At 38.4% G+C, this 57,671-nt stretch carries 56 protein-coding genes (1 of these 56 only partly in view); 27 read left to right on the forward strand and 29 right to left on the reverse strand.

The window, feature by feature from the left end:
• Window positions 1-83: 83 nt before the first annotated feature.
• Both SJY45_RS07885 and guaA read right to left on the reverse strand, forming a co-directional pair.
• The gene (locus SJY45_RS07885) at window positions 84-2,255 is read right to left on the reverse strand and encodes a LysM peptidoglycan-binding domain-containing protein (protein ID WP_400073929.1); all 2,172 of its coding nucleotides are present in this window, start codon (window positions 2,253-2,255) and stop codon (window positions 84-86) included.
• Between the two features lie 2 nt (window positions 2,256-2,257).
• The gene (guaA, locus tag SJY45_RS07890) at window positions 2,258-3,790 is read right to left on the reverse strand and encodes a glutamine-hydrolyzing GMP synthase (RefSeq protein ID WP_400074313.1); all 1,533 of its coding nucleotides are present in this window, start codon (window positions 3,788-3,790) and stop codon (window positions 2,258-2,260) included.
• 660 nt (window positions 3,791-4,450) lie between these two features.
• Between guaA and SJY45_RS07895 the strand changes: the two genes are divergently transcribed.
• The 3 genes from SJY45_RS07895 to SJY45_RS07905 all read left to right on the forward strand — a co-directional run bounded on the left by SJY45_RS07895 (window position 4,451) and on the right by SJY45_RS07905 (window position 8,488).
• Window positions 4,451-6,859, forward strand: a complete 2,409-nt coding sequence (locus tag SJY45_RS07895) for a TonB-dependent receptor domain-containing protein (RefSeq protein ID WP_400073931.1) — start codon at window positions 4,451-4,453, stop codon at window positions 6,857-6,859.
• 2 nt (window positions 6,860-6,861) lie between these two features.
• Window positions 6,862-7,761, forward strand: a complete 900-nt coding sequence (locus SJY45_RS07900) for a DUF4249 family protein (protein ID WP_400073933.1) — start codon at window positions 6,862-6,864, stop codon at window positions 7,759-7,761.
• Window positions 7,762-7,942: 181 nt separating this feature from the next.
• Window positions 7,943-8,488, forward strand: a complete 546-nt coding sequence (locus tag SJY45_RS07905; protein ID WP_400073935.1) for a pyridoxamine 5'-phosphate oxidase family protein — start codon at window positions 7,943-7,945, stop codon at window positions 8,486-8,488.
• Between the two features lie 13 nt (window positions 8,489-8,501).
• On the opposite strand, the gene bshC is transcribed toward SJY45_RS07905, so the two are convergent.
• The gene (gene bshC, locus SJY45_RS07910; protein WP_400073937.1) at window positions 8,502-10,103 is read right to left on the reverse strand and encodes a bacillithiol biosynthesis cysteine-adding enzyme BshC; all 1,602 of its coding nucleotides are present in this window, start codon (window positions 10,101-10,103) and stop codon (window positions 8,502-8,504) included.
• 151 nt (window positions 10,104-10,254) lie between these two features.
• On the opposite strand from bshC, the gene SJY45_RS07915 reads away from it, so the two are divergent.
• Window positions 10,255-12,714, forward strand: a complete 2,460-nt coding sequence (locus SJY45_RS07915) for a M14 metallopeptidase family protein (protein WP_400073939.1) — start codon at window positions 10,255-10,257, stop codon at window positions 12,712-12,714.
• A 116-nt stretch (window positions 12,715-12,830) separates the two neighbouring features.
• Window positions 12,831-13,868, forward strand: a complete 1,038-nt coding sequence (locus SJY45_RS07920) for an MBL fold metallo-hydrolase (RefSeq protein WP_400073941.1) — start codon at window positions 12,831-12,833, stop codon at window positions 13,866-13,868.
• Window positions 13,869-13,912: 44 nt separating this feature from the next.
• Here the strand turns inward: SJY45_RS07920 and SJY45_RS07925 are convergent, their stop codons facing one another.
• Window positions 13,913-14,518 carry a DUF4337 family protein gene (locus SJY45_RS07925; RefSeq protein WP_400073943.1) on the reverse strand — a complete coding sequence of 202 codons (606 nt, stop codon included), beginning with the start codon at window positions 14,516-14,518 and terminating at the stop codon, window positions 13,913-13,915.
• Window positions 14,519-14,726: 208 nt separating this feature from the next.
• Between SJY45_RS07925 and SJY45_RS07930 the strand changes: the two genes are divergently transcribed.
• The 6 genes from SJY45_RS07930 (at window position 14,727) to arsB (ending at window position 18,981) form a co-directional block, all read left to right on the forward strand.
• Window positions 14,727-15,245, forward strand: a complete 519-nt coding sequence (locus SJY45_RS07930; RefSeq protein WP_400073945.1) for a GNAT family N-acetyltransferase — start codon at window positions 14,727-14,729, stop codon at window positions 15,243-15,245.
• 148 nt (window positions 15,246-15,393) lie between these two features.
• Complete coding sequence (locus SJY45_RS07935) at window positions 15,394-16,329, forward strand: DUF6929 family protein (protein WP_400073947.1); 936 nt, start codon at window positions 15,394-15,396, stop codon at window positions 16,327-16,329.
• 100 nt (window positions 16,330-16,429) lie between these two features.
• Window positions 16,430-16,759 (forward strand): helix-turn-helix transcriptional regulator, encoded by a 330-nt coding sequence (locus SJY45_RS07940; protein ID WP_215440992.1) that lies wholly within the window; start codon window positions 16,430-16,432, stop codon window positions 16,757-16,759.
• Between the two features lie 49 nt (window positions 16,760-16,808).
• Window positions 16,809-17,276: a DUF6428 family protein gene (locus tag SJY45_RS07945; RefSeq protein WP_289040904.1), complete on the forward strand. Its 468-nt coding sequence runs from the start codon at window positions 16,809-16,811 to the stop codon at window positions 17,274-17,276.
• 32 nt (window positions 17,277-17,308) lie between these two features.
• The gene (locus tag SJY45_RS07950; protein ID WP_400073949.1) at window positions 17,309-17,926 is read left to right on the forward strand and encodes a low molecular weight phosphatase family protein; all 618 of its coding nucleotides are present in this window, start codon (window positions 17,309-17,311) and stop codon (window positions 17,924-17,926) included.
• A 2-nt stretch (window positions 17,927-17,928) separates the two neighbouring features.
• On the forward strand, window positions 17,929-18,981 hold the full coding sequence (arsB, locus tag SJY45_RS07955) for an ACR3 family arsenite efflux transporter (protein ID WP_400073951.1): 1,053 nt from the start codon (window positions 17,929-17,931) through the stop codon (window positions 18,979-18,981).
• Window positions 18,982-19,176: 195 nt separating this feature from the next.
• Here the strand turns inward: arsB and SJY45_RS07960 are convergent, their stop codons facing one another.
• The gene (locus SJY45_RS07960) at window positions 19,177-19,596 is read right to left on the reverse strand and encodes a hypothetical protein (protein ID WP_400073953.1); all 420 of its coding nucleotides are present in this window, start codon (window positions 19,594-19,596) and stop codon (window positions 19,177-19,179) included.
• A 182-nt stretch (window positions 19,597-19,778) separates the two neighbouring features.
• Here SJY45_RS07960 and SJY45_RS07965 point away from each other — a divergent pair, with 182 nt between their 5' ends.
• From SJY45_RS07965 to SJY45_RS07975, 3 genes are all read left to right on the forward strand, one after another.
• The gene (locus SJY45_RS07965; protein WP_400073955.1) at window positions 19,779-21,239 is read left to right on the forward strand and encodes a potassium/proton antiporter; all 1,461 of its coding nucleotides are present in this window, start codon (window positions 19,779-19,781) and stop codon (window positions 21,237-21,239) included.
• A 46-nt stretch (window positions 21,240-21,285) separates the two neighbouring features.
• On the forward strand, window positions 21,286-21,651 hold the full coding sequence (locus tag SJY45_RS07970) for a hypothetical protein (RefSeq protein ID WP_400073957.1): 366 nt from the start codon (window positions 21,286-21,288) through the stop codon (window positions 21,649-21,651).
• 98 nt (window positions 21,652-21,749) lie between these two features.
• A complete protein-coding gene (locus SJY45_RS07975) occupies window positions 21,750-22,235 on the forward strand; it encodes a hypothetical protein (RefSeq protein ID WP_400073959.1) in 486 nt (161 codons plus the stop codon).
• A 71-nt stretch (window positions 22,236-22,306) separates the two neighbouring features.
• Here SJY45_RS07975 and SJY45_RS07980 read toward each other — a convergent pair whose 3' ends face one another.
• The 4 genes from SJY45_RS07980 to rimO form a co-directional block, all read right to left on the reverse strand.
• Window positions 22,307-23,305 (reverse strand): SMP-30/gluconolactonase/LRE family protein, encoded by a 999-nt coding sequence (locus SJY45_RS07980; protein WP_400073961.1) that lies wholly within the window; start codon window positions 23,303-23,305, stop codon window positions 22,307-22,309.
• A 34-nt stretch (window positions 23,306-23,339) separates the two neighbouring features.
• The gene (locus tag SJY45_RS07985) at window positions 23,340-24,662 is read right to left on the reverse strand and encodes a GntP family permease (protein WP_400073963.1); all 1,323 of its coding nucleotides are present in this window, start codon (window positions 24,660-24,662) and stop codon (window positions 23,340-23,342) included.
• Between the two features lie 70 nt (window positions 24,663-24,732).
• A complete protein-coding gene (gene dgoD / locus SJY45_RS07990) occupies window positions 24,733-25,890 on the reverse strand; it encodes a galactonate dehydratase (RefSeq protein WP_400073964.1) in 1,158 nt (385 codons plus the stop codon).
• 198 nt (window positions 25,891-26,088) lie between these two features.
• Window positions 26,089-27,390, reverse strand: a complete 1,302-nt coding sequence (gene rimO / locus SJY45_RS07995) for a 30S ribosomal protein S12 methylthiotransferase RimO (protein WP_289061997.1) — start codon at window positions 27,388-27,390, stop codon at window positions 26,089-26,091.
• Window positions 27,391-27,510: 120 nt separating this feature from the next.
• Here rimO and SJY45_RS08000 point away from each other — a divergent pair, with 120 nt between their 5' ends.
• Together SJY45_RS08000 and SJY45_RS08005 are read left to right on the forward strand one after the other, a co-directional pair.
• Window positions 27,511-28,020 carry a serine hydrolase gene (locus tag SJY45_RS08000; protein WP_400073966.1) on the forward strand — a complete coding sequence of 170 codons (510 nt, stop codon included), beginning with the start codon at window positions 27,511-27,513 and terminating at the stop codon, window positions 28,018-28,020.
• Entirely contained in the window at window positions 28,021-28,611 is a 591-nt protein-coding gene (locus SJY45_RS08005; RefSeq protein ID WP_400074315.1) for a serine hydrolase domain-containing protein, read from the forward strand.
• Window positions 28,612-28,646: 35 nt separating this feature from the next.
• On the opposite strand, the gene ftsY is transcribed toward SJY45_RS08005, so the two are convergent.
• The 11 genes from ftsY to recR form a co-directional block, all read right to left on the reverse strand.
• The gene (gene ftsY / locus SJY45_RS08010) at window positions 28,647-29,603 is read right to left on the reverse strand and encodes a signal recognition particle-docking protein FtsY (protein ID WP_215441008.1); all 957 of its coding nucleotides are present in this window, start codon (window positions 29,601-29,603) and stop codon (window positions 28,647-28,649) included.
• A gap of 179 nt (window positions 29,604-29,782) precedes the next feature.
• Window positions 29,783-29,935, reverse strand: a complete 153-nt coding sequence (locus SJY45_RS08015) for a DUF4295 domain-containing protein (protein WP_215441009.1) — start codon at window positions 29,933-29,935, stop codon at window positions 29,783-29,785.
• Between the two features lie 37 nt (window positions 29,936-29,972).
• Window positions 29,973-30,155, reverse strand: coding sequence for a 50S ribosomal protein L33 (gene rpmG, locus SJY45_RS08020; protein ID WP_038234759.1), 183 nt, complete (start codon window positions 30,153-30,155; stop codon window positions 29,973-29,975).
• Between the two features lie 12 nt (window positions 30,156-30,167).
• The gene (gene rpmB / locus SJY45_RS08025; protein ID WP_155597461.1) at window positions 30,168-30,404 is read right to left on the reverse strand and encodes a 50S ribosomal protein L28; all 237 of its coding nucleotides are present in this window, start codon (window positions 30,402-30,404) and stop codon (window positions 30,168-30,170) included.
• 66 nt (window positions 30,405-30,470) lie between these two features.
• On the reverse strand, window positions 30,471-31,721 hold the full coding sequence (locus tag SJY45_RS08030) for a competence/damage-inducible protein A (protein WP_400073970.1): 1,251 nt from the start codon (window positions 31,719-31,721) through the stop codon (window positions 30,471-30,473).
• Window positions 31,721-32,059: an Hpt domain-containing protein gene (locus SJY45_RS08035; RefSeq protein ID WP_215441013.1), complete on the reverse strand. Its 339-nt coding sequence runs from the start codon at window positions 32,057-32,059 to the stop codon at window positions 31,721-31,723. The genes SJY45_RS08030 and SJY45_RS08035 overlap by 1 nt, the downstream gene beginning before the upstream one ends.
• Window positions 32,059-32,670: a fumarylacetoacetate hydrolase family protein gene (locus tag SJY45_RS08040; RefSeq protein WP_215441015.1), complete on the reverse strand. Its 612-nt coding sequence runs from the start codon at window positions 32,668-32,670 to the stop codon at window positions 32,059-32,061. The genes SJY45_RS08035 and SJY45_RS08040 overlap by 1 nt, the downstream gene beginning before the upstream one ends.
• Window positions 32,671-32,687: 17 nt before the next feature.
• Complete coding sequence (locus tag SJY45_RS08045; RefSeq protein WP_215441016.1) at window positions 32,688-33,464, reverse strand: 3'-5' exonuclease; 777 nt, start codon at window positions 33,462-33,464, stop codon at window positions 32,688-32,690.
• 88 nt (window positions 33,465-33,552) lie between these two features.
• On the reverse strand, window positions 33,553-34,749 hold the full coding sequence (locus SJY45_RS08050) for a hypothetical protein (RefSeq protein ID WP_303406938.1): 1,197 nt from the start codon (window positions 34,747-34,749) through the stop codon (window positions 33,553-33,555).
• A 244-nt stretch (window positions 34,750-34,993) separates the two neighbouring features.
• On the reverse strand, window positions 34,994-36,358 hold the full coding sequence (locus SJY45_RS08055) for a dihydrolipoamide acetyltransferase family protein (RefSeq protein WP_400073973.1): 1,365 nt from the start codon (window positions 36,356-36,358) through the stop codon (window positions 34,994-34,996).
• Between the two features lie 81 nt (window positions 36,359-36,439).
• Window positions 36,440-37,060: a recombination mediator RecR gene (recR, locus tag SJY45_RS08060; protein WP_215441019.1), complete on the reverse strand. Its 621-nt coding sequence runs from the start codon at window positions 37,058-37,060 to the stop codon at window positions 36,440-36,442.
• Between the two features lie 57 nt (window positions 37,061-37,117).
• On the opposite strand from recR, the gene SJY45_RS08065 reads away from it, so the two are divergent.
• Window positions 37,118-38,596, forward strand: coding sequence for a sodium:solute symporter (locus SJY45_RS08065; RefSeq protein WP_400073975.1), 1,479 nt, complete (start codon window positions 37,118-37,120; stop codon window positions 38,594-38,596).
• Between the two features lie 62 nt (window positions 38,597-38,658).
• On the opposite strand, the gene SJY45_RS08070 is transcribed toward SJY45_RS08065, so the two are convergent.
• The 4 genes from SJY45_RS08070 to SJY45_RS08085 all read right to left on the reverse strand — a co-directional run bounded on the left by SJY45_RS08070 (window position 38,659) and on the right by SJY45_RS08085 (window position 42,353).
• Window positions 38,659-39,018: a CoA-binding protein gene (locus tag SJY45_RS08070; RefSeq protein WP_215441021.1), complete on the reverse strand. Its 360-nt coding sequence runs from the start codon at window positions 39,016-39,018 to the stop codon at window positions 38,659-38,661.
• 209 nt (window positions 39,019-39,227) lie between these two features.
• Window positions 39,228-40,235, reverse strand: coding sequence for a 3-oxoacyl-ACP synthase III family protein (locus SJY45_RS08075; RefSeq protein ID WP_400073977.1), 1,008 nt, complete (start codon window positions 40,233-40,235; stop codon window positions 39,228-39,230).
• A 109-nt stretch (window positions 40,236-40,344) separates the two neighbouring features.
• Entirely contained in the window at window positions 40,345-41,655 is a 1,311-nt protein-coding gene (locus tag SJY45_RS08080) for an ABC1 kinase family protein (protein ID WP_400073979.1), read from the reverse strand.
• 38 nt (window positions 41,656-41,693) lie between these two features.
• On the reverse strand, window positions 41,694-42,353 hold the full coding sequence (locus tag SJY45_RS08085) for a TetR family transcriptional regulator C-terminal domain-containing protein (RefSeq protein WP_215441027.1): 660 nt from the start codon (window positions 42,351-42,353) through the stop codon (window positions 41,694-41,696).
• Between the two features lie 427 nt (window positions 42,354-42,780).
• Here SJY45_RS08085 and htpG point away from each other — a divergent pair, with 427 nt between their 5' ends.
• Together htpG and SJY45_RS08095 are read left to right on the forward strand one after the other, a co-directional pair.
• The gene (gene htpG, locus SJY45_RS08090; protein ID WP_400073981.1) at window positions 42,781-44,673 is read left to right on the forward strand and encodes a molecular chaperone HtpG; all 1,893 of its coding nucleotides are present in this window, start codon (window positions 42,781-42,783) and stop codon (window positions 44,671-44,673) included.
• A gap of 424 nt (window positions 44,674-45,097) precedes the next feature.
• On the forward strand, window positions 45,098-45,472 hold the full coding sequence (locus SJY45_RS08095) for a hypothetical protein (RefSeq protein ID WP_215441031.1): 375 nt from the start codon (window positions 45,098-45,100) through the stop codon (window positions 45,470-45,472).
• A gap of 52 nt (window positions 45,473-45,524) precedes the next feature.
• Here SJY45_RS08095 and SJY45_RS08100 read toward each other — a convergent pair whose 3' ends face one another.
• Together SJY45_RS08100 and SJY45_RS08105 are read right to left on the reverse strand one after the other, a co-directional pair.
• Window positions 45,525-46,334, reverse strand: a complete 810-nt coding sequence (locus SJY45_RS08100; protein WP_400073983.1) for an inositol oxygenase family protein — start codon at window positions 46,332-46,334, stop codon at window positions 45,525-45,527.
• A 66-nt stretch (window positions 46,335-46,400) separates the two neighbouring features.
• On the reverse strand, window positions 46,401-48,029 hold the full coding sequence (locus tag SJY45_RS08105) for a solute:sodium symporter family transporter (protein ID WP_400073985.1): 1,629 nt from the start codon (window positions 48,027-48,029) through the stop codon (window positions 46,401-46,403).
• Window positions 48,030-48,256: 227 nt separating this feature from the next.
• Between SJY45_RS08105 and SJY45_RS08110 the strand changes: the two genes are divergently transcribed.
• Together SJY45_RS08110 and SJY45_RS08115 are read left to right on the forward strand one after the other, a co-directional pair.
• The gene (locus tag SJY45_RS08110) at window positions 48,257-48,898 is read left to right on the forward strand and encodes an MOSC domain-containing protein (RefSeq protein WP_400073987.1); all 642 of its coding nucleotides are present in this window, start codon (window positions 48,257-48,259) and stop codon (window positions 48,896-48,898) included.
• Window positions 48,895-49,254, forward strand: coding sequence for a MauE/DoxX family redox-associated membrane protein (locus tag SJY45_RS08115; protein ID WP_289040952.1), 360 nt, complete (start codon window positions 48,895-48,897; stop codon window positions 49,252-49,254). Before SJY45_RS08110 ends, SJY45_RS08115 begins: the two co-directional genes overlap by 4 nt.
• 62 nt (window positions 49,255-49,316) lie before the next feature.
• Here SJY45_RS08115 and SJY45_RS08120 read toward each other — a convergent pair whose 3' ends face one another.
• Window positions 49,317-49,901: a hypothetical protein gene (locus SJY45_RS08120; protein ID WP_215441037.1), complete on the reverse strand. Its 585-nt coding sequence runs from the start codon at window positions 49,899-49,901 to the stop codon at window positions 49,317-49,319.
• A 214-nt stretch (window positions 49,902-50,115) separates the two neighbouring features.
• Here SJY45_RS08120 and SJY45_RS08125 point away from each other — a divergent pair, with 214 nt between their 5' ends.
• The 3 genes from SJY45_RS08125 (at window position 50,116) to SJY45_RS08135 (ending at window position 52,096) form a co-directional block, all read left to right on the forward strand.
• A complete protein-coding gene (locus SJY45_RS08125) occupies window positions 50,116-51,003 on the forward strand; it encodes an AraC family transcriptional regulator (RefSeq protein WP_215441038.1) in 888 nt (295 codons plus the stop codon).
• A complete protein-coding gene (locus SJY45_RS08130) occupies window positions 51,000-51,602 on the forward strand; it encodes an alpha-ketoglutarate-dependent dioxygenase AlkB family protein (protein ID WP_400073989.1) in 603 nt (200 codons plus the stop codon). Before SJY45_RS08125 ends, SJY45_RS08130 begins: the two co-directional genes overlap by 4 nt.
• 215 nt (window positions 51,603-51,817) lie before the next feature.
• Window positions 51,818-52,096 (forward strand): TIGR03643 family protein, encoded by a 279-nt coding sequence (locus tag SJY45_RS08135; RefSeq protein WP_303406960.1) that lies wholly within the window; start codon window positions 51,818-51,820, stop codon window positions 52,094-52,096.
• 18 nt (window positions 52,097-52,114) lie between these two features.
• On the opposite strand, the gene SJY45_RS08140 is transcribed toward SJY45_RS08135, so the two are convergent.
• Entirely contained in the window at window positions 52,115-52,885 is a 771-nt protein-coding gene (locus SJY45_RS08140) for a S1/P1 nuclease (RefSeq protein WP_400073991.1), read from the reverse strand.
• Window positions 52,886-52,991: 106 nt separating this feature from the next.
• Here SJY45_RS08140 and SJY45_RS08145 point away from each other — a divergent pair, with 106 nt between their 5' ends.
• From SJY45_RS08145 to SJY45_RS08155, 3 genes are read left to right on the forward strand one after another with little or no spacing between them, the layout of a single operon-like run.
• The gene (locus SJY45_RS08145; protein WP_400073993.1) at window positions 52,992-55,241 is read left to right on the forward strand and encodes a penicillin-binding protein 1A; all 2,250 of its coding nucleotides are present in this window, start codon (window positions 52,992-52,994) and stop codon (window positions 55,239-55,241) included.
• 33 nt (window positions 55,242-55,274) lie between these two features.
• Window positions 55,275-56,078, forward strand: a complete 804-nt coding sequence (locus SJY45_RS08150; protein ID WP_400073995.1) for a Cof-type HAD-IIB family hydrolase — start codon at window positions 55,275-55,277, stop codon at window positions 56,076-56,078.
• A gap of 31 nt (window positions 56,079-56,109) precedes the next feature.
• Window positions 56,110-57,426 carry a DUF819 domain-containing protein gene (locus tag SJY45_RS08155; protein ID WP_400073997.1) on the forward strand — a complete coding sequence of 439 codons (1,317 nt, stop codon included), beginning with the start codon at window positions 56,110-56,112 and terminating at the stop codon, window positions 57,424-57,426.
• A 26-nt stretch (window positions 57,427-57,452) separates the two neighbouring features.
• Here the strand turns inward: SJY45_RS08155 and SJY45_RS08160 are convergent, their stop codons facing one another.
• Window positions 57,453-57,671, reverse strand: partial view of an aldo/keto reductase gene (locus SJY45_RS08160; protein ID WP_400073999.1) — the 3' end only. The gene runs 747 nt beyond the window's last position; 219 of the gene's 966 nt are visible here — the last part of the coding sequence; its start codon lies off the right edge, out of view — the gene reads right to left on this strand; the stop codon is at window positions 57,453-57,455.

The following is a 57,671-nucleotide window of genomic DNA, read 5'->3' on the forward strand; positions in this document are numbered from 1 at the left end:
TTTAGAATTAATTGTTCTATTCGTAAACCCTAAGTTAGTACTACCTGATTCAAAAAAGAAATAAATTTTACTGATTTCTAAACTTACTCCGCCTCTTTTATCCGAAGGTCCTCAAACATTAAAACATAAGATGATTGATTAAAGTAGCCAGAAGCACCATGCTTTTCATAATCAAACTTACTACCGGAATACTCCGTTTCACCAATAACCTTGGAAGCTTCCATTAGGTTATTCTTGTACGCCAGCTTCAACAGAAGGTCATACGCAATATCAAAACCACGCACGGCATATCTATCTGGAGTACTTCCAAACCGTTTTTCATATCGTTTAGAAAATGAATCGTTTGAAGCTGTTTTATACACGGATGGGTAGGTGAAATGTAAGTTTGATAAGTGGGCATTACTGATTACCTCGTTATCAAAAGCATTGTTTTTATTTGTAGTGAACATGCGCACTTTTATATCCTCTGTATTTCTAGAGTTCAAAATAGAACTTACACTTGAAACCAATTTGAAATTATCGGTCTCCACAAAAACCCAGTTATCCGAATCTTCAGAAAGAAGCTCCGTTAACTTTTCTATGTTAATGCCGATGTTCTTTTCCTCTTGGGCCACTTTTAATGTATCGGCACCGGGAAAGCTTGCTAACAGTTGTTTTTGCACAGCTTTGTTCTTGTCATCTGCAATAATGATGATATGCTGCTCAGCAGTACGCTTTTCCTGTACATAACTAATCAGACGGTCACGTAGCACCTCCTCAGAAGTATACGAAAAGAAAACATTGGACAAACTTAAATCGCTCTTAGCGGGAATAGGAGCTACAAGAGGAACTTGTTTACCACTAGCTCTTACCGCAGTCTCTTTCAAGGAAGGCATATCCAACGGACCTACAATTGCACCGTACCCGGAAAGGTTCTCTCCTTGAAGGATTTCTTTGGTTCTTGCCAAGCTCAGTTGATTATCAAAAGTTTTGACATCTACTGAAATTCCTAAATCTGCAATAGAATCAATTGCTACCAATGCGCCCGAGTAAAGCCCCAAACTATACTTAAGACTATTTCTTTTATCTATGATGTTGGCTACACGGTTTTTATCACTTAGGTCCAACTTATCCAATCGGAAAGGCAAAAGAAACATCAACTTTGGCTTGTTCTGTGTGTTAACACTATCCACAAGATTGATTTTATCCAACACCAATGAATTACGAACCTCAAAATTACCTTCCTGTTCTTTAGGCAATTTTAGTATCATACCCGCTTTTAATCCTTGGGACAAATCCGGATTCAATGCTAAAAGTTCTTTATAACTTATACCGAATTTACGGGTAAGTGAGAATTCGGTTTGTTTTGGCTTTACCTCATAAAAATTAAAGTTCTCCGTATTAATGGCTCCGCTATCCGCTTTTTTCTGTGGAATACGAATTACCATACCTTCTTTTAGGCCACCTCTTTTTGTAATTTCAGGATTCAAGCGAACGATTTCATCCGATTTTACTCCAAATTTCTGCTCTAACTGAAAGAAATTCATTTTAGGAGGAACCGTGTACGAAGTATACAGTTCTGTTTGCTGGTTATCTACAGTGCTTCCCGCAATCTTCGGCAATTTTAACTCTTGCCCTACGGCTAAGTAGTCATTGGATTTTGACAACTCAGGATTTAAGACCACCATACTATCTACAGTAATGCCATACTTATAAGCAATACTCCATCTGGTTTCTTTGGGAGCAACCTCATAGATTTCAAAATCATCTTCGTTAACAACAATCTCGTCTTCCGGTTTTACCCTGCGGTATTTCGGAATCTTCAATGTCATTTTTCTTTTTAGTTGCGAAGAGTATAATTCTGGATTGTATTTCTTAATTGCTTCTTCGGTAATGTGAAACCGTTTCGCAATACTGTACAATGTTTCCTTTTTCTTTACTCGATACGATGTAAATCCAATAGGTTCTTCTTGCGCTTCGCCCTCATCTTTTTTCACGGATGCGGGCTCTACTTTTCTTGTAGATTGAGAGGCAACTTCCTTGGCTTTACTATCCTTAGGAATAACCAATATTGTATTAGCCCTCAGCTCATCGCCGCGTTTTACCTCTTTATTTAATTTAAGTATGGTTTCAGTGTCCAACCTATACTGTTTTGCTATACCCTCCAAGGTCTCACCCTTCTTTACGGCATGCGTGGTAAACTTCTGTGCAGAAGCTTTGCACCCCACAAAAACGAACAATAATAATGTTAGACCTACTTTAAAAAACTGATTCATATTTATTCCCATTCAATGGTTGCCGGCGGCTTAGAACTTATGTCGTACACAACCCTGTTAACGCCCGGCACTTTGTTGATAATATCGTTTGATGTCTTTTGCAAGAATTCGTAGGGTAAATTCACCCAATCGGCGGTCATACCATCGGTACTTTCTACAGCTCGCAAAGCTACGCATTTTTCGTAAGTACGCTCATCTCCCATAACCCCTACACTATTTACGGGCAAAAGCATTGCTCCGGCCTGCCAAACCTTATCATAAAGGCCCCAATCACGCAATCCCTGTATAAAGATATGATCCACCTCCTGTAGTATAGACACCTTTTCCGGCGTAATGTCACCCAAAATACGAATTGCTAGTCCAGGACCAGGAAAAGGATGTCTTCCCAAGCGCTCATCACCTATAGCCATACTCTTACCTACACGCCTAACCTCATCCTTGAACAACATTTTTAAAGGCTCTACCACTTTTAACTTCATAAAATCCGGCAAACCACCTACATTATGGTGACTCTTAATAGTTGCCGATGGACCTCCAGTAGCAGAAACCGACTCAATTACATCTGGATAAATAGTACCTTGTGCCAACCACTTTACATCCTGCACTAGGTGCGCCTCATCATCAAAAACATCTATAAACACCTTTCCTATTATCTTTCTTTTCTTCTCCGGGTCACTTTCTCCGGCAAGGGCATCCAAAAAGCGTGCCGAAGCATCAACTCCTTTTACATTAAGCCCCATATGCTCGTACTGATCAAGTACGTCCTGAAACTCGTTCTTTCTTAAAAGACCGTTATTCACGAAAATGCAATAAAGATTCTTTCCAATAGCCTTATGTAGTAACACAGCTGCAACCGTGGAATCTACTCCACCTGACAAACCGAGCACAACTTTATCGTTACCTATTTTCTGTTTTAGCTCCGCCACGGTCAAATCAACAAACGCATCTGGCGTCCAAGTTTGTTCCACTCCAGCGATGTTTACCAAGAAGTTTTCCAGTATTTTTTTTCCATCTGTAGAGTGATAAACCTCTGGATGAAATTGAATAGCATAAGTATCCTCGTTTTCAATCTTATACGCAGCACGTTCAACATCATGTGTACTTGCCAAAACCACTCCGTTTTCAGGAAGTTCCTGTATCGTATCACTATGGCTCATCCAGACTTGACTACCTTTCGAAACACCTTCAAAAAACGCTTCGCCAGATTTAATATAGGACAAATTTGCTCGACCATATTCCCTAGTATTGGAAGGCGCCACATTGCCGCCACCAAAGTGAGCCAAGTATTGCGCTCCATAACAAACCGCCAATAAAGGTTTCTTACCCTTGATTTCGGACAGGTCCGGATGCGGAGCATCATCGGCACGTACCGAGAACGGGGAACCCGACAGGATTACCGCCTTATAAGAGGATAAGTCCTCCGGAGGCTTGTTATACGGCTTTATTTCACAAAAAATGTTGAGTTCTCTAACCCTTCTAGCGATGAGTTGTGTGTACTGAGAACCGAAATCGAGTATAAGGACGTTGTTTTGCATGGCCAAAAATAGCAAATTCCATTCTCCCAAAAAGACTCTTTTCACATATTTATAATCGGGTTTTTAACAATCACCCCAAATAACAGAATTACAACAGTAGGGAGTAAGCCAAATTGAAAACTAAAATTCTTACAATTCAAAAAATACCCACCCCAAAGATTCATCAAAAGCTAAATTTTTCACAATACTCAAAAGTCAATCTCAACGTTCATTTTTCAATTTTTTCACGAAAATTACCAAGGATTTCGCTCAGAAAAGAGCAATTTCGAAGAAAATGCAAAAATCGAAATCAACACTTCATTACAAATTATTTAAAATACTGGTTTTAAACGAATTAAACTAATTCCTACAAAATGTTAAATTGTGTTAAAATTGACCTTTTTTAGCTATTTTACGCGGTAATCTTGGCCGATTGGGTTTCGGACGCAGAAAAAACCAAAAACCATTTTTGACCTCTCTTGATGTTCATTTTATTTATCTTTTTGTTAACAGCATGCTTTAAAGATTATAACTTTCTTGCGTAAGAATTTACTGCTATAAAAACATTTCATCAGTGCACAAAAGCAGTAATTACATCAATCAAAAAACGAACACATCTTGAAAAAAGCCATCTGTTGCACCTCATTTTTTCTTGCTCTATTTCAACAAGGACATTCAAAAATGAGTAGACTCCCTTGCAGGATAGAAAAGGGAATTCAAAAAAATTCCAGAACACCTTTTGTTTTCAAAGACAACTTTTTTACCCCCGATCAAGCGGATGAAAAATATATCGTTAGCGGATATGTTACAGAAAGTGGAAGTGGGGAACATCTATTGGGGGTATCCGTTTATATTCCTGAATTAAAATTGGGCACCACTACAAATGACTATGGTTTTTTCTCATTGACCCTACCCGAAGGAAACCATGAAGTCATCATTTCATACATTGGTTACGGAAATGAAAAACGACAAATTAATTTAACGGAGGACAAAATTCTATCCGTTACCCTAAAACCTTCTACCCAAAATCTGGATGAAGTTGTTGTGACGGCAGATGAGAGCATAAAGGAAAGCAAGGTCACCCAAATGAGTAAAGTACAGATCAATCCTGCGGATATTCAGGATATACCTGCACTATTAGGTGAAAAAGATGTAATGAAGACCTTGCAGCTCATGCCCGGAATTCAAGGAGGTTCCGAAGGAAGTTCCGGTTTCTTTGTTCGCGGGGGCACACCGGATCAAAACCTTATTATCTTGGATGACGCAGTGGTCTACAACTCCAATCACCTTTTTGGATTTTTCTCGGTCTTTAACGGTGATGCCATTAAATCCGTAGAAGCTTTTAAAGGTGGTTTCCCCGCCCGTTTTGGTGGCCGACTCTCCTCCGTCATTAAATTGGATATGAAAGATGGGAACAAAGAAAAGCTATCAGGCAAGGTTAACATTGGACTTATCTCCTCATCCGCATTACTTGAAGGCCCTATTAACAAAGGGAAGACTTCTTTCATTGCCAGCGGGCGCCGTACTTATGCAGATATTATGGCACGACCCTTTGTAGATAGTAAAAAAGGCAATAGAACGGGGTATTACTTTACCGATTTCAATTTTAAGATTCATCATATTTTTAGTCCAAAGGACAAATTGTTCTGGAGCAACTACTTGGGCCAGGACAAATTCTATGACAATAGTGTTTATGATGATGGAAACAGAGACAAATCAAGGTTGCAATGGGGAAATATCACCTCTACCCTTCGTTGGAACCACCAGTTTAACAATAAACTTTTCTCTAACACCTCACTGATTTTCAGTAACTACAAGTTTAAAATATCAATTGAGGAAGATTTTGATGACCAACAATACCTGTTTAAAAGCAGTTCGGGTATTAATGACTATACCTTAAAGACTGATTTTGACTATTATCCGAACAATCAGCATACCATCCGGTTTGGTGCCAACGCAACCATGCACAACTTTACACCACAGCGGTTATTGCTAAAAGATGAATTTAACCCGGATATAGATAAAGAACAAGAACTAAATTCCTTTGAAGGTGCCATCTATGCCGAAGACGACTGGAAATTGACGGATAAATTGAGTCTGTCTCCCGGCCTTAGACTTAGCTATTTCAATTATAAGGATAAACACTATGTAAACCCTGAACCCCGGCTGGCATTATCCTATAACATGAAAACCGACCTGGCCTTTAAAGCCTCTTATTCGCGAATGAACCAGTATATTCACCTACTGTCCAGTTCCGGCATAGGCCTACCAACGGATTTATGGGTCTCATCTACGGACAATATAAAACCGCAAACCTCCCAGCAGTTCGCTGTAGGTGTCGCAAAGGATTTCTTTGACAAAGATTACTCCATAAGCTTAGAAGGCTATTACAAGACCTTAGATGATGTCATTGCCTATAAAGAAGGAGCCTCTTTTTTAGCAATTGACGATTTTGAAAGTGGAAAGAATACCAATTGGGAAGAAAATATTACCTCCGGAAAAGGGTGGGCCTACGGTGCCGAAATACTTTTTAGAAAGCAAACAGGCCCTTTTACGGGTTGGCTAGGCTATACTTTAGCATGGTCCGAAAGACAATTTGATGAATTGAACCTGGGTAAGAAGTTCTATGATCGCTATGATCGCAGACACGATATATCACTAGTAGGTATTTACAAACCAAGTGAAAAAATAACCTTATCGGGTACTTGGGTACTTTCTACCGGTAACAATTACACCTTGCCCAACCAACAGCATATTGCGGAACCGGTAAATTTCCCGGTTGCCAATTATCCAATGTATTATAACTATTCGGGAATGGAAAATTTCACCACACAACGAAACAATTTTCGAGGTGAAACCAGTCATAGGTTAGATTTGGGCGTTCAATTCCATAAAAAGAAAAAGAAGAACAGAGAACGCACTTGGGGACTTTCGCTCTACAACGCCTATGCCCGTAAAAATCCGTTTATATACACCATTGAGAATAAGGATTACGATTTTTACAACCCAGATGCTCCGGAAGAAAAGCAACTGACCCGGACCTCCGTACTCATATTGATACCTTCTATTAACTACACCTTTAAATTTTAACCATGAGCAAATACATTCAGATAAGTTTAATGTTAGTTCTGCTGTGTAGCGCGTGCCAAGACCCTGTAGATGCAGATGAGTTGCTCAATGTAGACGACGGCACCTATATTATTGGATATCTATCCCCTACCGATACTGTGCTTACCGTTCATGTTTCAACAGCGGTTCCTGCTGTAGGAACCCCTATATATGACCATGTGGACGACATGGGCTACGGGTCAAACACAGACCCATTCATCATAAAGGATGCAACCGTTCTCATTAGTGATGAAGATGACAATGAAATTCAACTTATCTATAATCCGGAAAGTAGAAATTATCAGGTAGATGCTTCCGAATTTGATATTAAAGGAGAGGCAACTTATTTTTTAAGGGTTTCCGCTAACAACCAAGAATTTACCTCATCCTGTAGCATTCCCAAAAAGATTGAGCCCATTACGGAAAAAATAACCGCGGGAGAAAAAAACGAATTCTACCAAGATTATAATCTGGATATCGCTTTTCAAGATATTAGCGGCTCAAAAAACTATTACATAATAGGAGCAATAGCTGAAGAAACGCACGAAGGAGAGACTTATCCTTACACAATAGATTTTGAACTAAGCAGTTTTTTAACAGATGTTATCGGAGATGGGGAAACCCTCAGTGCTAATTCCATTATTACTAATTATGACGTTGAAAATTCAACTACCGTGAAAATAACCTTACAAGTGGCTAACGTTGAAGAAACGCTTTATTTAAACCGCCGAGCCACTTATCTAAACGATTATAATGATGGTAATCCTTTTGTTGAGTACAGCATCATGCCTAACAATATTGAAGGAAAAAACGGGGTAGGCGTCTTTGCTGGATATCAACTTACTGAAAAGGTGATTGAATATGAATTGAACGGAAATCCTTAAAAAAGTAAAAGTCCGGGATACCAAACCCGGACTTTTCATCAAAATCAAAAAAACCAACCTAAACACATGAAACGGTTTAATTAAAAATCGTTTTCATAGCATTTTTACTAATAACACTCTACTTGACAAATACCCTACCCGTTTTTAAAAGTTTTTTCTACTTTTATTTAAAAGCATATAAATGACTTCTATTTTTTGGGATGAAACCCTAAGCGAAATAAAAAAGGGAATTGCAGAAAGAGGACATCCTTTTCGGTTTTTTACATTGGCCACCATGGGCAAATCTGGGACTCCAAGTCAACGTACAGTGGTCTTTAGACATTTTAATGACAACCTAAGCCTTGTATTCTATACGGATAAGCGTTCCCAAAAAGTTAAGGATATTGAGAATAAAGCAGATGTAAGTTTATTATTCTATCATCCTGAAAATCTTTTGCAGATTGTCATAAAAGGAAAAGCATCAAAAATTACTAAACCTGAAATACTAAAAGAATACTGGAGTGCTGTTCCGGACAGCAATAAAAAAGACTACACTACCCAAGTGGCCCCCGGGAGTATTATAAAAGCACCGGATACCATTACATATTTAGATGACCGCAACCATTTTTGCGCTATTGAAATAGTACCTGACACTATTGAGTACCTAAAATTAAAGCGACCCAACCATATTAGGGTGCTTTTTTCCAAAACCGATGCATCTTGGGAAGGGAAGTTTTTGATCCCTTAACTTGTACTGCCAACTATACTTTTACTACTGTGAACTCTTGTTGAAGTGGCTTTAAGGTATCCAAAAGCATAGGCACTAGACTTTCTCCTAACTCCAAATAAAGCTCGGAGAAATTTACGTTCCGCTCCTGTAAAGACTTATTCGGAAAAAGTTCGTTCTGAATTTCCGTCATGCGAAGCACGTGGTCTTTAAGTTTTCGTTTTTGAGCCTGCAGCAACCTTTTTTCAAGATGGTCCAAACCTTTCTTTTGCTTTACTTCTTGGGCCTTTACGGCTCCCAAGAAAGAAGCATCGGTCTGTTCCGCTAAATCATACAAAGCTTTAAATTGCTCCTCTAACAGTTGTTTTTGAGGGGCAAAGTCAATATCAATATTAGATATTTCCCTGATTTTTTTATTAATGAAGCTACTTTGTTTTAAAAACAGGTCTTTTACGGCAAGGTTCATTTTAGCCAACTTTTCCGTTTGCTTTTCAGTTATCACCAATGCCGAATTTCTCAGCAACAAAATAGGAAAAGGTACTTGCATGGCCTCGAACATGGCTTTCAGCTCCAACCAATAAGCTATTTCCCCTCCTCCACCTATATAACATAGATTAGGCAGGATCACTTCTTGGTATAACGGTCTTGCGATTACGTTGGGAGAGAACCGTTCCGGGTAAGCTTTTAATTCTTTTTGCAATTCTTCTTTCGTAAAACGAATTTCAGTATCGTTTATAAAATATTCCCCGTTTTGCTCCACAATCCTTTCCCTAAGCCCCTCCTTTAGGTAAAAATAATTGATTTCACGAGGGTTCACCTGAATGGTATATTTCTTCTCCAAAGCTTCAAATTCAGCTATGGTTTCGGAAACCTTCCGGTGTGCCAATTGGTCAAAAATATCCTTCTCGGCATAAGGCACTAAAAGACTTTTTAAACTCTTATCATCACCATCTACAATAACCAAACCTTCATTTCCAAAAAGTGCATTGGCCAAATAACGTGTTGCATTGGTTAAATTATCGTGCTGTAAATAAGCTTTCTTAAAAAGCTCTTTTAACGCAATGGCATTGGTACTATTCCCTATTTGATTTGAAAACGCTTCAAAAATTTCATCCAGACCTTCCGTATCCAAGTGACCTACGGCCCCAGATGCCGTTCTATTCCATTTTAACTTTTTTCCTTGAAAGTTAAAGTAGTTGATTTCCTCAAAATCATGGTCTTCCGTAGCCATCCAATACACAGGTACAAAATTGTATTTTGGATATGCTTTTTTAAGCTCCTTTGTTAGATTTATGGTAGATACTATCTTATAGAGGAAATATAACGGTCCCGTAAAAAGGTTTAACTGGTGCCCTGTAACAATAGTAAAAGTAATGGGTTCCTTTAGTTTTTTTAGGTGTGTTTGGGTTTCTTCCGTTACATCAAACCCCTGGTATTGCTTTTGTAATGCTTCGTAGAGCACTTCCCTATGAGCATCGGGAAAACTTGTAGCCTTTTCAGCTATTTGACCTTTAAAATTCTCTAGGTTGGGAAACCGGTTGTAAAAGTTGCGCACCTGCGGTTCTTGGGCAAGATAATCACATATAAATTCCGAAAAATAGCCGGTCCGGTAAAAGGGTAAACAGTCAATATCCATAAGGGTGTAAATATAAAACTCTTCGCTAATGCGACTTCCTAAAAATACGTTAATTACTTCAACCTAATTTTCATACCACTAATGGAGAAACCGCATCTTTATTTAACCATAATCGTTAGCTTTGGTAGTATTCTCTGGAAACACCTTACAAATGAAAATTCTCTTATCTGTTTTTGCCTTTTGTATTTGCCTTACACTCTCGTCTCAAGAAATAAAATCGCCCTCTGATTTTTTAGGTTATGAACTGGGCTCACAGTTTACCAGACACTACCGTGTAATGGACTATTACGAGTATCTGGCCCAAACTGACCCGACCAGAGTGAAATTAGAGAATTATGGCGAAACCAATGAAGGAAGACCCTTGTTACTTGCATACATATCCGCTCCGGAGAACATAAAAAATATTGAAAACATCCGCCAAGAACACTTAAAAAATACAGATGGTGAAGGGAACCCCACAAAGGCCATTGTATGGATGAGTTATAATGTACACGGCAATGAGAGCGTAAGTACTGAAGCCTCTATGAAAACAGTCTATGAACTTCTGACTAAGAAAACGGAATATCTAAAGAATACCATGGTAATCGTAGACCCTTGTATGAATCCGGATGGTAGGGAACGTTATGTAAATTGGTACTATCAATATAAAAACACACCTAATACCATAGACCCTAATAGTAAGGAGCATCACGAACCTTGGCTAAATGGTAGACCCAACCATTATATGTTTGATTTAAATAGGGATTGGGCATGGCTTACACAGACTGAAAGCCAACAGCGCATTAAAGCTTACAATAAATGGCTGCCCCATGTACATGTAGATTTTCATGAACAGGGTGTAGACAACCCTTATTATTTTGCCCCTGCCGCAGAACCGTTTCATGAGGTTATTACGGATTTTCAGAGAGAATTCCAGACCACCATGGGGAAGAACCATGCTAAGTATTTTGATGCCAACGGGTGGTTTTATTTTACAAAAGAAATTTTTGACCTCCTTTATCCTAGTTACGGAGATACCTACCCTACGTATAGTGGAAGTATTGGCATGACCTACGAACAAGGTGGTAGCGGAAGCGCCGGATTAGGAGTCATAACAGGTTCAGGTGACACCCTTGCCTTAAAGGACAGAATCCTACATCATCACACCACCGGATTGTCTACGTTAGAGATTGCCTCTAAAAACGTGTCAAGATTAAACGAGGAATTCAAAAAATTCTATCGCCCTAAAGACTATAAATACAAGAGTTATGTTCTTAACGGCAATACGGATAAGTTGAAGGCTCTTACCCATTTATTGGAGCAACAAGAAATAAAATATGGTTGGGCCACGGATAAAATCGCCAAAGGCTACAATTACAGTACAGGTAAAGTAAGTAGTATAAAAACCAATACAAACACCTTAGTTATTAGCACCGAACAAAAAAAGGCTACACTTGTAAAAGTACTTTTTGAACCCAACACCAAACTTACGGACTCCCTTACTTACGATATTACCGCTTGGTCTTTGCCCTATGCATACGGACTTGATGCCGTAGCTTCGGAAACCAGAGTAAACGCAGATACCCGTGAACCGAAATTATCAGTGCCGGAAAAAGCTAAAATCACCAAGGAAGCTTACGCATTTATAGTAGAATGGAACAGCTTTAGCGACGCCCAATTTTTAGCTGAGCTTCTGAATAGCGGCATTAAAGCTAGACATGCTAAGAATCCTTTTTCAATGGAGGGTACCGAATACAACCGTGGTACACTTTTAATTACCAAAGCCGATAATAAAAACAATCCTGATTTTTTAAAGTCTCTTTCCGCCATTGCCAACAACCATAATAAGACCCTAAAAGCCACCACAACAGGGTTTGTTGAGGATGGTAAAGACTTCGGTTCCAATTCCGTACAAATCATAAAGCGGCCTAAAGTAGCCATCCTCTCGGGAGAACCTACTTACACTTTAAATTTTGGCGAAATCTGGCATTTTTTTGAACAACAGTTAAAATACCCTGTTACCATATTGGATACAGATTATTTTAAAAATGTAAACCTTTCTCAATACGATATTCTCATCCTTCCGGACGGAAGTCATTACAGTAGCTTCCTTACCGAAAACAGAATGAGCCAGTTAAAAGATTGGATAAGCGATGGAGGAAAGTTGTTAGCTTTAGGTGGTGCCTTAAAGGCCCTGGCCAAGGAAGATAAATTTCAACTGAAACCAAAGGAAACCGAAGAAGACACCAGCTCTGCCATCCCCGTTTACGACCATAATCAGCGGGAACAGATTAGAAAAGAAATTACAGGAGCTATATTCAAGACCAAAGTAGACCAAACCCACCCTTTGGCCTATGGTTACAAGGACACTTACTTTAGCCTAAAATTAGGTGGGGCCGCCTATAAGTACCTGGACAAAGGCACAGTAGTTTATCTGCAGGAAGAAGACACCAAACCTGCTGCTGGTTTTGCAGGAAGTGATGCCCAGAAGAAGATTGGGGAAAGCTTGGTGTTTGGGATAGAATCCCACGGTAAGGGAAAATTGATCTATTTTGTTGACAATCCTCTATTTCGTGGGTTTTGGGAAAACGGAAAACTATTTTTTGCCAATGCACTTTTTATGGTAGACTAAATTTCAAAACTTCTTTTCGCTAAAATATAACGACTTTACACTTCCTTTTTAAGGCACAACACACCTCGCACCTTTGACAAACTCCTATATTTGCTTATCTAAGGGAGAGCAGTCAAATGAAAAATTTTAAAAAGCAGTTCGGAGGTAAATTAACGAATGACTTAACCGAACGTTACGGCCAATCGGAAAATTGGAAAGATGGCAAGTTTCTTAATCTTGAAGAAACCAGTATGTCCATTAACTTTTGGGATATTCCAAAACTTTTGTACAAACAATTTACGGATACGGAGAAAAGAGAACCTGCCGCTCCATTGCCTGTTGCTTCGTTCCATAAAGAATCTTTCCTGTTGGATGACGCACCATTTAAATACATATGGTACGGACACTCCGTAGTATTGATGAGAATGAATTCCAAGAACATTCTAATAGACCCCATGTTAGGGCCCAATGCGTCTCCCATAGCACCGTTCAAAACCAAACGCTTTTCTGAAAACACACTGGGCTTGATCGATGATTTTCCAGAAATAGACTTGATGGTACTGAGTCATGACCATTATGACCATTTAGACTATGACAGTATCTTAAAACTAAAAAACAAAACTAAAAAGTACTATGTAGCCTTGGGAGTAAAACGGCATCTGGTCACTTGGGGCATTGACCCGGAGTTGATTACGGAATTCGATTGGTGGGACAATACTATATTCCATGATATAAAAGTAACATTTACTCCAAGCAGACATTTTTCGGGCAGGGGATTAACGGATAGGTCCAAATCGCTCTGGGGCGGATGGACATTTACATCTAAGAATCAAAACATCTGGTTTAGCGGAGATAGTGGCTATGGTTCCCATTTTAAAGAGATAGGTGAGAAACTTGGTCCGTTTGATTTTGGTTTTATGGAAAATGGTCAGTACAACCAAAAATGGCATCAGATACATATGTTCCCGGAAGAAAGCATACAAGCGGCCTTAGATGCCAAAGTTAAAAAAGTAATGCCGGTACACTGGGCCGGGTTTGCTTTGGCCCAACATGATTGGAAGGAGCCCGCAGATAGATTTAAACAGGCTGCCAAGGAACAAAAACTAGAGGCAACTTTTCCAAAGTTAGGCGAGTTATACGCCCTTGATAATTGTACTGAAGAAAAATGGTGGTAAATTTTTTTAGGGAATTTAAAGAGTCCGCTACAAAAGACCGATTATTAAAGTATGGAGTAGTATCCGTAAAAACATACCCCTAGACCTATAAAACCTACACCGATCATAAAACCGGTAAAAACCTCTTGCAATCTACGGTTTTCATTAATGATTAGGCCTAAGACCCCAAATAGGATACTTATTTGAAGAAACAAAATTCCTATGTCTATTTGGGCCACCAAGCTGCGGTTTGTAAGGCCTATTTCCTCCCATGCGCGCAGACCTACAATTTTACCCATTTCACCATCCAAATCTTGAGACCAGGCTTCTCTTGGTATATTATCCGAGCCTAAAAGAATCTCGGTCTTTTCTTCTTCATATTTTCGGATAAGGTCATCTGTAAGTTCTATTCTAAAATCTAACTGTTCCAGTTTATCATCTGCAACAAGTCCCGTACCCCGTAATGACTCCAAATAATCGCGTTGGTTCTCTTTTAGTATCTGTTTGATACTTTTGGCATTGTACCAACTGGAATAACTCACATGCTTATAATTGGCCCTGGCTATCTTCTCCTCCAACTTACTGTTAACTACTTTCATAACAGCTAATAAGGCCACGAGTATTATAATTATTACACCTCCCCTATTTTCTATTTTACTATTTTTAGACATTGTTCTGTATTAAAACTGATTTGGTTTTGGTCAAGACCAGATCTAAAAAAGACTAATCTTATTTATTATACGTAAAAAACTGCATTAAAGTTGATATTAGACATAGAATGGCCTTTGTTTTAACGAAACTATCTAAACTTTAAGAAAATAGATTTTCAAAAATAGAAACCTCTGTAGAAGTTGAAAATTTACTCTTACAAAAACATACATGAAAAGTTTTTACACCAATAGATTAAAGATAAAACCAACTTCTGAGGAAGACGCCGCATTCATACTTAGACTATTCAATACTCCTGATTGGATTAAATATATAGGGGATAGAAATATACATTCCACAGATGCCGCCAAAAACTATATTCAAACTAAAATAAAACCACAGTTCAATAGATTAGGCTTTGGCAACTATACTGTAGTTCGCAAAGAAGATGGTGCAAAACTGGGCTCATGCGGATTGTATGATCGAGATGGTTTAAAGGGTATAGATATAGGATTTGCTTTTCTGCCCGAATATGCCAACCAAGGTTATGCTTTTGAAGCATCGTCCAAAGTATTGGACCTAGCATTTAAAGAATTTCATTTAAACGAGATAGTTGCTATAACCGGAAAGGATAACACTCCTTCTCAGAGGCTATTAAACAAGCTTGGCCTATCTAAAATCGGTACTGTTACCCTACCAAATGACACCTTAGAACTTCTACTCTACTCCATAACCAACGTTTCCGTTTAATTTTTGAAAAACAAGGTGTTAAACCTATGCCAAGGCTCAAAATATTTCAATAATACTTTTAAATTCGCACTCCAAAAAAATAATTAAAGGTTGATTGGACAATTCCTCCCTATAAGCAGTCAACACAAAATACAAATTACCGTTTTATATGAAAATGGCCTTCTTTTCATTACTGATAACCCTTGCCGCTACGTGCAATAGGCAAGCATTAGAAATTGAGGTAGTAGACACCAAATTGCTACACAACGTTCCCAGCGCTTCCGGCATCACCAAAGCTGGTGAAAATTTTTATGTGGTAGGAGATGATTCTCCATATCTGTTCAAGGTTGATGATAAGGGAACCGTTCTAGACCAAACCTCTATTTATTCTACGGAATTTTTAAATGGTAATAGGCTGGACAAAGCAAAGAAACCCGACTTCGAGGCTTTGGAAACTATAAACGGAAATGAAATCTTGGCTTTTGGGTCAGGTGCCAAATCTCCGGAGCGAGACATTTTCCTTCATATCTCACTAGAAGATAGCACCTCTTTTAAAACCTATCAAATTACAGAATTATACAATCATTTAAGAAGTAACAAAACCCTTGGTGGCGCACACTTGAACATTGAAGGCGTAGCAATCTATCATGACATCATTTACCTTTTTAACCGAGGAAAAAACGTTATATTCAGTTTTAAATATGCAGATTTAATCGGATATATTGAAGGGATTAACCCTGTATTTCCTGAACCAGAGACACTTCTTTACGAATTACCTATAATAGACGGGTTCCAATCCGGTTTTTCTGGAGCTACTATTTTAGAGGAAGAAAACCTGGTCATATTCACGGCTTCTGTAGAAAAAACAGGTACTGCATATAATGATGGAGAAATAGCCGGAAGTTTTATAGGCGCCATTCCTATAAAGAACAATACCTTTTCGAACAAATACAGCGTTGCCTCCGTTCCATCTTCAGGTACTCCGCTTAAAGTTGAATCGGTTACCGTGGCCGAAAAAACTCCCGATGGAAAAATCAGAATTGCCCTGGTAACGGATGATGACAAAGGAAACTCGTTACGATTGAACTGTCTTCTAAAACTATAATCTGTAAAACCTTTTATTCAAAATTCTGTTAAAATTCATTTTTCTTCGTAGCATAAAACATATTAATCGTAATATTGCAATGTACTTATGAAATAAATACATGGGATTAGCTAAAACAGAAATATTCACCGATCTACAAAATGAAATTGCACTTTATGCCAAGGTCTTTGGACATCCGGCCAGAGTATCAATTTTACAGCATTTGTTTAAAATTGACACCTGTGTTTGTGGTGATTTGGTAAATGAAATCGGTTTGGCACAACCTACCATTTCACAACATTTAAAGGAACTAAAGAATTTAGGCCTTATACAGGGCACGGTTGAAGGTACAAGTGTTTGCTATTGCATTCACAAAGAAAATTGGACAAAAATGAAAGAAGTGATGTTCAAATTTTTAGACCAAGACTTGCCTAAAAGCGATTGTTGCTAAAAAAATTTAAATCCTTTTATCGTAAAAATACAATTAATAAAAATTTAACATGAAACTATCAGAAATTAAAACGGAGCTTTCTAAACTAGACAAAATTGCTTTTCAATTACCTAACGGGGAATTGGTACCAAACCACTTTCATGTAACGGAAGTAGGTAAGATTACCAAACACTTTATAGACTGCGGAGGAACGGTTCGTAAAGAAGAGGTGGTGAACTTTCAACTTTGGAACGCCAATGACTACGACCACAGGCTACATCCTGAAAAGTTAGTTCACATAATAGAGCTTTCCGAAAAAACTTTGGGAATTGAAGACTTGGAAATAGAAGTGGAATACCAAGCGGACACTATAGGTAAGTTTGGATTAGACTTTGACGGTACTAACTTTTTATTGACCACCAAACAAACAGATTGTCTTGCAAAGGATAATTGTGGTATTCCTGCCGAAAAACCTAAACTACAATTCTCAGATCTAGGTCAGGGTAGTTCTTGCGACCCAAAAAGCGGCTGTTGTTAACTATTCTATAATATCCAACTAAATAGAACATAATGAAAACTTTTGAACAGATTGAAAAGACCATTGCTTCTTTGGAAGTGAACTCTATATCTAACGAGCGTAGAGAAGTATTGCAACCCTTAACAGACTTTATACAAAGTAAGGTAGATGCGAACGAAGAAATACGATTGAATTTTATTTGTACCCACAACTCACGAAGAAGTCACCTTTCACAAGTTTGGGCCCAGGCTATGGCGTATCATTTCAATATTAAAAACGCCTTTTGCTATTCTGGAGGAACTGAAGCAACAGCACTGTTTCCAATGGCTGCCGAGACCCTAAAAAATACGGGTTTTGATGTGGTAAAGCGTTCAGAGGACAAAAACCCTGTTTACAGTATTAAGTATGCAGAGAACGAACATCCGGTAATCTGTTTTTCAAAAACATTGGACGACGATTTTAATCCGCAATCCAATTTTGCCGCAATTATGACCTGTAGCCAGGCAGATGGTGGTTGTCCTTTTATCGCTGGAGCAGAGAAGCGTATTCCCATTACGTTTGAAGACCCTAAAGCTTTTGACAATACTCCTCAACAGGCAGAGAAGTATCATGAAAGAAGTATACAGATAGCTACTGAGCTCTACTTTGTCTTTTCAAAAATAAACGCATAGCCATGGCTAAGAAATTAAGCTTTTTAGACAGTTACCTGACCCTATGGATTTTTGCGGCCATGCTTATAGGAGTGGGCGTTGGAAATTTATTTCCACAGCTCCCTGAGCTAATAAATTCCGCAAGTAGTGGTACAACCAATATACCTATTGCCATAGGACTTATTCTTATGATGTACCCGCCATTGGCCAAGGTAAATTATGCACTACTACCCAAGGTTTTTAAGAATGTAAAAATTCTATCGATTTCCTTATTATTAAATTGGGTTTTAGGTCCCGTATTGATGTTTCTATTGGCCATAACCTTTCTTCAGGACTATCCCGAGTATATGGTGGGGTTAATTTTAATAGGTCTGGCGCGCTGTATAGCCATGGTTTTGGTCTGGAACGATTTGGCTGAAGGAAGTAGTGAATATGGTGCCGGACTGGTAGCTCTCAATAGTATATTTCAAGTGTTCGCATATAGTTTTTATGCATACATTTTTATCACCGTACTACCTCCCTATTTTGGTTTTGAAGGTGCTATTGTTGATATTTCAATTGCTACAATTGCCGAAAGTGTCGTTATATACTTAGGTATTCCCTTTGTGTTAGGTATATTGAGCCGCTTTATTCTGGTTCGGTTAAAAGGCGAGGAATGGTATTCAAAGAAGTTTATCCCTACCATTTCGCCTATGACACTTATAGCCCTTCTTTTTACGATTGTGGTGATGTTTTCTTTAAAAGGTGAATTAATAGTTGAAATACCTATGGATGTGCTCATTATAGCCGTTCCCCTACTCATCTACTTTTTACTAATGTTCATCATTGGTTTTTTTGTTACCAAAGCAACTGGAGCCACGTATGATAAAACTACCTCTGTAGCCTTTACGGCTGCTGGTAATAATTTTGAATTGGCCATAGCTGTAGCCATTGCTGTCTTTGGATTAAATTCAGGACAGGCATTTGCCGGGGTAATTGGTCCCTTGGTAGAAGTACCCGCTCTTATTTTACTGGTTAGGGTTTCCTTCTGGTTGCGGAAAAAGTATTATAAAAAGTCAGAAAAAGTAATAGTGTAAAATTAGATTTTGCCAGTAGTATTATAAACTTTGCTCTTCGCAAAGCTATAATGGTACTGGCATTTTAACTATCTTAGGTACTAATTAATCTGTTTAACGCTTAACCAAAACTGCAAGCAGTAAATTAAAATATTTGAGGGTTTTAAAGGTGGACGAAACAAGCAACACCCTTCAACCACCGTTATATCTTAGCTTTTAATACTTGTATAAAATGTTTTCCTCAGAGTTTGTTAAATTCAGTTGGACCTGGCCTCCGTTTACTTGCAGGTTAGAAATATCAAATGTCAGCTCTTTAGTGATGTATGCTTCACACATTTCCTCATTCTTCAATAACAATCTCAAATTTCTTTGAGGCGGGTTTGATTCTAAAACATCTTCTGAATCTATAAGCTTCAATTCCCAAGTGTCTCCGCTACAACCACTAGAACTAAAACTAATTTTCAAGCAGTTTTCATTAATTTCCATACTATTTATGTTTATATGGTCAGACGGTGAGTTTTTGTATTGTTCATTACTTACTATAGTTTCAAAATCACAATTGCTTAAACTTTCATCGTTATCGGAACAACTTAAAAAGGCTACCCCCATTATAATTAGAATTAGTATTTTCTTCATACTGTAACGTTCATTTCTCTTACTTAGATAATGTTTCTTAAAAATGGTTGCGCTAAATATAACACTGTAACTACGCCAATTGTATTTTTATTGGCCTTTACGGCAACTCGCCCTTGTTTTTGATTGATTTCCTTCTTTAGAAACAATATCTTGCACAGATACTTTTTAAGCATACAAAGGGAATGAATCTTACTATTGAAAATATTGTTTTAATTGGCTCTCTATTACTGTTTATTAGTATTGTTGTTGGTAAAACATCTTATAAATTTGGTGTTCCTACCTTATTACTTTTCTTGGGTATTGGCATGTTGGCCGGATCGGAAGGAATTGGTGGAATTGTTTTTGACGACCCCAAAATAGCTCAATTTATTGGTGTCGTATCTCTAAACTTTATTCTATTCTCCGGTGGATTGGACACGAGTTGGCCCGCGGTAAAACCCATTCTTAAAGAGGGTATTCTACTTTCTACCCTTGGTGTATTGCTTACCGCCGTTTCATTGGGAACGTTCGTGCATTTTGTTACCGACTTTACAATTTACGAAAGCCTGTTATTGGGCTCAATTGTTTCTTCAACAGATGCTGCAGCGGTCTTTTCTATTTTAAGAGGTAAAAGCCTAGCCTTAAAAACCAACCTTAGACCCACATTAGAGCTAGAAAGTGGTAGTAACGACCCCATGGCCTATGTGCTTACCATTGCCTTTCTTTCTTTGGTAATTAATCAAGACCAAGGTTTACTATCCATTATTCCTCTTTTTCTACAACAAATGATACTTGGTGGAGCAGCTGGGTTTGGCTTTGGAAAGGTGAGTAAACTGGTTATCAACAAAATTAAGTTAGATTTTGAAGGGCTTTACCCCGTATTGGTTATTGCTTTGATGTTCATCACCTTTTCTGCTACTGATTTTATTGGTGGAAACGGATTTTTGGCCATTTACATTTGTGCCGTTTATTTAGGGAACCAAGACCTTATCCATAAAAAAACCATCTTCCGTATGTTTGATGGTCTGGCTTGGCTAATGCAAATTGTACTCTTCCTGACTTTAGGACTACTGGTTTTCCCCAGTCACGTTGTGCCGTATATAGGAATTGGCCTTACCATCTCATTGTTCCTGATTTTTGTAGCGCGGCCTGTAGGCGTATTTATCAGCCTTATGTTTATAAAAATGAAACTCCGCAGGCGTTTCTATATTTCATGGGTGGGCCTACGTGGTGCCGTACCCATTGTATTTGCCACTTATCCCCTATTGGCCGGTATAGACAAGGCACATATTATCTTTAACATTGTTTTCTTTATTTCGGTTACCTCGGTGCTTATACAGGGCACCACGTTGGCACTGGTTGCCAAATGGCTTCATGTAGGTTTGCCCGAAAAAGCAAAACGTATTTATGAAAAAGAGAAGTTCCTTGCAGAAGTTCCCAAGGCGGTCATGAAAGAAATTGTAATTACGCCCCAATGTTTTGCGGTAGATAAGAAAATAGTGGATTTGAGTTTCCCCAAGAACGCCATTATTGCCATGATCAAAAGAGAAGACGTTTATATTACCCCAAAGGGCTCTACAGTTATTGAAGACGGTGATACATTAGTAGTGCTTTCCGATAATATGGAAGGGCTGAACGAGGTTCAGGAATGTTTAAATCAATAACATTTTTTTAGCATTTTCAGGTAAATATAATTCTACCTTTGTTCTCATGAAATCGGTTAAACAGTTATTTGGTCTGTTCATTCTAACAGCAATTTATTGCTGTGCCATTGGCATGGGATTAAATACTGACCAAACCCTTACGACCGAAAGCTCCAATCACTCCCAAAAAGAATCGGTTGCTGCGGTAAGTGCCAAGCTTTATTGCCATACCTCGGAATCCGAAACCCTAGTTGATGCCCCATCTAATAGTGCTCCCAATCAACTTGAAGGTTCAAACCACTTATGGGGAACGCAAAAAATTAGCGAAAGCAGCTTTGAAAGCAAGCTAGCGCAATACACCCGTTTCTCACAAAACCTGCTGGTTTCTTTACGTAAAACGGATATTATATTTCCTTTTCATTACTTCTGGTAAATCCTTTTTAAGTCACTCGTAGTCGAATCCTGAATTTGACACTTTTCATTGGGCTTGCATCGCGCATAGCTCTATTTATCAATTTAAAAAACTTAAAAATGAATTTAGATTTAGGTACAACCCTTATTGGGACCATATCAGTAGTAATTTGTGTAGCCCCTTTTGTTTTGGTTACCAGAAGTGTAAAGAAAAAAGAAAAAGAAATGCTTCGCGCTTTGAACGATTTTGCAAATCTTGACAACTGCAAAATACACGAACATGAATTTATTGGTGATTTTATAATAGGAATGGACACCACTAAAAATGTGGTTTTCTTCTATAAGAAAGAGAAGGATACTCTAGAGAAACTATCTGTTGACCTGAAGGATGTAAAAAATTGCAATGTCTCCAAAATAGGAAAATCTGTACGGAAAAATGGAAAGATAGAACAAATTATTGAACGTATAGAACTTGTTTTCACCACTAGCCCATCTGCAAGTCGTGATGTGGTTTTTGAGTTGTTCAACACCCAAAACAACCTACAACTTAACGGAGAATTGCAAACCGCCGAAAAATGGGCTCAAAAGGTAAATACCATAGTTTAATTTACAGCAAGGTCACAAACCAAAAATCCCCACAGCGTACCGTGGGGATTTTGTTTTTTTAGCCACATATTCTATTTAAGCGAAACACTCAATATATAATCATCCGCAGTTAAATACAGTACTTTTTCATCCTTCCCAAAAACACAGTTGGCCGTCTTTTCTCCTGTAAGGATTCTGGCGATAGGTTTTCCCATATCATCAAAAACCCAAACACCCCCTGGTCCTGTAGCGAACAAATACCCCTTGCTATGCATTTTCATACCATCGGGTAAACCTTGTTGTCCTTTTTGACCTACCAGTTTAGTTACATTATAAAATAGCTTTTTATTATCTACCTTACCGGGTGCAAAAACATCATACTGGTACCATACCGCATGCTCAGGATTGGAAACCGCAACATAAAGTTTGGTGCCATCGTTACTCACCGCAACACCATTGGGGCGAGATAATTTATCAACCAAAACAATCTCACCAGATGTCTTCAAACAATACACTCCTTGGTAGTCCAGTTCTTTTTGTGGATCATCCATTTGTTGGGGCAATCCATAAGGAGGATCTGTAAAATAGAGATTTCCCTCTGCATCATATACCCCGTCATTAGGGCTATTGAAACGTTTACCTTCAAAAGAATCCGCCAACGCCTCATACTCGGCCTTTGGAGCGTTCAATGCACATTTCATTTTAGCCACACGTCGTTCTCCATGTTGCATTAACACCAATTCCCCTTTGGGACTTAAAAGTAATCCGTTGGAACCAGGTTCGGCCCCATAGTCGCTTTCCCATAAATATCCGGAAGGTTTTAGATAAACACTTTGGTTTCCCAAAGTATCAATCTTAAAAACCGTATTGTTAGGTATATCCGAAAATAAAAGATAATCACCATCTGCAATCCATAAAGGCCCTTCTGTCCAGGTAAACCCGCTTCCCAGCACTTTTATTTCAGCATCACTATCAATGAGCTGTAATGCTCTGTCATCAAGTATTTCTACCGAAAAGGCATTCATTTTTTCTTGTGATCGGATGGTAATATGAAGTCCTAACACCAAAGCAAACAAAAAAAATCTTCTCATAATTATTTGTTTAAGGTAAAATACCGATTTAACATCACCCCATAATTTTAGAAATACAGAAAATCAAAGTCATTGCAGATGTACCTAATATTAAGGTACCTACGGTCTGTATCTGGTTTCCTTGTTTGACATCCATTCCCGTTAATTGTGTAAATACCCAAAAGAAACTATCATTGGCATGTGAGACCACTGTAGAGCCTGCTCCAATAGCTAAAACGGTCATAGTCTTCATAAAAGTTTCATCTAGACCAAGGGCAGGCATCATTGGTGCCACAATAGAAGCGGTAGTAATCAAGGCCACCGTAGAAGAACCTTGTGTGGTCTTTAAACAGGCCGCTAACAGAAAAGGGAAAAACAAACCGATGGACATACCCGAAAAGCTTTCCGTAATCAACTCTGCAAAACCTGAATTTTGAAGCATTGCCCCAAAAATACCACCTGCACCGGTAATTAGGATAATAGGAGCGGCAATACGCAACGAATCTCCCAGCCAACCGGTTGCGGAGTATACCTGTGGGTCTAATTTCTCCGGAAGCAGCAAGGACAAAAGAACACCTATTAAAAGCGCTATAACCGGTGTTCCCAAAAAAGCTATGATGGGGTACATAGCGGAGCCTGTCATATCTAGTTCCGGATAATCAAAAACCGATTTTAACACAATTAGAATAATAGGTACTATGATGCATAATAATGAAAGTGACAATTTTGGTCTGTGCACCACATCTGGCGCAACTTCCATACGAATAGGGACATTTACCTTAGAAGCAATCTTAGTGGCAAAAAAATAACAACTGACCAATGACAGTGAACTTACTACCAATCCCCACAAAATTACACTACCCAATTCCGCATTTAAAATTCCCGCTGCGGCAATAGGGCCAGGTGTTGGTGGCACCATTACATGCGTGGCCGTAAGTCCCAACGCTAAAGCTGCCGTTGTACCAGCGTAGGCAACCTTTGCTTTTTCCGAAAGTGCCTTATTAAGCGAATTCATAATAATAAAAGCACTATCCGCAAAAACGGGTATAGAAAGAAGATACCCTGTTAACATCATGGCCAGGTGAATGGATTTCTCTCCAATAAGTTGAATCATACGGGTTGCAATAACCATAGCTCCTCCCGATTTTTCAAGAACGGTACCGATGGCCACACCAAAGAAAATGATGAGACCAATTTTACCCATTATACTTCCAAAGCCATTATTAACAGAATCAATTATTGCCGTAACACTCATTCCGGTTATAAAACCATAGCCTATGGCCGCCAACAACAACACAAAAAACGGATGGATTTTCCAGCGAACAATACCCAGGATAATAAATGCCAGGGCGCAGACTAAAGCAATGATATAAAGCATAGCGGGTGGGTTAATTTTCTCTTAAATTAAGAAGTAAATCGTTCAAATACTGCTAATTATGCAGAATTTTTTACCACTCCGCAAAACTTCCATCCTCATTTCTCCAGATAGGATTTGCCCAATTATGGCCAATTTTCTGGCCTTCCCTTAGTTTTTCTTCATTGATATCTACTCCAAGACCCGGTTTTTTTAGAAGCTCTATATAACCATCTTTCACATCAAAAACTTCAGGATTATCCATATAATCTAACAAATCAAAACCTTTGTTGTAATGTATGCCCAAACTACTTTCTTGAATAACGGCATTTATGGAGTTAAAATCTACATGAAGACATGAAGCAAGGGCTACAGGTCCCAATGGACAGTGTGGTGCCAATGCTACATCATAAGCCTCTGCCATTGCGGCAATTCTACGTACTTCGGAAATACCCCCTGCGTGACTTAAATCTGGCTGAATAATATCTACGGTGCCACTATGTAAGAGTTCTTTAAAATCCCAACGAGAGAACATACGCTCTCCGGTTGCAATAGGAATACTGGTATATGGATAAATATGATCAAAAGCCTCCTTGTTCTCGCTCAGTACGGGTTCCTCAATAAACATAGGATTGTATGGTGCCAGTTCATCAATTAAACGCTTGACCATGCCTTTATGGATTCTTCCATGAAAATCAAGTCCTATATCCAACATATCTCCAAACTCTTCGCGAAGCAACCTAATATTGTCGGCCACGGTTTTTATCTTTTGTAAGGAGTCAATCCAGGCAAAAGCTCCGGTAGCATTCATTTTTACGGCTTTATAGCCTTGCTCCACTTTTTCACGAGCCTGCTCAAGAACAACTTCCGGATGGTCCCCTCCAATCCAACAGTACATTTTCATTTTCTTACGTACAGCACCACCCAAAAGGTCATAGACCGGTACTCCAAGATGTTTGCCTTTAATATCCCAAAGGGCTTGATCTATACCTGAAATAGCACTCATAAGAATAGGTCCACCACGATAAAAGCCACCACCATACAGAGTCTGCCAAATATCTTCTATATCATTGGCAGAACGCCCAATTATGTATTGAGATAGTTCTTGTACGCAAGCTTCCACAGTAGCCGCTTTACCTTCTACAACAGGCTCACCCCAACCTATAATTCCACTTTTAGTTGTTATTTTCAGAAAAAGCCAACGTGGTGGCACTTTAAAAAGTTCTATTTTTTCAATTCGTAAGTCGTCCATACTCCACTACAATTCTTAAGGTTGATTAAATACGTTCAATTAGCAGTACGCACCGCTAAAATTAGTCTCCCCTAAAGTAATGAATAATTTTGAAGTGTAATTATTACGTTTAAAATAACCCCAATACGCAACTATCTGCCACAAAAAAACCTGTCCATTACTGAACAGGTTCTAATTTTTTATAAAGAGTTTACGCCATTACGCAGGCTCACCATATAAATCAAAATCAGCCGCTTCGGTAATCTTTATATCTACAAATTCTCCTTGTTTTAAATAGAATTGAGCCGCATCTATCAGCACTTCATTATCAACATCGGGCGAATCAAATTCCGTACGGCCTACAAAATACTGACCTTCTTTACGGTCTATGATACAACGGAAAGTCTCCCCAATTTTCTCTTGGTTCAACTCCCATGAAATTTGAGATTGTATTTCCATAATCTCATTGGCTCTTTCCTGCTTTACGTCTTCCGGCACATCATCTTCTAAAGTATATGCATGCGTATTTTCTTCATGACTATAGGTAAAGCAACCCAAACGCTCAAAACGCATTTCGGTAACCCAGTCTTTTAAGGTTTGAAAATCTTCCTCGGTTTCACCGGGATAACCAACTATCAAGGTAGTACGAATGGTCATTTCTGGAACGGCGGCCCTAAATTCCTTCAACAATTTTGTTGTTTTGGCCTGTGTAGTACCACGCCGCATACTTTTTAAAATGGAATCGGAAATATGTTGAAGTGGAATATCTAGGTAATTACAGATTTTAGGTTCTTCCTTCATTACATCAAGCACGTCCAAAGGAAATCCTGTTGGGAAAGCGTAATGCAACCTAATCCATTCAATACCATCAACTTTAACCAAAGCCTGCAATAGCTCTGCTAAATTTCTCTTTTTATAAAGATCAAGTCCGTAATAAGTCAAATCCTGCGCAATAAGAATCAACTCTTTAACACCCTTTGCAGCCAATTTTTGGGCCTCGGTCACCAAATCTTCTATTGGTGTACTACGGTGTTTACCCCTCATTATAGGAATAGCGCAGAATGAACAAGGTCTATCACAACCCTCAGCAATCTTTAAATACGCATAATTCTTAGGCGTAGTAGTCAACCTTTCACCTATAAGCTCGTGCTTATAATCCGCCCCAAGTGCCTTTAACAAGTTTGGCAATTCACTGGTTCCAAAATACTCGTCTACATTTGGAATTTCTTTTTGCAAATCCGGTTTATAGCGCTCACTAAGACAACCGGTCACAAACACCTTATCTACTTGTCCAGCTTCCTTTTTTTGAACATATTCCAAGATAGTATTGACACTTTCTTCTTTTGCGTTCGCGATAAATCCGCAGGTATTGATTACTACAACATTACCTTCCTCTTCATGTACCACTTCTTTGTCGTTGGCACGCAATTGCCCCATGAGTACTTCGGAGTCGTAAACGTTTTTAGAGCACCCCAAAGTAACTACATTGATTTTATTCTGCTTCTGCGATTTTGTTCTCATAACTAGAAATTGAGCGCAAAAATACAACAAGCTGAACGAACAGCTCCGTTTTGGTACGATTTCTTACCGAATTACGTTAAACTTTCATATACATCTGATGTCCAACATGAAACCAAGGTCATGAAATATAAGAATTGTATTATCATAGGTTTAATCTTAGCCTTCCTCAGTAGCTGTTCAAAAGATACTCCCCAAGTTGAGCCGGAAATAGAAACCGAACCAAGTGGCATGTATTTTCCTGAGGCTGGAAGTACATCATGGGAAACGGTTAGCCCACAACAACTAAATTGGAAAGAAGACAAACTACCCAATTTATACGATTACCTAGAAACCAAGAACTCAAAAGGGTTTATTGTTCTAAAAAACGGACGCATCGTAATAGAAAAGTATTTTAACGGTCATTCCCAAAATGACAACTGGATTTGGTACTCGGCCGGAAAAACGCTGGTTTCCAGCACCGTGGGCATTGCTCAAGACGAAGGTTATTTATCTATAAACGATACATCTTCCGACTATTTAGGAACCAATTGGTCTTCCTTAACTACCGAAAAACAAGATTTAATAACTGTTAAAAATCATTTGAGTATGAGCACAGGGTTGCAAGATTATGTAGGACAGACCTTAAAATGAATCTGTACACAACCCTCCTGTTTTAATTATGAAGCCGATGCCGGTGAAAGATGGGCCTATCACCAAGGTGCTTTTACCATGTTAAAAGACATCGTAACCAACGCTACCGGAACAGACTTTAATGATTATTTCTACACCAAAATCAGGGATAAGATTGGAATGAAAGGCTCTTGGAACGAACAGACCTTATTGACTTTGTACGCTAGCGACACTAGAAGTATGGCGCGCTGGGGGCTATTGATCCAGAATGAAGGGATCTGGGACGCAGAACGTATTATTAGTAAAACTTACTTTGATGAAATGACCAGCACTTCCCAAGACATTAATAAATCATACGGCTATTTATGGTGGCTAAATGGCAAAGAAAGCTACATGAACACTACTTCTCAAACCGTAGTTTCAGGTTCGCTAATACCTAATGCTCCAACAGATATGATTGCCGCTTTAGGTGCTAACGACCAGAAAATATATGTGGTTCCCAGTAGAAATTTAGTGGTGGTACGCTGTGGTGATAGTGCGGAAGAAACCCAATTGGGTCTTTCTAGCTTTGACAACGAATTATGGGGTAAAATAAATGCTGTAATCAATTAGTGTAACCTTATATTTGGCCACCCAAAACCTAGATACTATACGTTGAAAAATGAATCTACAAATTCATGTTTATTAAACACCTGTAAATCTTCTATACCTTCGCCAACGCCAATATATTTAACAGGAATTTGAAACTGATCAGAAATTCCGATAACCACTCCCCCTTTTGCAGTACCATCTAGTTTAGTAACTGCCAGTGACGTTACTTCCGTAGCCTTTGTAAATTGCTTAGCCTGCTCAAAAGCATTTTGCCCTGTAGATCCGTCAAGTACGAGCAGAACATCATGCGGGGTATCATCCACAACTTTTTGCATTACGCGCTTTACTTTCGTGAGCTCGTTCATTAAGTTCACTTTGTTGTGTAGACGTCCGGCGGTATCAATAATAACCACATCGGCATCCTGTTTTACGGCGGAACTTAAAGTATCAAAAGCCACTGAGGCCGGGTCGCTGCCCATCTTCTGTTTTATGATGGGTACATCTACCCTATCTGCCCATACCTGCAATTGGTCAATGGCTGCAGCACGGAAAGTATCTGCAGCACCCAAGACTACTTTTAGACCTTGCTTTTTAAATTGATGGGCCAATTTACCAATGGTAGTTGTTTTACCCACGCCATTAACGCCCACCACCATAATTACATACGGTTTTTTATCTGTTGGAATCGAAAATTCCGTTTGGTTGCCAAGATTGGTTTCCGAGAGAAGACCGGAAATTTCTTCACGAAGAATGGTGTTAAGCTCATCCGTGCCCATATATTTGTCCTTGGAAACGCGGGCTTCTATACGTTCAATAATTTTTAAGGTCGTTGTTACCCCTACATCCGAAGAAACTAGCACCTCTTCAAGATTATCCAATACATCATCATCTACCTTAGACTTACCGGCAACCGCTTTGCTAAGCTTTGAAAAGAAAGAAGTTTTGGATTTCTCCAGGCCCTTATCAAGGCTTTCTTTTTTCTTTGACGAAAATATATTTTTGAATAAACTCATGTGCTCTTTGTATTAATAGGCTCAAAGATAATAAAGTAAGGCGGAAGTTTTTACTATAAATAGCACTACTGTGAATTCAAACCCACGGGCTATGCCCTGAAACTTCTTCAACCTGTGCGGTAAACAACAAAAAAAGCCCCTTCTTTATGAAGAGGCTTTATCATACTTTAAAAAGTATCTTACTTTTTAGACAACCATTCGTTGACCGCTTCTGGGGCCATAACAGATTCTACAAAAGTGTAAGAACCACTTTTTGGAGACTTCACCATTTTAATGGCTTTTGTCAATCTTTTTGAACTTGTCTGTAAACTTGCTACCGTCTTCTTTGCCATGACTAATATGCTTTTATGTTCTCGCTAAAACGAAAACTTATTTAATCTCCTTATGGATTGTCATCCTTTTTAAAATAGGATTGAACTTTTTAATCTCCATTCTTTCGGGAGTATTCTTTTTATTCTTGGTAGTAATGTACCGTGAAGTACCTGGCTGTCCCGATTCTTTATGCTCGGTACACTCCAAAATTACTTGTATTCTATTTCCTTTCTTTGCCATCGTATTCTAAGCTTATTTTACCAATCCTTCTGCTTTTGCATCTTTCAATACAGCAGAAATACCCTTTTTGTTGATAATCTTCAACGCCTTTGCAGAAACCTTCAAGGTTACCCAACGGTCTTCTTCGGGAATATAAAAACGTTTCTTAGAAAGATTAACATTGAACCTTCTTTTGGTCTTATTGATAGAAAACGATACGTTGTTACCGAACATCGCTCTCTTCCCCGTAATTTCACAAACTTTTGACATCGCGCTGATTTTTCTTTAAACAGGGTGCAAATTTATATCATTTTTATGGATGCACAAAACAATATTTCAGATTTTTGAAATTTCTTTTTGCAACAGCTCCAAAGCCTTGTTAACGGACTTCTCTACAATGCGTTCTCTATGGCTTCCCATATTAAACTTATGGGCATAAACTCCGTTTGGTGTTGCAATGCCTATAAAGACCGTTCCGATCTCCGCATCCGAATCTCCTTTTGTAGGACCGGCATTACCTGTAGTGGCTATAGCATAGTGCGTCTTGAACAGGTGTCTAACGTTTTCTGCCATTTCCTTAGCTACTTCTGCACTCACCACAGAGTAAGTTGTTACAACGTCCCTTGGCACTTTAAGCACGTTTATTTTCGCATCTGTGGCATAACTAACCACACTACCCTGAAAGTAAGCTGACGCTCCTGGCAAGGCCGTTAGTTGCTCCGCAATTTTTCCTCCGGTAAAACTTTCGGCCGTAGAAAGGGTCAATCCTTTTTCCGTACATAGTTTGGCCACAACTTGTTCCAAGGTTTCCTCATCCTCAGTGCCGTACATAATATCACCGATCAACGGATTTAATTTTTGTACCTCGGCATCAACGGCATCCCCAAGCGCTTTCTTATCCGGACCTTTAGCGGTCAATCGTAACCTGACTTTACCCAAACTGGGTAGATATGCCAATCGTATGGAAGCAGGTAAGTTATTTTCCCAATCTTCTATTTTATCCGCAATAGAACTTTCGCCCAGACCATAGGTAACCACTGTTCTATGCAAAATATAAGGACGCTTAAATTCCGAAATGATCTTAGGAATTACCTTATCCGTTATTAAATTCTTCATCTCATAGGGCACTCCCGGCAACGAAACAAAGGCTACACCATCTTCTTGGATCCACATACCAGGAGCCGTACCAAAGGCATTGTGCAAAACCGTGGCCTTAGAAGGAACCAAAGCTTGTTTTCTGTTGATATCCGATATGGGCGTAGTGGTAATATACTTCCTAAAAAGTTCTTCTACATGTGCCAAAACACCTGCATTTTCTACCAAGGTGTCATTAAAAAACTCACATAGCGTGTGCTTTGTAATATCATCTTTGGTAGGGCCAAGCCCTCCGGTTATGATAACAACTTGAACCCTCTTTTTGGCGTCTTCCAACGCTTGAAGAATATGCTCCCTATCATCTTGAATTGAAGTAATCTGGTAGACAGACACCCCAATTTTATTAAGTTCTTTGGAGATAAAAACGGAATTGGTATCAACAATCTGACCTATTAGAATCTCATCGCCAATGGTAATGATTTCAGCAAGCATTAGATGTTGAAATCTTTTTTAAGCTCGGCCACTACTTGGTCTATGTCTTTTTTCAACAAAGGAAAAACCACTTGTATCTCGGACATATTGGCTTCTGCTTTTCCCAAAGTTTCAATCTGTAAGGCAGCGGCACGCGTCTGTTCCATACCCAACAAATCTACATTAGGTTTAATTTTATGAGCTAATTTGTAAACCTGGTCATGGTTTTGCTCATTTAAGGCAGCTTCTAGATCTTCTAAATCCTGCGGCACCTCTTCTAAAAATACAGAGATAACAGAGTTGATGAAATCCTCATCTCCTTCTGCCATTTCATTGATTTTATCAAGACTGTAAATCATTATTTTACTTTTAAATGAAAAAGTTCACGACCCTCCAGAATACCTGAAAGGTAGTCATTTGCTTCAATTCTACCAACACCGGCCGGTGTACCCGTAAAAATTACATCGCCTTTTTTTAACATAAAAAACCGGGAAACATACGACACCAGCTCATCTATCTTCCAGAGCATGAGACCGGTATTCCCTTTTTGGACTTCACCTTCGTTCTTCAACAAAGAGAAATTTAAATTGTTTAAATCTTTAAAATTTGTTTTCGAAAGCCACTCTCCTATGACCGCTGAACCATCAAAACCCTTTGCTTTTTCCCACGGCAAACCTTTCTCTTTGAGCTTTGATTGTAAATCTCTAGCGGTAAAATCTATTCCCAAACCAACTTCGTCATAATAGGTATGGGCAAATTTTTCATTAATGTGCTTCCCTACTTTTTTAATCTTGACCAATACCTCTACTTCATAGTGTATGTCATTGGAAAATTCAGGAATATAGAAATCCTGTTCTTTGGGTAGAATTGCGGAATCCGGTTTAATAAACACTACAGGTTCATCTGGTCTTTCATTGGCCAATTCCTCTATATGTTCAGTATAATTTCTACCGATACAGATAATTTTCATGGAAACCCTCTTAGTTTTTAACTTAGCTTATTGTTCAGCTGACTTAATTTAACTTGTGTCAGCACCTTTTTTGTATATAGCGGAAAATCTGCATTAAGAATCCACCCGAAATAGCCAGGTTCTTTTTCCAATACATCCAGAACCTTTCTTCCTTTGTGTTTACCAAAGGCAAAAATTTCTACACCATCCTCATCATATCCTAAAAAGCCTGCAAAATCCGCAAACTGCCTATGGGTAGAAAATTCGGCCAGCTTCTTTACATTGTTCTCCAGTTCCGGGTATCTATCCAATTGGGACAATAACACCTCATAGGTAGCCAATGTATCCGCTTCGGCACTATGGGCATCGGTAAGGTCTTTATCACAATAAAACTTGTAAGCTGCCGCTAGGGTACGCTTTTCCATCTTATGAAATATAGTCTGTACATCTATGGAGACCATACTCTTCATATCAAAGTCTAACTCTGCCCTTAACATTTCTTCGGCCAACAGAGGAATATCAAAACGATCTGAATTAAACCCTCCTAAATCGCAGTCTTTAATCATGGCGTAGATGGTCCGGGAAAGGTCTTTAAAAGTTGGCTCATTGGCAACTTTTTCATTTGAAATACCATGAATAGCAACCACCTCTTCCGGGATTTCCATTTCCGGATTTACCAACCAGGTTTTACTTTCCTTATTCCCGTTAGGGTATACTTTTAAAACAGATATTTCTACGATCCGGTCTTTGGCAACGTTAGTTCCCGTAGTTTCCAAATCAAAAAAACAAATGGGACGCGTAAGATTAAGTTCCATGTTTTTAGCAATTTTTTTTTAACAAAGATAACCTTTAACAAGGTTCAAGAAAACATATCCATACTTTTCTTATTAAAGAAAAATAGCACTACAACCTAGTATTTATAACATTATTAAACGCGGAACCAAAAGTATAGCTAAGACCAACACTAAGGCTGGTCTCAAAATCAGTAGCAATCTGTTTTTGCTGCAGCAATACATCCTCTAGAGATGCATCTCCTCCCGGCAGGTTGATCTGATCCCTTATAATCTCGAACCTGCCCGAAAACCGTGCCGCTAAACCTTTTAACAATCGCACTGAAAAACTTCCGTTCAACTGAATTCTATTTTTGGCAAAATCATTCAAAAAAGTAGACCCCCTTAGCCGTGCATAAACGTTACCCCAAGGCTGACGATACCTTATCTGTACATCTAACGAATGATTAAAAACACCTTCCGTTTCTTTATTAAAAATGGTCGGTTCTATATAATCATTATGAAAGTAGCCTATTTTATATGCAAAAACGATTTCTCTACGGAGCACTTCTTTGTACGAGTAGATATTGTATTCTATGGCCGGGGTTGCGTAATATTTAAAGTCAAGATTCGTAAAGGTGTTATGTTGCACACCTCCAAAAATACCGGCAGACCAATGGTCCGATAGACTGGCAACGATACTACCATCTGCAGAATACCTAAAACGTTCACTGGTAAACGTTTCCTCATTCCTAACAAATTCTTTATTGGCCTGATTGAGTTCAACATCCGTACGAATCCGTAATTTTTCCGTTACATGATCACTTTGAAAGCCCAATTCATATTCAAATTCTTTACGACTAGATTCCCTTTTAAGCTTGGCTTCCCCATAAACTTCAAAAATCCAATTGTTCCAAGGATCCCTAAAATCTACCTCTTGAATCTCACCAAGCCCTTCTTTATTGACCGTGTACGTAATATTCTCTGCTAAATCCGATTCCAAAACATATTGAAGAAGTCCTGATTGTACTTTCTTTAGAAGTCCCTTGCGCACCTCATCATCCGTCATGCTGGCGGTACTATCGTAAGTAAGTTTTCCAAAAATATCCTTATAATCCTCTACACCCTCAAACTCTAACATATAGGTACGCCCTCCGCTACCATTGGCTATATCGTAAATAAAGAGTTTTACATTGGCCTGTGCCTGATCACGAACGTGATTTACATAGTTTATTTCTTGCCTTAGATAATTCTTTTCGCAATTACAATCTATATAAAGTTTTAGGGGTGCTTTTTCCTCTTGATCTACACTTGCTTCTTGCGCAAACATAAGAACAGGAGTCAAAAATAAAAGGAAAAGGAACGAATCTAAAATTCGTATTGGGAACGTTTTGAAATCTCTTATTGGCATTGTTGGTTTGGCGACCTGATGGTTATTTATCTATCGCATGAAAATAAGACTATTAATCTATTTATAGCGAAAGCCCAATGAAAAACCGAAATAAATTATGGATTTAAAACAAATACGCTTTTTAAGTGAGAATGCCTTAACAAAATAGTGTTGTCTCCAAATCTTACACTTCACGATCCATATCCCAAGCTTCCAAATAATCTGCCACCGCTTTTGCGAACATACTACCTAAAGCTCCATTTACCACCCTGTGATCATAACTATGGGAAAGATACATTTTGCTTCGTATACCTATAAAATCTCCTTCCGGAGTTTCTATAACGGATGGAATTTTTCGGATAGCACCCAATGCCAATATACCCACTTGAGGCTGATTAATGATCGGGGTGCCAAAAACACTGCCAAACGTACCCACGTTGGTAACGGTATAGGTACCGTTTTGAACTTCGTCCGGTTTTAGTTTGTTCTCCCTTGATCTAGCTGCCAAGTCGTTTACCACCTTGGCCATTCCAACTAAATTCAATTGATCTGCATTTTTTATCACGGGAACAATAAGGTTCCCATCCGGAAGGGCGGCAGCCATACCTATGTTTATATTTTTCTTTTTAATTACCGTATCACCATCCAAAGAAATATTCATTAAAGGGTATTTCTTAAGTGCCTTTGCAACGGCTTCCATGAAAATTGGGGTAAACGTAAGCTTCTCTCCTTCTCTCTTTTCAAAAGCGTTCTTTACCTTATTCCTCCAATTCACAATTTTTGTAACGTCTACCTCTATAAAGCTTTGAACGTGAGCAGAAGTAGATACACTGCTGACCATATGCTTAGCGATAAGTTTGCCCATTCTGGACAATGGAACAACCTCGCCATCTTCTATCTGTTTTACATCTGCACCATTAGCCATGCCAACATCCGAAGTAATTTGACCAGCAATGGAAGACACCGCTTGTTTTGGAGCAGGAGCAGGAGCTACAGGTTGCTGGGTCTTTGCTTTTTTGCCATTTTCAAGATACGCCAGAATATCATTTTTGGTAACCCGCCCCTCATTGCCCGTACCTTCTATGGTATCAAGCTCAGCAATAGAAATACCTTCTTGCTTGGCAATATTTTTCACCAAAGGCGAATAAAAACGGTCAGAATCCGATTTTTGGACCTGATGCACAGGAGCACTTACCGTTTCTTTGGCCACTTTTACAGTTTCCTCTACCAAAGCAGCAGACTCTTCGGTGGCTTTAGATGCTTCAACCGGAGCGGTAGATGTCTTGGGCTGGGCCACTTCAACAGATTGTTCGGTTTCAATGATAGCCACGGTATCACCTACTTTTATTACATCGTCTATATCATAAAGCTTCTCCACCAAAACACCTTCAACCTCACTGGGAACCTCAGAATCTACTTTGTCCGTAGCTATTTCAAAAACAGGCTCGTCCAACTCAATAGTATCCCCAATTTCTTTTAACCAAGTGGTTAGAGTTGCTTCTGCAACACTTTCACCCATTCTCGGCAATTTCAGTTCAAACTTTGACATATTCTTATTTTATTCTGCTTTTAAGCTAATTTGGTCGCAAAAATACCAAAAAAAACGCCTATTTATTAAACTTACTATATTTTAATTCGCTTTCAATGAGCCCTCAAACGGAATTCGATTTAAAATACTCCGCCCTAGAGTAACCTCATCTGCATATTCCAACTCGTCCCCCACAGCTATTCCCCTGGCAATGGTAGATGTATTAATATCCAAGCCATTCAATTGCTTATAAATATAAAAATTGGTGGTATCGCCTTCCATGGTGGAGCTCAACGCAAAAATAAACTCTTTGACCTCTCCTTTTTTTGCCTTGTCTATCAAAGATCCAATGGTTAAATCCTGCGGGCCAATTCCTTCCATTGGCGATATTTTACCTCCAAGAACGTGATACAACCCTTTATATTGGCTCGTATTTTCAATGGCCATCACATCTCTAATATCTTCAACCACGCAGACCAAGCTTCTATCCCGTTTGGGATTAGCGCAAATTTCGCATATAGCCACATCCGAAATATTATGACAGTTCTCACAAAACTTTATCTCGCTACGCAAATCCAACAACGCATTAGAGAGCCTGTCTGTCTGTTCCTTAGGCTGCTTTAGTAAATGAAGTACCAAACGAAGTGCCGTTCGTTTACCGATTCCCGGCAACTGCGACATTTCGTATACGGCATTTTCTAGAAGTTTAGATGAAAAATCCATAGACACAAAATTACGTACTATTTTTACTTTTTGTACTTTGGTTTGAAATTTTATTCCATGACCGCCACCCACATCCTAATCTTGATAGGTGCTTATTTTCTCCTCCTTTTATTGATATCCTATTTTACGGGAAAAAATGACTCTAACGTTGATTTTTTTAAAGCAGGGAAATCATCGCCTTGGTACTTGGTTGCTTTCGGTATGGTGGGCGCTTCCCTTTCCGGTGTAACATTTATATCGGTACCGGGTTGGGTAGAGGCCTCGGAATTTAGTTACATGCAGGTGGTTTTTGGTTATCTGGCGGGCTATTTTGTAATCGCCTTTATCTTGCTTCCCATCTATTATCAGCTTAACGTAACTTCTATATACGAGTATCTTAAAAAGCGATTTGGAACCGTAAGTTATAAAGTGGGTGCCATATCTTTCTTTATTTCCAGGGTTTTAGGCGCCGCTTTCAGACTTTTCTTAGTAGCCATTGTTTTGCAGCAGTTTGTTTTTGACGAATTAGGTGTTCCTTTTGAAATTACAGTGGTTCTCTCTATTTTACTAATCTGGATCTATACTTTTAGAGGTGGCATAAAAACTATTGTCTGGACAGATACGTTACAAACCTCCTTTATGCTCCTTTCTGTTGGATTGAGCATCTACTTCATTAACCAAAAACTGGACTGGAGTTTTACGGAGTTCCTAGCGTCCGAAGAACTAAAACAATACAACAAAGTACTATTTACCGATAGTTTTTTTGACAAGAACCACTTTCTAAAGTCTTTTCTTGGCGGTATGTTCATTACTATTTGTATGACAGGGTTAGACCAGGATATGATGCAAAAGAACCTTACCTGTAAATCTCTTAAGGATGCACAAAAGAATATGGTTTCCTTTAGCGTGGTATTAGTAATCGTAAATTTTGTTTTTCTTTTACTAGGTGCGCTCTTGTTCATATATGCCGCTAAGTTCAATATTGCAACGCCATTGATGGACGGCCAAGCAAAACCGGACCTGTTATTTCCAGAAATAGCACTTAACAGGGGTCTGGGCATGGTAGTTGCCATTACCTTTATGCTAGGTTTAATAGCAGCGGCCTACAGTAGTGCAGACAGTGCGCTAACCTCTCTGACCACATCTTTTTGCGTAGATTTTCTCAGCATTGATGAAAAGGCCGAAAAAGACCAGAATAGAATTAGGAAAACCACTCACATTGGCATGAGCATCTTGCTCATAGTAACAGTTATTGCGTTCAAATATATTCTGGACAGAAATGTTATTGATGGCCTATTGACAGTTGCCACCTATACCTATGGACCTTTACTAGGTCTTTTTACCTTTGGTATATTCACCAAATACGCCGTAAAAGACGGTTATGTGTGGATTATAGCGCTATTATCCGTACTTTGTATTGTAGCGCTGGCCAATCTTCCTGTTGAATATTTGGGCGGGTATAAAGTAGGTTACGAGCTACTCCCCTTAAATGGCCTATTAACATTTATAGGACTTTATTTTATTCGTAATAAAAGCAGTCAAGAAATAACAAGTTGAGAAGAAAACTTTAAAACGTTAAAGTTTTATACGAAAAAACCTACATGTTTTTCGTCGATCAATTAATATTGCCCTGTAGCCAATAAGACCAAGGTGCAAGCCACGACCGCTTCAATCCCTTTGGATTCCAGTAATTTGTAAAATTCAGGGTTTTCAGTGCCCGGATTAAATATTACACGTTTCGGATTTATTTGTAAGATTTTGTCGATATATTCAGGCTGACGTGCTGGACCTATATACAAAGTAACGGTATGAATGTTTTGAAATTCATTTAAATTGGTCTTTATTTGTATATCCCTGATTTTACCTTCGCGTAAACCGAATGCTTCAGTTTTGATGCTATGGTCTAAAAGCCGATTAACCGCTAGATTGCTATATCGATTCGTTTTTAGAGAAGCTCCGAATACCAGGGTATTTTTCATATGTTAAATATGATGTTAAAGTTCTTTAAGGATGTAACTTTTTAGTAAAATATACGTCTATTATAAAAGTCGTTCTAAAAAGTGTAAACTTTCATAAAATATTGGTCGGTGATAAAGCTATATGTTTATAGTTAATGGTTAGTGTTTAGTATAGCAGAATCAACGACAGAAACCCCGATGGAGACATCGGGGTTTTGTGTTTTATAAGCTTACCATTTTATAATAGCACTACCCCAAGTAAAACCGCTACCGAATGCGGCAAGAACCACAAGGTCTCCTTCTTTTATCTTACCGCTTTCCCAAGCTTCCGTAAGCGCAATAGGTATAGACGCTGCTGTGGTATTCCCGTATTTCATAATGTTATTGAAAACTTGATCATCTCCTAAACCAAACTTTTTCTGAATAAACTGGGAAATTCTCAAGTTGGCCTGGTGCGGCACCAACATATTAATATCCGAAGGTGTTAAATCATTAGCCTTTAAACCCTCCATAATTACCTCACTAAAACGGACTACTGCATTTTTAAATACAAACTGTCCGTTCATGTATGGAAAGTAAGATTCATCATTAGGGTCGTTCTCATCAATAATATCCGTAACCCAACGTTTGCCCATACCCGGAGCTATTAAGGACAACTCCTCTGCATGCTGACCTTCACTGTGCAAATGTGTAGAAAGAATCCCTTTTGAGGTATCTTCTTCCCTACTTATAACCGCTGCTCCAGCTCCATCTCCGAATATTACGGACACAGATCTACCTCTGGTAGTCATATCAAGGCCATGGGAATGTAACTCAGAACCAATTACAAGAATATTCTTGTACATACCACTTTTGATATACTGATCAGCAACACTAAGCGCATATATAAAACCGGAACATTGGTTTCTTACATCCAAGGCCCCTACCGTTTTAATCCCAAGGTCTCTTTGAACCAAAACGCCCGGCCCAGGAAAATAGTAATCAGGACTTAGCGTAGCAAAGACGATAAAATCTATATCATCCTTATCTATACCTGCACGTTCTATAGCTATTTTTGCAGCCTTTACGCCCATGGTTGTTGTAGTATCACCACCCTTTACGACATGTCTTCTTTCTTTGATACCCGTTCGTTCTTGGATCCATTCATCATTGGTATCCATTACCTTGGCCAAATCATCATTGGTCACTACGTTTTCGGGCACAAAGTATCCAAGTCCCGTAATTTTTGAATTATACATAGAAGGTTTTTTTTAATTTAAAAAGCTAAAGCTTTAAACCAGGGTGCAAATTAACCCGTAAATTTCTAAGATAAGCAAAATTAATAGGATGAATTTAACCTTGTGCTATTTATTGAAGGTATTGCTTATAGCTATTTACATCAATTTTTGCCCTAAGGTCATGAAGTAAATTGTAGAGCCCAAAGAATGTCCTGTTCATATACAGAAAGTGCTTAGACCCTCTGTTTCCGTTCATTTTACGAATCTGACTATCCTTGGAATAGCGTTCACTTAAATCTGCTATTTTCTCCCAGAAATCATTAGAACCAAAGTCAAAACTAGTTTCGTGAAAAGGCGAAGTAAAAAGTGTGAGCATTTCTTTGAATAGCGCTTTAAAGAATTTGAGCTCTTCGGGCGAGTCGGTTTCCGTTAATATTTCCAACTCATACAGTTTCGCCATAAAAACTGCGTCATTTTCAATGTTTTCTTTTTTCGCCAACTCAAAATAAGGCACATAAAATTCGTTGGGTACCTCTTTAATACAGCCAAAATCTATGGCAATCAATGTATTTTGCTCACTTACCAAAAAATTTCCTGGATGAGGATCAGCATGAACCCTTCTTAGACCATGAATTTGGAACATATAAAAATCCCAAAGCGTCTGCCCCAATTTATTACCTATTTCCTGACTAAAATTTTTATTGGTGAATTCGCCCAGATGTTGGCCATACATCCAATCCATTGTAATAATTCGCTCACTTGAAAGCTCCTCATAATACTTGGGGAATTCTAAATTTTTAATCCCGGAACAACTATTAGTAATACTAATGCTCTGCTCAATTTCTAAAAAATAATTGGTCTCTTCTATGAGTTTGTTTTCTACTTCTTTAAAATATTTATCAGAGTCTTTTCCCTGTAGATTAAACATCTTTATGGCAATGGGTTTCACCAATGCCAAATCACTGGAAATACTTTCCGCAACACCCGGGTATTGAATCTTTACCGCCAATTCCTTACCGTCTTTTGTTGCCTTATGCACTTGGCCTATACTAGCGGCATTTATACTATCTTTTTCAAAAGTATCGAACAGCTCCTCTGGATATTTGCCCAAATATTTCTTAAATGTTTTACGTACCAAGGGAGCAGAAAGAGGTGGTACGGAAAACTGTGAGAGCGAAAACTTGTCTACATACGCCTTTGGGAGTATATTTTTCTCCATACTAAGCATTTGAGCAACTTTTAGGGCACTACCCTTTAAGCTCTTAAGTCCGTCATAAATATCCTCCGCATTGTTTTCGTTCAGTTCGTTTTTATCCATTTCAGGATTCACCAACTTTTTACTGTAATATTTAACATAATTGCCCCCAATTTTAACACCTGTTTTAACCAGTTTTCCTGCCCTTTCTATTTTACCTGTAGGTATACTATCAATTGTTTTCATATCGTCTCTTTTGGAAAAGTGAGTATGTTATAAGTTGGCTAAGCAAATGTTTCCTTATAAAGAAACTTACCGAAGTCAAGAATGTTTTCAAGTGGGGTATTATCAAAAATATCAAACACGGTATGTATAGATTTCTCTATGGCTACATCGGTTTTTTCAAATCCGGGAGAAGTATCGTCCATCCAAAATTTTAGCAAGAATAAAAACTGCAACCATGCTCCTTCCGAAAACACTTGGGGATTATATTTGGTAATTTTAAGATTCTTGTTAGCATTGGCATCATTAATAAGTTCTGCCGCAAAAGATTTAACATGCTGGCGCAGCCCTTTTAGTTGTCCTAGATTTTTTAAAGGACTATTATGTTCTTTTAAAGCGAATAGAACATAACTACGGTTAAGGGTGAGCATTTCAAAAAATGTATAGAAAAAAGTAAGCATCTTATCCTTATTGGAAAAGTTATTATACGCTTCATTTTTGAGAATAAGAGCTTCTGTGTTTGTATAGAATTTGTTCCATATTTCCTTTTGCAAACTCTCTACTGAACCAAAAAACCTATAAAAATCGGCCTCCGATAATTTATTTTGTTTACAAAATTTATAAATGGATTTAGGTACGCTCTCATGCTCTAGAACATAATCCATATACATAGAGATTATACTATCTTCCGTTACCTTACTTGCTTTAGATTTTGCCACCATTTTCCAACAATTTAGTTATATAAAATTACGCCTAAGAGCGCGCATTCGTTGTTAAGGGAATACCAATTTTATCACAAAAGACAAAAACGTGCCTTCAGATGAAAGCACGTTTTAAAAACAACCTAACCAATAAATGATTATAAACGTGATATTGATCGAAAATTTTCCCTTTCACAGCAATCTTCATCACATCTTCTTCAAAGATAATAAATGTTTAACTAAAATAAAAATTAATTAAACAAAATTACAAACCGCAACCATTCCGTCATACGAACGTGTCAGTTTGTCACAGTCTCTCTGTATGGTATTTTTTTTGACAAACAGCAAACAGGTGTACATCACCTATGTTTTTCTATGCCGAAGAATGAAAAAATAGTATTAAACAAAGTTCAAGCATTAGCGCGAACATTTCTAAAATTTATAATTTATGGCTACAGGTAAAATCAATGTTTCAGTAGAGAACATTTTTCCGCTGATTAAGAAATTTTTGTACAGTGACCACGAAATCTTTTTAAGAGAGCTTATTTCCAATGCAACGGATGCTACTTTAAAGCTAAAGCACCTTACTTCCATAGGCGAAGCCAAAGTTGAATATGGCGACCCTATGATCGAGGTAAAAGTAGATAAAGAAGGAAAGAAAATTCACGTGATTGACCAAGGTATCGGTATGACCGAAGACGAGGTTAAAAAGTATATTAACGAACTTGCCTTTTCCGGTGCGGAAGAATTCTTGAACAAGTATGAGGACGGAGCCAAAGAGTCCGGCATTATAGGTCATTTTGGTCTTGGTTTCTATTCTGCCTTTATGGTTGCTGATAAAGTACAGATCAGTACCAGAAGCTTTAAGGAAGATGCAGAACCGGTATTATGGAGCTGTGACGGCTCTCCAAATTTTACATTGGAACCAGGTGACCGCCAAGAACGCGGTACAGAGATTATTCTTCATATTGCCGAAGACTCCACTGAGTTTCTAGAAGACAACCGTATTAGCGAGCTTCTGAACAAGTATAACAAGTTCATGCCTATTCCAATTAAATTTGGAATGAAGACAGAGACGCTTCCTAAGCCAGAAGATGCCAAAGAAGAAGATCCAGCACCTACTCAAGAAGTAGATAATATTATTAACAACCCTACCCCTGCCTGGACCAAACAACCGGCTGATTTAGAGGATCAAGATTACAAGAATTTCTACAGGGAACTGTATCCAATGCAGTTTGAGGAACCTTTGTTCCACATTCACCTGAACGTAGACTACCCGTTTAATCTTACAGGTATACTTTATTTTCCAAAGTTGACCAATGATCTTAACGTTCAAAAAGACCGCATTCAACTGTACCAAAACCAAGTTTTTGTAACGGATAATGTAGAAGGTATTGTTCCTGAATTTTTAACCATGTTGCGTGGTGTAATTGATTCTCCGGATATTCCTTTGAATGTTTCCAGATCATACCTACAGGCAGATGGTGCCGTAAAGAAAATTTCTTCGTACATCACAAGAAAAGTTGCAGATAAATTAAACTCACTGTTCAAGAACAGTAGAGAGGATTTTGAGCAAAAGTGGAACGATATTAAAATCGTTATTGAATACGGAATGCTAAGCGAAGATAAATTCTTTGACAAAGCAGACAAATTTGCACTCTACCCTACCGTAGACGGCAGCTACTTTACTTTTGAGGAACTCCAAGAAAAAATAAAGAAAAACCAAACGGATAAGGATGACAAACTTGTTATTCTTTATGCTTCCGACAAAGTTTCGCAGCATAGTTATATTGAAGCTGCAAAAGCTAAAGGTTATGAAGTACTGCTGATGGATTCGCCAATTATTGGTCACTTAATGCAAAAACTGGAAACCTCTAAAGAGAAGATTTCTTTTGCCCGTGTAGATGCAGATCATTTGGATAACTTGATTAAAAAAGAGGACACTCAGATTTCTAAATTATCCGATGAGGAAAAGGAAACCCTTAAAAAGAATCTTGAAGAAGCCATTACGGACAAGAGCTATACCGTTCAACTAGAAGCCATGGATAGTGATGCCTCTCCGTTTATCATTACCGAGCCTGAATTTATGCGTCGTATGAAAGAGATGCAACAGACTGGAGGTGGTGGCGGTATGTTTGGTATGGGATCAATGCCTGACATGTATAACCTTATCGTAAATACAAATCACGAGCTGGTAGGTGAAATATTGAACACCAAAACCGCAAAAAAACGTGAACGATTAATTAGTCAATCTATTGACTTGGCCCGTCTTTCAAAAGGTCTGTTGAAAGGGGAAGAATTAACCAATTTTATAAAACGTAGCTACGAGATGGTGAAGTAGCACTTAATAAATAAACTTACAAAACGCCCAGTTGCATAACTTTGCAATTGGGCGTTTTTTCTTGTTAAAATTCATATCTTCCCGAAAAATTTCAAAAACCATGAAATAGTATGAGTTTCCCCTATGCATAGATTTTTTTTTGTAAACTACGCTCATTATTTATAATAGATTATAGCTAGAAATACTGCAGATATCTCCAAAATTTACACCTACTCTATAAATTCTTTAATTCAAAATAATGTTAGGAATCCAACACTAAATATCAAAATCAAACAAAAATAAATCACATTTTGTACTATTAATCTTTCTAAATTGTTAAATGTTAAGGAACTTTGGAGACAGAATTAATTTACACTAAATATAAGAAGAGCACACTATTCCGCCCAGGTTATTGCTCCGTTTATTGAAACTAAGCACATTTTGTATGGTATTTACAGAACTTAATCCCAAGGGTAATTTTGACAGTTGGGATAAAAAGAAACTAAAAGAAATAGAAGAAGAAAAATTTAGCGAAAATATTGGTGATACTCTTTTTGAAAATGAAGAACTAATTCTAACCGAAATAGTATTGAAACCTAAGGAACGGACTCCGTTTAGAAGGCATACTAATGACTATAGTTGCACCTGTTTTACGGACGGTCTTATGATTTCAAGAAATATTAACGGACAAATAGCCTTGCTGCGTTTGGAAGAAGGTGACCATTTTTATTGGGCCTGCAGTGGGGAAGAAATGGTTCACGATTTAGAAAATATTGGTGAAAACACTATAAACATCAAAATTCTTGCGGTAAAAAAATAAACGGCCGCTATACTTAATAGTAAGGGGCCGTTTGTAAATTTTAAGAGGGTTATTACCAATTTATAGGACCTTTACCCAAATATTTTTCTGCAATAGGCTGGTAATAATCCTTTACATCTTCTAAATCATATATCTTTTGCGACTTAGTATACAAATCGTACTTATTGAAATCTTTAATAAGTTCTAAATATTCTTTGTCACCTTCGTTCAACAACTCTTTGTAACTACCTCCCGTATGCCATGGGTAAAAGGAATGGTAACGTATCATTACCATAGCTTCTTTGGGCAGTTGGTTCTCTTTATGATTAGAGAGTACTTGAAACAGATACTCATCATGCCCCCATGCTAGGTTAAGATTGTCCATACCACAACCTTTTTCATAAATACCGGTAGGCGTATTATAACGGGAATCGGCCATATCCGGATTCAATTTATTAAACTCAGGATATACACAAGTATCCGGCAATTCGCAACCTACTACGAACACATCACCTACGGTTCCCCATTGCTCGTCCTGGCTGGTACCGTCCTCATCGCTTCCCCATAGGAACATCACCTTTCCTAGGTCATGAATAAGACCAGTAAGCTGCATCCAATCTGGGCGATTGTCTTCTCTAATAGCCTCCGCGCTTTGAATTAAATGCTGTACGTTGGGCAAATCCAAATCGGGATCGCTAACGTCTATCAATCTATTCAAATGTTCCATAGCCTCCCATAGGTCCATTGGTTTGTCATAGGTCAAATATTTCTTGTGCATACGTTGAACATAGTCTACCGTTTGCTTTGACCGCATTTTTCTATAATGCTCCTTAACGGCCGCCGACACATCTACAGCCTCATAATCCCTGAACGTTTTTTCCATCTTTAACAATTTAGCTTTAAACTACTTACTCCAACTATTAATCTACACCACGGCATTGGTTATGCTTTACACATTACCTAAAACAAGATATAAAATAATAGTAAATACCACTAGAAAGAGACTAAAGGGCTTGGCATACTTCCAAGGTTGAAGGTTTAATACCCCCGCATCTTTCATTATAAATTTTTCTTCTTTTTTCCCTAATGTGGAAACTAGGTGCATAATCAATATATTCAGCACGAATTCTATTCCCCAAATATGAATAAAATGAAGATTCACTTCAAAAATGTAATACATGGCCACGTAGAATACCAATCCAAACATAAGTCCGGCTTTCGCCCCAATAGCACTAACCTTTGGAAATAGAAAACCTGCAATAATTACACTGGCAATGGGTATAAAGAATATTCCGTTCAACTGTTGTAACAACTGGTAAAGTCCATCTGGCGCATTAGCTACAAAAGGCGCTATACCTATTGCCAAAACGGCCAAAATAGCAGAAGTACTCTTGCCAATAATCACCAATTTTTTTTCACTGGCATCTTTTTGTATGTATTTTTTAAAAACGTCCAAACTAAATACAGTGGCAGCACTGTTCAAAGCACTATTAAAAGTACTTAAGATAGCTCCCATCATTACTGCGACAAAAAAACCAGTGAGCCACAGAGGTAAAACTTTTTTTACCAAAAGTGGATAAACGTTATCCGGATTGTCATAAAGACTTTCCCCAAAATAGTAAAAGCCGATAAGGCCCGGCAAAACAATTACCAAAGGCACCAATATCTTAAGCAAACCCGTATAAAGTAATCCCTTTTGGGCTTCTTTTAGACTTACCGCTCCCAAAACCCGTTGAATAATGGATTGGTGCATGGTCCAGAAATATATCTGATTGATCATAAGCCCCGTAAACAGCACTTCAAAAGGTAAAATTGCGGAACGTGCTCCCTCCCCTATTCCCGACTCCTTACTTACCACATTGAATTTCTCTGGGCTGTGCTTGAATACTGTTGCCATTCCTTCAAACAAATTGCCTTCGCCAATGCTTAGCAAAGCCAAAATAGGCACCAATAACCCTGCTACCAATAAGCCAAACCCGTTTATCGTATCTGTATAGGCCACCATTTTTAAGCCGCCAAAAATGGCATATACGGCACCAATACTACCTACGATCAAGATAGTTATCCATATACCTTCACTTTGGGTGACATTCAATAATTCGGAAATTTCAAAAATAGCTTCTATGTTTAAAGCACCTGTATAAAGCACAATAGGCAGCAGAGTGGCTACAAAAGAAATAATCAAAAGGAGCGCCACATAAGTACGGGTGAGACCGTCAAATCTTTTTTCCAGAAATTCTGGAATGGTAGTCAATCCCATTTTTAAATAGCGAGGGGCAAAATACAGGGCCGCAATGACCAAAGCCAAGGCAGATGTAACTTCCCATGCTACAATAATAGCTCCGTTTCGATATGCGGAACCGTTCATTCCCACCAAATGCTCAGTAGAAATATTGGTTAAGAGTAAAGAACCTGCTATTACAATTCCGGTTAAGGATCTACCTCCCAAGAAATAGCCGTCTTTGGTGTTCAATTTATCGCGTCTAAGCTTGTATGTTGCATAGAAAGCAACAAAACCAGTAAAGAGTAAAAAGGTCAATAACGCCATAAGAAGGTGCCCAGGGGGATTAAGTTGCAAAAAATTACCTCGGTTAAATATCAAATAAACACAAAAAAAACGAATAAATTACCATATTCACAAACATTTCGTGTGCGCAAACGAAATATTAAGTCAGAATACACTCACTGATCATAAACATAGACTAATCTAGTAATGTACTAGCGCAAATAGATTACCCATCACAATTGTTTTTTAAACCGCAGTTATCATTCGTTAATTGCGGATGGTTTACTTATTTTTAATTCATGAAAATTATATCAACTAACATTGGTAGCCCAACTACCATTACCTGGAACGGTAAAGAAGAACTAACGGGCATTTTTAAATACCCGGTAGAAGCCCCCCTGTTTTTAGGAAAAACGGATGTAGCTAATGATACCGTAATTGACCGTAAACATCATGCAGGCTTGAACAAGGCCTGTTTTCTATTCTCCACGGAACATTATGAGTACTGGAAAAGCTTATACCCAAGTTTGGATTGGAACTGGGGTATGTTCGGAGAAAATCTTAGCGTTAGTAATTTTGATGAATCCGTTATACGTATAGGCGATATTTATAAAATAGGAAGTGCCTTGGTTCAAGTATCACAACCTAGAGAGCCTTGTTATAAGTTGGGTATACGGTTTCAAAACCAAAGTATTTTAAAACAGTATATAGATTATGGGTTTCCAGGCACTTATGTACGCATCCTAGAAGAGGGTGAAGTAAAGGTAGGAGACGAATTACTGCTGGTGGAGCAATCTCAAAACGCGCTTACCGTTAAGGATTTTTATCAGTTATTATTTACCCGCCAAAAAGACCCGCAAATACTACAGTTAGCCTTGACCAATACTTCTTTGCCCGAGTATAAACGCGAACGTTTAAAGAAATTCCTTCCTAAATCATGAATTATCCATGGCACTTATACGTAATGGGTATCATTTACGTAATGGCAGGTATTATGCATTTTGTAAAACCAAAAGCCTATATGCGTATTATGCCCCGGTATCTACCCAACCACAAGCTATTGGTGCAACTTAGCGGTATTGCAGAAATTTTATTAGGTATAGGTGTTTGCATTCCTGCTGTGAAGAACTATGCTATCTACGGAATTGTACTCATGCTAGCCGTGTTCTTACTGGTACATTTTTATATGCTATCCAGCAAAAAAGCTTCGGCCGGATTTCCCAAGTGGCTCTTAATAGCAAGATTGCCTTTACAACTGGTCTTAATGTATTGGGCTTATAGCTACCTATCACTATAAAAAAAGCCCCTAACGCTCTCAACAACATTAGGGGCAATTAACTCAACTCAACTTAAACTATCTTAGTTTACCGAAATCTCCTTGTAATAAGTTTCTTTGCTATCTCTTACTACAACGGTATACTCACCTTCGTAAGCTTTGGTAAAATCAAATGCTTTTTCAATAACCATTTCATTCTCTCTTTTTTCAGAGAAAACTAGTCTGTTACTACTATCGTAAACTTGAATATCAACGTCTTTGCTATCTAGGTTTAAAAGGTTTAAATAAACCATTCCACCTTTTTGTCTAAAGACCGGTTTACTGTTTTCTTTTTTGTCTATTACCTCTACATTGCTTCCGTTTACACTAATTGTGTAGGAAATTGTAGTTAAATCATCTTCTGATTTAAAGAAATATAGACCATCTTTAAGTTTAGAAAGGTCAAACTTCTTGGCATAGTTTTCTTTTTCAACAGTTTCAAAGAATATAACGTTCTGCTCTGCATCCATAAACTTGATGGTTGTTCTTCCCGCATGGGCATCTAGTTCATAAACAAAGCTTTTTACATTTTCATTTGGTACAACACTAAGCTTGGGCTCGCTGGCGATACTAGCAGTTGTAGTCAATAACAAAGCGATCATTGCGGCGGTTCTTACTACTTTTCTCATATCGTTTTTTTTTATATCCTGCTGTTACACAGGGTAGGTTAATAATATGATACAAACATACTGCCGTTATCCTGCTCTCACTACTCCACAATTCGCCAATAAATGTGCTATTTTACCATTCCAAATACATCAATATTGCCCATAAGGTAATATTGAACATATTTTAGTTAATTTTGCAAAGAAAGAAGGAATTAGCCTTGTTTAATTTTGTATTATGAGCAAACCCCCGCTAACAAATCAGAAGCCCGCTTTTGAGGCCATAGAACCTAGTTTTGGGCATTCTTATACGTATCAAAGGTTTGATGCGACAAAGAATAATAAAAACACCGTATGGCATTACCATCCGGAAATAGAGCTCGTTCACGTAAATGGTGGATCTGGTAAAAGACAGATCGGAAGCCATGTTTCGTATTACTCAAAAGGAGACCTTATATTAATAGGTAGTAATTTACCCCATTGCGGTTTTACCAATACCCTTACCGGTAATGAAAGCGAAACGGTCATTCAAATGAAATTGGATTTCTTGGGAAACGATTTTTTTAATATTCCCGAAATGAAAAAAATTCAATCGCTTTTTGAAATGGCAAAAGGTGGTATAGCCTTTTCCGGAAAGACCAAAAGAAAGATTGGAGAGAAAATGCAGATTCTGGAATACCAGACCCATTTTCAGCGTTTACTTTCTATATTGAATATTTTAAACGAATTGGGCAACTCCAAAGAGTTTAAGATTCTTAATGCCGAAGGGTTCTCTATGGAAACCGAAGTGAAGGACAATGATCGTATTAACGTAGTCTTTAACCACGTTAAGAACAACTTTAAGGAAGAAATAACATTGGATGAAATAAGTAACATGGTAAGTATGACCGTACCCTCTTTCTGTCGTTACTTTAAAAAGATTACCAATAAAACTTTTGTTCAGTTTGTAAATGAGTACCGTTTAGTGCATGCCTCCAAACTTTTGGCAGAACAACCTTTAAGTATTACCGAGGTTTGTTTTGAAAGCGGTTTCAACAACTTTTCTCACTTTAACAAACAGTTTAAGGCATTTACAGGTCAAAACCCATCTGAATACAGGAATGAGTTAAAAACAGTTCTTAAATGATAGACGGTCTGTTCCCGGACGAAATAAATTTGAACCTACCGGATAGTGACATTACCTATTATCCAAATTTTATAGAACGGGCAACGGCCGATTCTTATTTTCAGTCGCTTAAAGAAGAAACCCCTTGGCAACAAGATAATATTACGGTATTTGGTAAGACCTATGTCCAACCAAGGCTAACGGCTTTATATGGTAATAATGGTAAGCCTTACTCCTATTCTAAGTTGGTAATGGCGCCCCATAAGTTTACACCTATGCTTTTAGAAATAAAAAACAAAGTTGAAACTTGTACTGGGGCAGTGTTTACTACTTGCTTACTCAACCTCTACAGGAACGGTCAGGATAGTAACGGGTGGCATGCAGATAATGAGAAGGAATTGGGCAAGAACCCAATTATTGCATCGGTAACTTTAGGGCAAGAGCGTTTCTTTCACCTAAAACATAGAAAGGATAAAAACCTGAAACAAAAAATTCTATTACAACACGGTAGTCTTTTATTAATGAAAGGTGCTACACAAGAACATTGGCTGCATCAGGTTCCAAAAACGGCCAGAGTTATTAATGAGCGCATAAACCTGACGTTTAGAATTATTACATAAAAAAATCGGCCATTAAAAATAGCCGATTTTTTTTACCCTTTACTTATGAGAAGATTACTGCCTTTAGCCGCCGGGTGCCAACTAATGTCCTCGCAACCATCTACTCTAATATAACATAGACATTTACTTAAAAATGTATTATGTCGTTAAGAAGCCAAAATTTTAGTTCTATTGAGTTCAAATATTAATTTGTCCTTAATTACTTTTGTAATGCTATGAGACAGACATTTACGGAAAGAGAATTAGACCGAATTATTGAAATGGCCTGGGAAGACCGCACTCCTTTTGATGCTATAACTTTCCAATTTGGCATATCGGAACAGGAAACTATTGAACTTATGAGATACCACCTTAAACCCAAAAGTTTTAGGTTGTGGCGTAAACGAGTTCAGGGCAGAAATACCAAACATGCCAAGTTAAATAATACGGAAGACCATAGGTTCAAGAGTACACGGCAGCGCCATATATCTATGAACAAAATTTCCAAACGGTAAACTATTTCGTTTTTAAATCTAAAATAGTTCGTTCAAAACCTTGGCCAAACGCAACCCTCCTTTCTGTAGTTGGGTTTCAACCGTGCCCCACCATTCGTAACTGTAACGGTAATATAGCTTCTCTCCTACTTCAACGGAATCATAGAGTTTATCTGCAATTTCTTGAGATTCCTCTACCCAATCATAAATTGTACCTTGTTGAATGTATTTTACTTGTTCTTTTGAAAGTTGGGGTAAACTAGAAGCCAACTCGGTATAGCTCATACCATAATCATTTATCATATTGGAGTCCCAAACTCTATGCAGGTTAGTTCCGGTATTGAACCATTGCAACTGAATACCGTTACCTCCCTTATCCTCATAACGTCCTACATGCATGGGCTGGTGCAGGTCTCCTATTAGATGGACCAGCATTTTAAGGTAAAAAACCTTGTCCTCCTTTTTACTGTTATCGTCTTTGATAATTTCAATACATTTATGGATACCCACTATCAGGTCTCCATGCTCACTTGGTTCTATATCTTCATATTTTTTTCCTTGAGGAATGTTCACATAGTGCCAAGCGCTAAATTCTTTGTAAGCCCTGTCGGCTTTTATATCATCTGCAAACGTAGATACATAAGCAAGACTCTCTCCGTTCAACAACTTTTTAAGTGCCTTTCTGGTTTTTTTTGAAAGGTGATGTTGAGCCACTTCGCCCACGGTGCGGTGTCCGGTTTTTGACCACTCACCATCATTTGCGTTAGAAAGTGTTGTTATTAAGAACAGAAAGAATACTATTTTTCGCATGAAATTTATTTAGCCGCAAAAGTAGAAAATTGAAGTTAAATCTATTGTTAAGAAACCCTAGGGTTTCATTTTTTAATTTGATATTGCACACCTAAAATTCACGGATTTGATCTTAAAAAAAATAAAGTCTCCAATATTAAGATATACCCTGCTTGCCCTAATAGCACTCATAGTTTTCTCCTTTCTGTTTATACTAAGTGTTTACTGGGGAGCTTGGGGTAAATTACCGGGCAAGGAAGAACTTTCGGATTTTCAGTACCAAAGGGCCTCGGAAGTTTATACGGCAGATAGTGTTCTCATTGGTAAATTTTATTTGTACGACAGGCAGCCCATAGCTTTTGAGGCTATTCCCAAAAATGTACTTAACGCATTGGTGGCCATTGAAGATGAACGTTTTTACGAGCATTACGGCATAGACTATAAAAGTTTGGGGCGTGTAGCGTTAAAGACGATACTTATGCAAGACCAATCTGCCGGTGGGGGCAGTACCCTATCCCAACAGCTTGCTAAGAATTTATATCCCCGGAGGGATAGAAAAAGAGCTAATATCGTAGTGGATAAAATAAAGGAGATGTTAATTGCTTCCCGGCTAGAGAACATTTACTCTAAAGATGAAATTCTTACCCATTACCTGAATACCGTTTCTTTTGGCGACAATACTTTTGGGATAGAAAGTGCTTCCCTTAAATTTTTTAATAAACAAGCAAAAGATTTAACGGTAGAAGAAGGAGCGGTTTTAGTGGGCATGCTCAAGGCCACTTATGGCTATAACCCTCGTATTTTTCCCGAGAGAAGTTTAACCAGAAGAAACCTGGTACTTCTGGCCATGTCCAATAACGATTATATTTCCGCGGAGCAAAAAGACAGTATTATCAACCTTCCCTTAAAACTGGACTATCGCGATTATGATAGTAATACCGGACTCGCTCCCTATTTTAGGGAAGAAGTAAGAAAACAACTGTTGAAATGGAATGACAAGCAAAAAGAGGAAGGTAATGAATATAATATCTACACTTCCGGCCTAAAAGTGTATACCACTTTAGATTACAATATGCAGTTCTGGGCGGAAGAAGCCATGCGTGAGCATATGACCGCATTACAAAGTAGTTTTGAAAAAAGCTATGGAAAAAATGCCCCATGGAGCGCCAATAAGAAGCTGATAGAAAAGGTCGTTAAAAACTCGGATGTTTATCGGAAACTGAAGAAACAAGGGTTGAAGCATGACAAAATCATGGATTCCCTAAGCATAAAAAAGGAATTGGTGCTAACGGATTGGGAAGGAGAAAAGACCGTCCAGGGCAATTCTATTGATAGTATTACACATTATATGAAATTCTTGAACACCGGTTCTTTGGCATTAGACCCTAAAACGGGTGCCGTTAAAACATGGATCGGTGGTGTAGATTTTGAGCATTTTAAATATGACCATGTGGCCCAAAGTAAACGCCAAGTGGGTTCTACCTTTAAACCTATTGTCTACACAACGGCATTAGAAACCGGCACTTTGCCTTGCACCTATTTTTCTGCGGAAGAAGTAGCGTACGAAAATCTAAAAGGTTGGTCTCCCAGTAATTCCGGAAAGAAAGATGAGGCTTACCTCAACTATTCCATGGAAGAAGCCTTAAGTCATTCCGTAAATACGGTAGCGGTAAAAGTTTTGGAAAAAGCGGGCATCAACAATGTGCTCACTATGGCCAAAAATATGGGTATTTTCTCCAAACTACCTGCTCAACCCTCTTTGGCCTTAGGTACCGGAGAAATATATTTAAATGAACTAGCGGGCGCTTATGCCAGTTATGTAAACGATGGGAAAGCTGTTTTACCTTATCTCATTGAAAAAATTACGGATAGAAAAGATTCCCTTTTAACCGAATTTAAGCCAAAAAGAGCCCGTGAAACCGCTTTTTCAGAAGAAACGAGGCAAATTATGGTAGAAATGATGAAAGGTACAATTGATAAGGGTACGGCCTCTAGAATCCGTTCCACCTATAAATTGAACAATGCCATTGCCGGAAAAACCGGAACCACGCAAAATAATAAGGATGCATGGTTCGTAGCCATTATGCCAAAATTGGTGCATGTAACTTGGGTGGGACTGGACAATCATGAAATAGGCTTCAGAAGCACCAGTTTAGGGCAAGGCGCTAACGCAGCTCTTCCTATCTTTGCCAAATGGATGCAGGAAATGAACAAACATCCTTACTATAATGAAATTACAAAGGCGCAGTTTAAACGGCCCAACCCAGCAACTTTAGAGATGTTGGACTGTGAACCGGTAAAACGAGACGGGTTCTTTAAGCGTTTGTTCAAAAACCCGGACAAAAAGAAAACCAAAAAGTTCAGACAAGGAAATTAAGACCAAACCTAACAAACTTTAAAACCAAACGACTTGAATTACAAAATACTCTGTTCAGATTTAGATGGTACTTTATTGACCACAAAAAGTGATGTTTCCGAATTTACGATAGCAGAAATCAATCGAATTAAATCACAGGTAAAAATAATTTTGGTGTCTGCGCGTATGCCAAGTGCTATGACGTATTTACAAAAAGACCTGGCCATTGAGGAGCAACCTATCATCTGCTATAATGGCGCCTTGGTGCTGGATGGCGATAAAGAACTTTCCTCCGTACATATTAGTACGGACCATCTTGATGAAATATATCATTTAGCCGAAGTAAACGATACCAAACTCGGTTTATATTACAACAATGAGTGGTATGTTGAAGAAGATTCTGAACGTGTTCAAAAAGAAATAAAATATACCAAGACCACTCCGGTCTTTAGACCTACCACCGAAACGCTTTTGGACTGGGAAAAACGCAATATTGGTGCCCATAAGATAATGCTAATGAGCACAAAAGAGGATGCCGATAACCTCTACCCTGTTCTTGAAAAAAAACTGGGAGAACACCTAAACCTGTACCGCTCAAATGATACGCTCATTGAAGTTGCGCCAAAATCCGTTTCAAAATTATCTGCCATAAAATCTTTATTACAAGAAGATGAATCATTAAAACATGTTATTTCTTTTGGTGACAATTACAATGATATTGAAATGCTGGAAAGCAGTGGTTGTGGTGTTGCTGTGGGTAATGCCAGAGAAGAAGTAAAAGCCATTGCCAATGCCGTTACCCTACCCAATACAGAAAATGGCGTAGCAGACTATATTAAAAAGCATCTGGTAATTTGATTATATTTGAGGAAAAGCACCCACAAATCATATGACCGAACCTTTATTACCTGCCCCGTTAATAACCGATGATACCGTTGTTTTTGGACTATTAGCACTCTGTCTAGGCTTTATTTTTTATGGATCATCTCAAAAAAACGGTTTTTGGAGTAAATTTTACGGCATAGTACCAGGGGTGCTTATGTGTTACCTATTGCCAGGTATATTGGCATCTACAGGTATTGTTGCCGAAAAATGGCAGACCTTGAGCGATACCGGTGAAGTTATCACTCATACTTCCAGTCTCTATTATGTTGCCAGTAGGTATTTACTGCCTGCAGCACTGGTGCTTATGACATTAAGCATAGATTTAAAGGCGATTATGAGTTTAGGGTCCAAGGCACTTATTATGTTCCTAACGGGTAGTGTTGGTATTATTATTGGCGGACCTATTGCTATTTTAGTTGTTTCTATCTTTTCTCCCGATACCGTAGGTGGAAACGATTTTGATGCTATTTGGAGAGGGCTTTCTACTATTGCCGGTAGTTGGATCGGTGGCGGTGCCAACCAAGCGGCCATGTACGAAATCTTTAAATACAATCCTGAAAAATACGGCGCCATGGTGCTCGTAGACATTGTTGTGGCCAATATCTGGATGGCTGTTATTCTACTAGGCGTAGGCCGCACCAAACAAATTGACAAATGGCTTAAAGCCGATACTTCCGCTATTGAAACCTTAAAGGTCAAGGTTACCGCTTTCGCCGAAAAAATAACCCGTGTACCTACCTTAAAAGACTACATAATGATGCTTTGCTTTGCGTTTACCGCAACTGGCATTGCACATTTCTTTGGCAATCATATTAGCGATACACTGACCAGTTCGTTTGAAAGTGTTCGTGATCAGAAAAGCTTTCTCTCTTTCTTGGGGTCCAGTTTCTTTTGGATGGTGGTCATTGCCACAGCGGCAGGTATAGCCTTATCTTTTACCAAAGCTAAAAACTATGAAGGTACCGGTGCCAGTAAAATAGGCGGTATGTTCATTTATCTACTTGTGGCCACCATTGGTATGAAAATGGATTTGGGTAAAGTACTTGAAAACCCGGGATTGATTGCTATTGGCCTTGTCTGGATTTCTATTCATGCGGGACTATTGATTCTTGTAGCAAAACTGATAAAAGCACCCTTCTTTTTCTTGGCCGTGGGAAGTCAGGCCAATGTAGGCGGTGCAGCTTCGGCCCCGGTTGTAGCTGCGGAATTTCACCCATCGTTGACTTCCGTTGGGGTACTCCTAGCCGTTTTTGGTTATGTAGTGGGTACAGGCGGCGCACTGCTATGCGCCTATTTAATGGAAGTTGCTTCGGCACTTTAAATGGGGCAAAACATATCCACGGAAAATCAATCCCAACTCAACCGGCTACGCTCTTCCCAGTAGGCTTTGGAGTTTACTTTTTCCTTGGTAAGCTCTGCTAATTCTTCTTCATTCAAAGTGAAGGAATTCGCCTTTAAATTTTGTTCCAGCTGATGTATATCCGCAGCACCGCTCAATACATAGTCGGGTTGTACCTTGTCCATTACATACCGCAATGCAATAGCATCTATACCTACTTCGTACTT

The sequence above is a fragment of the Zobellia russellii genome (assembly GCF_044597075.1).
Taxonomy (GTDB): domain Bacteria; phylum Bacteroidota; class Bacteroidia; order Flavobacteriales; family Flavobacteriaceae; genus Zobellia; species Zobellia russellii.

Bases quoted from the DNA above. Each gene is read 5' to 3' on its own strand.
- SJY45_RS07905 (WP_400073935.1), top strand. From the start codon at position 7,943: ATGACTTCTATTTTTTGGGATGAAACCCTAAGCGAAATAAAAAAGGGA.
- SJY45_RS07930 (WP_400073945.1), top strand. From the start codon at position 14,727: ATGAAAAGTTTTTACACCAATAGATTAAAGATAAAACCAACTTCTGAG.
- rimO (WP_289061997.1), bottom strand. From the start codon at position 27,390: ATGAGAACAAAATCGCAGAAGCAGAATAAAATCAATGTAGTTACTTTG.
- ftsY (WP_215441008.1), bottom strand. From the start codon at position 29,603: ATGAGTTTATTCAAAAATATATTTTCGTCAAAGAAAAAAGAAAGCCTT.
- SJY45_RS07895 (WP_400073931.1), top strand. From the start codon at position 4,451: ATGAGTAGACTCCCTTGCAGGATAGAAAAGGGAATTCAAAAAAATTCC.
- rpmG (WP_038234759.1), bottom strand. From the start codon at position 30,155: ATGGCAAAGAAAGGAAATAGAATACAAGTAATTTTGGAGTGTACCGAG.
- SJY45_RS08110 (WP_400073987.1), top strand. From the start codon at position 48,257: ATGAAAATTATATCAACTAACATTGGTAGCCCAACTACCATTACCTGG.
- SJY45_RS07985 (WP_400073963.1), bottom strand. From the start codon at position 24,662: ATGCTTTATATCATTGCTTTAGTCTGCGCCCTGGCATTTATTATCCTG.
- SJY45_RS07960 (WP_400073953.1), bottom strand. From the start codon at position 19,596: ATGAAGAAAATACTAATTCTAATTATAATGGGGGTAGCCTTTTTAAGT.
- SJY45_RS08065 (WP_400073975.1), top strand. From the start codon at position 37,118: ATGACCGCCACCCACATCCTAATCTTGATAGGTGCTTATTTTCTCCTC.
- SJY45_RS08050 (WP_303406938.1), bottom strand. From the start codon at position 34,749: ATGTTTGCGCAAGAAGCAAGTGTAGATCAAGAGGAAAAAGCACCCCTA.
- SJY45_RS07945 (WP_289040904.1), top strand. From the start codon at position 16,809: ATGAAACTATCAGAAATTAAAACGGAGCTTTCTAAACTAGACAAAATT.
- SJY45_RS07925 (WP_400073943.1), bottom strand. From the start codon at position 14,518: ATGTCTAAAAATAGTAAAATAGAAAATAGGGGAGGTGTAATAATTATA.
- SJY45_RS07975 (WP_400073959.1), top strand. From the start codon at position 21,750: ATGAATTTAGATTTAGGTACAACCCTTATTGGGACCATATCAGTAGTA.
- SJY45_RS07935 (WP_400073947.1), top strand. From the start codon at position 15,394: ATGAAAATGGCCTTCTTTTCATTACTGATAACCCTTGCCGCTACGTGC.
- SJY45_RS08130 (WP_400073989.1), top strand. From the start codon at position 51,000: ATGATAGACGGTCTGTTCCCGGACGAAATAAATTTGAACCTACCGGAT.
- SJY45_RS07970 (WP_400073957.1), top strand. From the start codon at position 21,286: ATGAAATCGGTTAAACAGTTATTTGGTCTGTTCATTCTAACAGCAATT.
- SJY45_RS07885 (WP_400073929.1), bottom strand. From the start codon at position 2,255: ATGAATCAGTTTTTTAAAGTAGGTCTAACATTATTATTGTTCGTTTTT.
- SJY45_RS07940 (WP_215440992.1), top strand. From the start codon at position 16,430: ATGGGATTAGCTAAAACAGAAATATTCACCGATCTACAAAATGAAATT.
- htpG (WP_400073981.1), top strand. From the start codon at position 42,781: ATGGCTACAGGTAAAATCAATGTTTCAGTAGAGAACATTTTTCCGCTG.
- SJY45_RS08155 (WP_400073997.1), top strand. From the start codon at position 56,110: ATGACCGAACCTTTATTACCTGCCCCGTTAATAACCGATGATACCGTT.
- SJY45_RS08120 (WP_215441037.1), bottom strand. From the start codon at position 49,901: ATGAGAAAAGTAGTAAGAACCGCCGCAATGATCGCTTTGTTATTGACT.
- SJY45_RS08000 (WP_400073966.1), top strand. From the start codon at position 27,511: ATGAAATATAAGAATTGTATTATCATAGGTTTAATCTTAGCCTTCCTC.
- SJY45_RS08040 (WP_215441015.1), bottom strand. From the start codon at position 32,670: ATGAAAATTATCTGTATCGGTAGAAATTATACTGAACATATAGAGGAA.
- SJY45_RS08080 (WP_400073979.1), bottom strand. From the start codon at position 41,655: ATGAAAACAATTGATAGTATACCTACAGGTAAAATAGAAAGGGCAGGA.
- SJY45_RS08055 (WP_400073973.1), bottom strand. From the start codon at position 36,358: ATGTCAAAGTTTGAACTGAAATTGCCGAGAATGGGTGAAAGTGTTGCA.
- SJY45_RS07965 (WP_400073955.1), top strand. From the start codon at position 19,779: ATGAATCTTACTATTGAAAATATTGTTTTAATTGGCTCTCTATTACTG.
- dgoD (WP_400073964.1), bottom strand. From the start codon at position 25,890: ATGGACGACTTACGAATTGAAAAAATAGAACTTTTTAAAGTGCCACCA.
- SJY45_RS07950 (WP_400073949.1), top strand. From the start codon at position 17,309: ATGAAAACTTTTGAACAGATTGAAAAGACCATTGCTTCTTTGGAAGTG.
- SJY45_RS08030 (WP_400073970.1), bottom strand. From the start codon at position 31,721: ATGCTTGCTGAAATCATTACCATTGGCGATGAGATTCTAATAGGTCAG.
- SJY45_RS07980 (WP_400073961.1), bottom strand. From the start codon at position 23,305: ATGAGAAGATTTTTTTTGTTTGCTTTGGTGTTAGGACTTCATATTACC.
- SJY45_RS08095 (WP_215441031.1), top strand. From the start codon at position 45,098: ATGGTATTTACAGAACTTAATCCCAAGGGTAATTTTGACAGTTGGGAT.
- SJY45_RS08115 (WP_289040952.1), top strand. From the start codon at position 48,895: ATGAATTATCCATGGCACTTATACGTAATGGGTATCATTTACGTAATG.
- recR (WP_215441019.1), bottom strand. From the start codon at position 37,060: ATGGATTTTTCATCTAAACTTCTAGAAAATGCCGTATACGAAATGTCG.
- SJY45_RS08035 (WP_215441013.1), bottom strand. From the start codon at position 32,059: ATGATTTACAGTCTTGATAAAATCAATGAAATGGCAGAAGGAGATGAG.
- rpmB (WP_155597461.1), bottom strand. From the start codon at position 30,404: ATGTCAAAAGTTTGTGAAATTACGGGGAAGAGAGCGATGTTCGGTAAC.
- SJY45_RS08070 (WP_215441021.1), bottom strand. From the start codon at position 39,018: ATGAAAAATACCCTGGTATTCGGAGCTTCTCTAAAAACGAATCGATAT.
- SJY45_RS08045 (WP_215441016.1), bottom strand. From the start codon at position 33,464: ATGGAACTTAATCTTACGCGTCCCATTTGTTTTTTTGATTTGGAAACT.
- SJY45_RS08075 (WP_400073977.1), bottom strand. From the start codon at position 40,235: ATGTATAATTCAAAAATTACGGGACTTGGATACTTTGTGCCCGAAAAC.
- guaA (WP_400074313.1), bottom strand. From the start codon at position 3,790: ATGCAAAACAACGTCCTTATACTCGATTTCGGTTCTCAGTACACACAA.
- SJY45_RS08125 (WP_215441038.1), top strand. From the start codon at position 50,116: ATGAGCAAACCCCCGCTAACAAATCAGAAGCCCGCTTTTGAGGCCATA.
- SJY45_RS08135 (WP_303406960.1), top strand. From the start codon at position 51,818: ATGAGACAGACATTTACGGAAAGAGAATTAGACCGAATTATTGAAATG.
- SJY45_RS08100 (WP_400073983.1), bottom strand. From the start codon at position 46,334: ATGGAAAAAACGTTCAGGGATTATGAGGCTGTAGATGTGTCGGCGGCC.
- SJY45_RS08085 (WP_215441027.1), bottom strand. From the start codon at position 42,353: ATGGTGGCAAAATCTAAAGCAAGTAAGGTAACGGAAGATAGTATAATC.
- SJY45_RS07915 (WP_400073939.1), top strand. From the start codon at position 10,255: ATGAAAATTCTCTTATCTGTTTTTGCCTTTTGTATTTGCCTTACACTC.
- SJY45_RS07900 (WP_400073933.1), top strand. From the start codon at position 6,862: ATGAGCAAATACATTCAGATAAGTTTAATGTTAGTTCTGCTGTGTAGC.
- arsB (WP_400073951.1), top strand. From the start codon at position 17,929: ATGGCTAAGAAATTAAGCTTTTTAGACAGTTACCTGACCCTATGGATT.
- SJY45_RS08140 (WP_400073991.1), bottom strand. From the start codon at position 52,885: ATGCGAAAAATAGTATTCTTTCTGTTCTTAATAACAACACTTTCTAAC.
- bshC (WP_400073937.1), bottom strand. From the start codon at position 10,103: ATGGATATTGACTGTTTACCCTTTTACCGGACCGGCTATTTTTCGGAA.
- SJY45_RS07920 (WP_400073941.1), top strand. From the start codon at position 12,831: ATGAAAAATTTTAAAAAGCAGTTCGGAGGTAAATTAACGAATGACTTA.
- SJY45_RS08015 (WP_215441009.1), bottom strand. From the start codon at position 29,935: ATGGCAAAGAAGACGGTAGCAAGTTTACAGACAAGTTCAAAAAGATTG.